At 71.0% G+C, this 45,611-nt stretch carries 39 protein-coding genes and 1 pseudogene (1 of these 40 only partly in view); 19 read left to right on the plus strand and 21 right to left on the minus strand.

The window, feature by feature from the left end; genetic code table 11:
• The 6 genes from ACFY3C_RS36250 to ACFY3C_RS36275 form a co-directional block, all read right to left on the minus strand.
• On the minus strand, nt 1-732 hold the 5' portion of the coding sequence (locus tag ACFY3C_RS36250) for a DMT family transporter (protein ID WP_390773844.1). The gene continues 207 nt to the left of window position 1, outside the view; only the first 732 of its 939 coding nucleotides appear in the window; the start codon lies at nt 730-732; its stop codon lies beyond the left edge, outside the window.
• Nucleotides 733-860: 128 nt separating this feature from the next.
• Nucleotides 861-2,828, minus strand: a complete 1,968-nt coding sequence (locus ACFY3C_RS36255; protein ID WP_390773845.1) for an ABC transporter ATP-binding protein — start codon at nt 2,826-2,828, stop codon at nt 861-863.
• 112 nt (nt 2,829-2,940) lie between these two features.
• On the minus strand, nt 2,941-3,072 hold the full coding sequence (locus tag ACFY3C_RS36260) for a hypothetical protein (RefSeq protein ID WP_386573562.1): 132 nt from the start codon (nt 3,070-3,072) through the stop codon (nt 2,941-2,943).
• Between the two features lie 123 nt (nt 3,073-3,195).
• Nucleotides 3,196-4,320, minus strand: a complete 1,125-nt coding sequence (locus tag ACFY3C_RS36265; RefSeq protein WP_390773846.1) for a lipid II:glycine glycyltransferase FemX — start codon at nt 4,318-4,320, stop codon at nt 3,196-3,198.
• Nucleotides 4,321-4,373: 53 nt separating this feature from the next.
• Nucleotides 4,374-5,150 (minus strand): metallophosphoesterase family protein, encoded by a 777-nt coding sequence (locus ACFY3C_RS36270; protein ID WP_390773847.1) that lies wholly within the window; start codon nt 5,148-5,150, stop codon nt 4,374-4,376.
• Entirely contained in the window at nt 5,147-7,984 is a 2,838-nt protein-coding gene (locus ACFY3C_RS36275; protein WP_390773848.1) for an FAD-binding and (Fe-S)-binding domain-containing protein, read from the minus strand. Before ACFY3C_RS36275 ends, ACFY3C_RS36270 begins: the two co-directional genes overlap by 4 nt.
• A gap of 156 nt (nt 7,985-8,140) precedes the next feature.
• On the opposite strand from ACFY3C_RS36275, the gene serC reads away from it, so the two are divergent.
• Nucleotides 8,141-9,259: a phosphoserine transaminase gene (serC, locus tag ACFY3C_RS36280; RefSeq protein WP_390773849.1), complete on the plus strand. Its 1,119-nt coding sequence runs from the start codon at nt 8,141-8,143 to the stop codon at nt 9,257-9,259.
• Between the two features lie 101 nt (nt 9,260-9,360).
• Here serC and ACFY3C_RS36285 read toward each other — a convergent pair whose 3' ends face one another.
• The 3 genes from ACFY3C_RS36285 to ACFY3C_RS36295 form a co-directional block, all read right to left on the minus strand.
• The gene (locus tag ACFY3C_RS36285; RefSeq protein WP_390773850.1) at nt 9,361-11,346 is read right to left on the minus strand and encodes an ATP-binding protein; all 1,986 of its coding nucleotides are present in this window, start codon (nt 11,344-11,346) and stop codon (nt 9,361-9,363) included.
• 124 nt (nt 11,347-11,470) lie between these two features.
• The gene (locus tag ACFY3C_RS36290) at nt 11,471-11,650 is read right to left on the minus strand and encodes a hypothetical protein (protein ID WP_386573570.1); all 180 of its coding nucleotides are present in this window, start codon (nt 11,648-11,650) and stop codon (nt 11,471-11,473) included.
• Between the two features lie 239 nt (nt 11,651-11,889).
• Complete coding sequence (locus ACFY3C_RS36295; protein ID WP_390773851.1) at nt 11,890-12,879, minus strand: WD40 repeat domain-containing protein; 990 nt, start codon at nt 12,877-12,879, stop codon at nt 11,890-11,892.
• Between the two features lie 89 nt (nt 12,880-12,968).
• Here ACFY3C_RS36295 and ACFY3C_RS36300 point away from each other — a divergent pair, with 89 nt between their 5' ends.
• From ACFY3C_RS36300 to ACFY3C_RS36330, 7 genes and pseudogenes are all read left to right on the plus strand, one after another.
• The gene (locus tag ACFY3C_RS36300; RefSeq protein WP_386573572.1) at nt 12,969-13,652 is read left to right on the plus strand and encodes an SGNH/GDSL hydrolase family protein; all 684 of its coding nucleotides are present in this window, start codon (nt 12,969-12,971) and stop codon (nt 13,650-13,652) included.
• 88 nt (nt 13,653-13,740) lie between these two features.
• A complete protein-coding gene (locus tag ACFY3C_RS36305; protein ID WP_390773852.1) occupies nt 13,741-14,328 on the plus strand; it encodes a Uma2 family endonuclease in 588 nt (195 codons plus the stop codon).
• Nucleotides 14,329-14,800: 472 nt separating this feature from the next.
• Nucleotides 14,801-15,319: pseudogene (locus ACFY3C_RS36310) on the plus strand (glycosyltransferase); the annotation flags it as partial.
• Between the two features lie 389 nt (nt 15,320-15,708).
• On the plus strand, nt 15,709-16,512 hold the full coding sequence (locus ACFY3C_RS36315; protein WP_390773853.1) for an LCP family protein: 804 nt from the start codon (nt 15,709-15,711) through the stop codon (nt 16,510-16,512).
• A 113-nt stretch (nt 16,513-16,625) separates the two neighbouring features.
• A complete protein-coding gene (tgmA, locus tag ACFY3C_RS36320; RefSeq protein ID WP_386573575.1) occupies nt 16,626-16,817 on the plus strand; it encodes a putative ATP-grasp-modified RiPP in 192 nt (63 codons plus the stop codon).
• A 60-nt stretch (nt 16,818-16,877) separates the two neighbouring features.
• Nucleotides 16,878-17,834, plus strand: coding sequence for an ATP-grasp ribosomal peptide maturase (tgmB, locus tag ACFY3C_RS36325; RefSeq protein WP_390773854.1), 957 nt, complete (start codon nt 16,878-16,880; stop codon nt 17,832-17,834).
• A 95-nt stretch (nt 17,835-17,929) separates the two neighbouring features.
• On the plus strand, nt 17,930-18,922 hold the full coding sequence (locus ACFY3C_RS36330) for an aldo/keto reductase (protein WP_390773855.1): 993 nt from the start codon (nt 17,930-17,932) through the stop codon (nt 18,920-18,922).
• Nucleotides 18,923-19,067: 145 nt separating this feature from the next.
• On the opposite strand, the gene thpR is transcribed toward ACFY3C_RS36330, so the two are convergent.
• On the minus strand, nt 19,068-19,640 hold the full coding sequence (gene thpR, locus ACFY3C_RS36335; RefSeq protein WP_390773856.1) for an RNA 2',3'-cyclic phosphodiesterase: 573 nt from the start codon (nt 19,638-19,640) through the stop codon (nt 19,068-19,070).
• Nucleotides 19,641-19,716: 76 nt separating this feature from the next.
• Here thpR and ACFY3C_RS36340 point away from each other — a divergent pair, with 76 nt between their 5' ends.
• Nucleotides 19,717-20,253 carry a GNAT family N-acetyltransferase gene (locus ACFY3C_RS36340; RefSeq protein ID WP_386573582.1) on the plus strand — a complete coding sequence of 179 codons (537 nt, stop codon included), beginning with the start codon at nt 19,717-19,719 and terminating at the stop codon, nt 20,251-20,253.
• Between the two features lie 25 nt (nt 20,254-20,278).
• Here ACFY3C_RS36340 and ACFY3C_RS36345 read toward each other — a convergent pair whose 3' ends face one another.
• Nucleotides 20,279-21,550 (minus strand): MFS transporter, encoded by a 1,272-nt coding sequence (locus tag ACFY3C_RS36345; RefSeq protein ID WP_390773857.1) that lies wholly within the window; start codon nt 21,548-21,550, stop codon nt 20,279-20,281.
• 153 nt (nt 21,551-21,703) lie between these two features.
• Nucleotides 21,704-22,141, minus strand: a complete 438-nt coding sequence (locus ACFY3C_RS36350) for a MarR family winged helix-turn-helix transcriptional regulator (protein ID WP_386573586.1) — start codon at nt 22,139-22,141, stop codon at nt 21,704-21,706.
• 156 nt (nt 22,142-22,297) lie between these two features.
• Here ACFY3C_RS36350 and ACFY3C_RS36355 point away from each other — a divergent pair, with 156 nt between their 5' ends.
• Nucleotides 22,298-22,480: a ribbon-helix-helix protein, CopG family gene (locus tag ACFY3C_RS36355; protein ID WP_386573587.1), complete on the plus strand. Its 183-nt coding sequence runs from the start codon at nt 22,298-22,300 to the stop codon at nt 22,478-22,480.
• Between the two features lie 10 nt (nt 22,481-22,490).
• Here the strand turns inward: ACFY3C_RS36355 and ACFY3C_RS36360 are convergent, their stop codons facing one another.
• Nucleotides 22,491-23,942, minus strand: coding sequence for an NCS2 family permease (locus ACFY3C_RS36360; protein ID WP_386573588.1), 1,452 nt, complete (start codon nt 23,940-23,942; stop codon nt 22,491-22,493).
• A 162-nt stretch (nt 23,943-24,104) separates the two neighbouring features.
• On the opposite strand from ACFY3C_RS36360, the gene ACFY3C_RS36365 reads away from it, so the two are divergent.
• Complete coding sequence (locus ACFY3C_RS36365) at nt 24,105-24,374, plus strand: DUF2530 domain-containing protein (RefSeq protein ID WP_386573589.1); 270 nt, start codon at nt 24,105-24,107, stop codon at nt 24,372-24,374.
• Nucleotides 24,375-24,480: 106 nt separating this feature from the next.
• Nucleotides 24,481-26,877: an HAD-IC family P-type ATPase gene (locus tag ACFY3C_RS36370; protein ID WP_390773858.1), complete on the plus strand. Its 2,397-nt coding sequence runs from the start codon at nt 24,481-24,483 to the stop codon at nt 26,875-26,877.
• 3 nt (nt 26,878-26,880) lie between these two features.
• Here the strand turns inward: ACFY3C_RS36370 and ACFY3C_RS36375 are convergent, their stop codons facing one another.
• Both ACFY3C_RS36375 and ACFY3C_RS36380 read right to left on the minus strand, forming a co-directional pair.
• On the minus strand, nt 26,881-28,440 hold the full coding sequence (locus tag ACFY3C_RS36375) for an FG-GAP-like repeat-containing protein (RefSeq protein WP_390773859.1): 1,560 nt from the start codon (nt 28,438-28,440) through the stop codon (nt 26,881-26,883).
• A gap of 89 nt (nt 28,441-28,529) precedes the next feature.
• The gene (locus ACFY3C_RS36380) at nt 28,530-29,009 is read right to left on the minus strand and encodes a hypothetical protein (protein WP_386573592.1); all 480 of its coding nucleotides are present in this window, start codon (nt 29,007-29,009) and stop codon (nt 28,530-28,532) included.
• 519 nt (nt 29,010-29,528) lie between these two features.
• Here ACFY3C_RS36380 and ACFY3C_RS36385 point away from each other — a divergent pair.
• On the plus strand, nt 29,529-33,116 hold the full coding sequence (locus tag ACFY3C_RS36385) for a chemotaxis protein (protein WP_390773860.1): 3,588 nt from the start codon (nt 29,529-29,531) through the stop codon (nt 33,114-33,116).
• Nucleotides 33,113-33,472, plus strand: a complete 360-nt coding sequence (locus ACFY3C_RS36390) for a DUF6086 family protein (RefSeq protein WP_390773861.1) — start codon at nt 33,113-33,115, stop codon at nt 33,470-33,472. Before ACFY3C_RS36385 ends, ACFY3C_RS36390 begins: the two co-directional genes overlap by 4 nt.
• A gap of 73 nt (nt 33,473-33,545) precedes the next feature.
• Here the strand turns inward: ACFY3C_RS36390 and ACFY3C_RS36395 are convergent, their stop codons facing one another.
• The 4 genes from ACFY3C_RS36395 to ACFY3C_RS36410 form a co-directional block, all read right to left on the minus strand.
• Nucleotides 33,546-34,325, minus strand: coding sequence for a hypothetical protein (locus ACFY3C_RS36395; RefSeq protein WP_390773862.1), 780 nt, complete (start codon nt 34,323-34,325; stop codon nt 33,546-33,548).
• A gap of 194 nt (nt 34,326-34,519) precedes the next feature.
• The gene (locus ACFY3C_RS36400; protein WP_390773863.1) at nt 34,520-35,449 is read right to left on the minus strand and encodes a hypothetical protein; all 930 of its coding nucleotides are present in this window, start codon (nt 35,447-35,449) and stop codon (nt 34,520-34,522) included.
• Nucleotides 35,450-35,639: 190 nt separating this feature from the next.
• The gene (locus ACFY3C_RS36405; RefSeq protein ID WP_390773864.1) at nt 35,640-38,768 is read right to left on the minus strand and encodes a sacsin N-terminal ATP-binding-like domain-containing protein; all 3,129 of its coding nucleotides are present in this window, start codon (nt 38,766-38,768) and stop codon (nt 35,640-35,642) included.
• A gap of 127 nt (nt 38,769-38,895) precedes the next feature.
• Entirely contained in the window at nt 38,896-39,822 is a 927-nt protein-coding gene (locus ACFY3C_RS36410) for a DUF3027 domain-containing protein (RefSeq protein ID WP_386573603.1), read from the minus strand.
• Nucleotides 39,823-40,414: 592 nt separating this feature from the next.
• Here ACFY3C_RS36410 and ACFY3C_RS36415 point away from each other — a divergent pair.
• From ACFY3C_RS36415 to ACFY3C_RS36430, 4 genes are all read left to right on the plus strand, one after another.
• The gene (locus ACFY3C_RS36415) at nt 40,415-41,821 is read left to right on the plus strand and encodes an MFS transporter (protein WP_386573605.1); all 1,407 of its coding nucleotides are present in this window, start codon (nt 40,415-40,417) and stop codon (nt 41,819-41,821) included.
• A 61-nt stretch (nt 41,822-41,882) separates the two neighbouring features.
• Nucleotides 41,883-42,380 carry a DUF2771 domain-containing protein gene (locus ACFY3C_RS36420; protein ID WP_386573606.1) on the plus strand — a complete coding sequence of 166 codons (498 nt, stop codon included), beginning with the start codon at nt 41,883-41,885 and terminating at the stop codon, nt 42,378-42,380.
• Entirely contained in the window at nt 42,353-43,099 is a 747-nt protein-coding gene (locus ACFY3C_RS36425) for a futalosine hydrolase (protein ID WP_390773865.1), read from the plus strand. The genes ACFY3C_RS36420 and ACFY3C_RS36425 overlap by 28 nt, the downstream gene beginning before the upstream one ends.
• Complete coding sequence (locus ACFY3C_RS36430) at nt 43,089-43,937, plus strand: 1,4-dihydroxy-6-naphthoate synthase (RefSeq protein ID WP_386573608.1); 849 nt, start codon at nt 43,089-43,091, stop codon at nt 43,935-43,937. Before ACFY3C_RS36425 ends, ACFY3C_RS36430 begins: the two co-directional genes overlap by 11 nt.
• 3 nt (nt 43,938-43,940) lie before the next feature.
• On the opposite strand, the gene ACFY3C_RS36435 is transcribed toward ACFY3C_RS36430, so the two are convergent.
• Nucleotides 43,941-44,324 (minus strand): cold-shock protein, encoded by a 384-nt coding sequence (locus ACFY3C_RS36435; RefSeq protein ID WP_145876092.1) that lies wholly within the window; start codon nt 44,322-44,324, stop codon nt 43,941-43,943.
• A 165-nt stretch (nt 44,325-44,489) separates the two neighbouring features.
• Here ACFY3C_RS36435 and ACFY3C_RS36440 point away from each other — a divergent pair, with 165 nt between their 5' ends.
• Entirely contained in the window at nt 44,490-44,741 is a 252-nt protein-coding gene (locus ACFY3C_RS36440; RefSeq protein WP_094217163.1) for a hypothetical protein, read from the plus strand.
• On the opposite strand, the gene ACFY3C_RS36445 is transcribed toward ACFY3C_RS36440, so the two are convergent.
• Nucleotides 44,717-45,352 carry an HAD family hydrolase gene (locus ACFY3C_RS36445; protein WP_390773866.1) on the minus strand — a complete coding sequence of 212 codons (636 nt, stop codon included), beginning with the start codon at nt 45,350-45,352 and terminating at the stop codon, nt 44,717-44,719. The two genes, ACFY3C_RS36440 and ACFY3C_RS36445, sit on opposite strands and share 25 nt — an antisense overlap.
• Nucleotides 45,353-45,611: the final 259 nt, after the last annotated feature.

Genomic DNA, 45,611 nt, shown 5'->3' on the forward strand with positions numbered 1-45,611 from the left:
CAGGAGTTCGAGGGTGTAGGGCAGCACCGAGGAGAGCAGGGCCACCGCCGAGCCGAGGGCGACGGTGGTGGGGTCGAGGAGACGGGTGCCCGCCTCGGCGATGCCCAGGGGTAGGAAGAGCAGGGCCGCCACGGCCATCGCAAGGGCCAGTCCGTCCGCCTGCGGGAAGCGGCGGCCCGTACGGGCGCTGAAGACGATGTAGGCCGCCCACATGGCGCCGGCACCCAGGGCGAAGGCCACACCGGTGGGGTCGAGGTCGCTGAAGCCTCCGCCGCCGAGCAGGAAGACGCCCGCGAGGGCCAGACCCGCCCACACCGCGTTGATCGCACGGCGGGACGCCAGGACGGACAGGGCGAGGGGGCCGAGGACCTCGAGGGTGACCGCGGGGCCCAGCGGGATGCGGGCCACCGCCTCGTAGAAGAGGCCGTTCATCGCGCCCATGGTGATGCCGAAGACGACCACCGTGCCCCAGTCGGTGCGCGAGTGGCCGCGCAGCCGGGGCCGGCAGACCACCAGGAGGAGCACGGCCGCCGCGAGCAGCCGCAGGGTGACGACGCCGAGCGCGCCGGCCCTCGGCATCAGGGTCACCGCGAGCGCCCCGCCGAACTGGACCGAGATCCCGCCGGCCAGCACCAGCCCGACGGGTCCGAGCGAGCTGAGGCGGCGCGGGGCACCACCCGAGGGTGCGGGCGCTTGCTGCGTCGAGGGTGCGGTGGCGCTGGGGGTGCTCACGGGCGGTCCTGGGGCTGGCTCGGATCAGATCTTGTTCATCTCGATGTACTACCGAGTCCAGGGTAATAGACTCCGTCAGGAGTGTGAACCCTTTATGTAGCTGTCCTGGATGCTGAGATGCGTCGGGGTCAGATGCCGGACCAGGGGTCCTCATGCGCAGGTTGGGGCCACGATGCGGGTTGGGCAGGGTACGGGTCGTAGCCGTTGCCGTAGCCGTAGCCGTGCGGGTACTGCTGGACCTGCGCGTACTCGTACACCGGCGCCGGCGCGGGCGGCTGTGCCTCCTCGAACAGCGGCAGTCGCAGCTCGGCCGTGTCCATCACCGCGTTGTTCTGCGAGCGGTGCAGCCGTGCGTAGGCCCCGCCCCGTGCGAGCAGTTCCTCGTGGCGGCCCGTCTCGACGATGCGGCCGCGGTCCACGACGAGGATGCGGTCGGCGTCGGGGGCCAGGTTGAGGTCGTGGGTGATCATGATCGTCGTACGGCCGGTCATCAGGCGGCGCAGCGGCTTGACCACCCGGCGGGCGGCCATCGCGTCCAGGCCGGTGGTCGGCTCGTCCAGGACCAGGACCGGGGCATCGCGCAGGATCGCGCGGGCGATGGCCAGGCGCTGGAGCTGGCCGCCGGACAGCCGGGCCGAGTTGGGGTCGACCCTGGTGTCGTAGCCGTCGGGGAGCCGGACGATGAAGTCGTGTGCGTCGGCCGCCCGCGCCGCCTCCTCGATGGCCTGGTCACTGGCGCCGGGCCGGCCGCAGGCGATGTTGGCGCGGACCGTGTCGTGCAGCACGAGGGTCTCCTGCGGGAGGAGGGTGACGTACTCGCGCAGGCGGGCCAGCGGGAAGTCGCGCAGGGGTACGCCGTCCAGCAGGACCTGGCCGGAGTCCGGGTCGTAGAAGCGGAGCAGGAGCTTGGAGACGGTGGACTTTCCGGCGCCGCTCGGGCCGGTGACGATCACCAGTTCGCCGGGGCTGACCGTGAAGGACAGGTCTTCGAGGGCCGTGCGGTCGGCGCCCGGGTAGCGGAAGGAGACGTCGCGGACTTCGATCGTGCCGTCCGGGCGGCCGGTCTCGGTGCCCCGCCGGGGGTCGGTGACCGAGGGCCGCACGTCCAGGATCTCGATCAGCCGCTCGGCGCCCGCCGTGGCCGCGGTGACCGTGAGCCCGAGCTGGGCCAGGCCCCGCACGGGCGGGTAGAGGTAGCCGAGGAACGCTGCGAAGGCGAGGAGCTGGCCGAGGGTCATCCGGCAGGTGGAGATCTCCCAGGCGCCGATGCCGATCACCGCCAGGACGCAGATCGTCTCTATGACCTGGACGAGTTGTTCGTAGGCCTCGTTGAGGCGGGTGGCGCGGACCGAGGCGCGGAACCAGGCGTTCGCCTCCTCGCTCAGCCGCCGCCGCTCGGCGTCCCGGCGGTCGTACGCCTGCGTCAGCACGATGTTGCCGAGGGACTCCTCGACGACGGAGGTGATCGCGCCGTCGGCGACCCTGCCCTCGCGGGAGACGTCCTTGATGGAGCCGGAGAAGCGGCGGGCCGCCAGCCAGAACAGCGGGGCGAGGACGAAGGTGGCGGCGGCCAGGTCCCAGCGCAGCCAGAACGCGGCGGCCGCGTAGAAGAGGGCGGAGAAGGCGGCCGAGGCGGCGCCGACCAGGCCGGACACGACCATCGTCTCGATCGCCTCGACGTCACTGGTCAGCCGGGAGAGCAGGTCGCCCTGGCGGTGGCGCTGGAAGAAGTGCGGGGGCAGCTGCTGCACATGGTCGAAGACGTGCTCGCGCAGCCGCATCACGAAGCGCTCGGTCGCCCACGCGGCAAGGGAGTTGCCGGCGTACGCGACCAGCGCGCCGACCACGGCGACGCCCAGCCACTTGACGGCCGGACTCCAGAACGCGGCCAGCGAGCCCTTCTGGAGGGCGTGGTCGGTGAGGTCGCTGAAGAGCAGGATGGCCTCGGTCTCGGCGAGCGCGGCGAGCACCGTGCACACCCAGACGAGAAGCAGCCATTTCCTGAGCCCCTTTGTCAGCGGCCAGAATCGGCGGAACGCCGTCTTGGCGGGAATGGCAGGCGTCTCGTACTCGAATTCTTCGATCTCGTCAGTCACCGGAATCCCTTTCCGAATCACCTTCCCGAATCATCTTCCCGAATCGCCTTCCCAAATGAAGGCGAAAAGGGGTCGACGGTGCACCATCGACCCCTTTCGGATCAGCGTCGGATCAGTGGTCCCGGCCGGGCAGCGGCTTGGGGAGCGGCTTGTGGGCGTGCTTCTTGGGCTTCGGCTTCGGCGGCGGCGGGAGCTGCTTCGACTTGGGCTTCGGGGGCAGCGGGGCAAGCTTCTTGAAGCTCATTCCGACTCCTAGTGTTTTCGCAGTTCTATGGTCCGGGAATTCCGCGTCCGGAACCCGACACCGAAGAAGCTACACAGGCGCTCTGTGATTCCCCTTGGAACACCTTGGAATTGCTTGAGGGGCTCAGCGCCGGGACATGTAGACGTCGAGCGCCTTGTGCAGCAGCCGGTTGAGCGGGAAGTCCCACTCCCCCACGTACTCCACCGCCTCGCCGCCCGCGCCCACCTTGAAGCGGAGCAGCCCGAGCAGGTGGTTGGACTCCTCCAGGGTGTCGGTGATGCCCCTGAAGTCGTAGACGTGGGCACCGAGTTCGTGTGCGTCGGCCATCATCCGCCACTGCATGGCGTTGTTGGGCTGGACCTCGCGCTTGCGGCTGGTGGAGGCGCCGTAGGAGTACCAGACGTGGCCGCCGACGATCAGCATGGTGGCCGCGGCGAGCACCTCGCCCTCGTGGTGTGCGAGGTACAGCCGCATCCGGTCGGGGTGTTCGGCGGCGAGCGCCGTCCACATGCGCTGGAAGTACGGCAGCGGGCGCGGGATGAACCGGTCGCGCTCGGCGGTCTCCGTGTAGAGGCCGTAGAAGACCGGCAGGTCCTCGTATCCCCCGCGCACGACCTGCACGCCGGCCTTCTCGGCCTTCTTGATGTTGCGCCGCCACTGCTGGTTGAGCCCACGGTGGACCTCCTCCAACGACTTCCCTGCGTACGGCACTTGGCATACATACCGGGGCTGCCCGGCGGCGAACCCCTCCTCGCTGCCCGCCTCGGCCTGCCGCCAGCCCATGCGCCGCAGCCGCTCCGTCAGCTCCACGGCACGCGGCTCGGTCGACGTCGCCTCCGCGTCCCGCAGCCGGTGCGCGCCCGGGTCGGCGATCGCGGCCTTGACCGCCTCGGGACTCCACCGCCGCACGACCACGGGCGGCCCCATCTTCACGGAGAAGGCACCGCGCCCCTTGAGATAGGCCAGCATCGGCTCCAGCCAGCGCTCCAGGTCGGGCACGTGCCAGTCGATGACGGGCCCTTCGGGCAGGTATGCCAGATACCGCTTCACCTTCGGCAACGGCCGCAACAACACCAGCCCGGCACCCACCAGCCGCCCGTCCCCGTCGAACCATCCCAGGCTCTCCGCCCGCCAGTCGGGCTTCACATCGCCCCAGGACGGGAGCTGCATGTGGCTGACCGAGGGCAGAGAGGCCACGAAGGACAGGTGCTCGGCGCGGCTGATGGGTTGAAGGCGGAGGGACGTCATGCGGACTGTGCTCCTTCAGGGTTGCTTGGTTCCGTCAGCTTATGAACCCGCCGCTACGAAACCTCAGAAGCCTCCCTGCCGTCCTTCGGCCCCCAGGCCGCCAGCACCTCCGTGTCCGAAGCCCGCGCGTGAAGGAAGTAGTCGGCCCACTCGGCGATCTCCGGGTACGCGCACTCGGCGGTGAGCCGGGCCGCCGCCCCCGGTATGTCGTACGACGTCACGCGCAGGTCGGCTCCGGGGCCCAGGAGGCACCAGTGGGCGCCGGGACGGCCGTACGGCATGCCGATGCTGCCCGGGTTGACCACCAGGCGGCCGTGGGCCAGGCGGACGTAGGGCATGTGGGTGTGGCCGCAGACGACCGTGCCGATGTCGGGGGCGAGGCCGGAGAAGACCTCGGCCCAGCGCTCAGGGCGGGAGTCCACCAGCACCACCTCCTCGTCGTCACGCGGGGTGGCGTGGCAGAAGAGCACCTTGCCGAGGCCGCGGACGCGCAGGGTGAGGGTTCCGGGCAGTGCGGCCAGGAAGTCCACCTGGTCCTCGCGGAGTGCCCGCGCCGCGAACGGGCCGATCGGGTCCGGGATCTCCGTGCGCTTGCCCCGCCGGTACTCCACCAGTTCCCGGTCCGCGTTCCCGCCGACCCACAGCACCCGGTCACCCAGCGACCGCAGCAGGTCCAGCGCCTCGGACGGCTGGGGGCCCGCCGTGATGTCCCCGGTGAGGACGATCCGGTCGGCGGCGGCCACTTCGGGCTCTGCCAGGACGGCCTCCAGGGCGGGGAGTACGCCGTGGATGTCGGAGAGGACTGCCAGCCGGGTGTGTTCCTCGGTCATTTCTCCACTCCCGATACTCCCGATACTTTCGATTCCTTCTCCAGGCCCTCTGCCAGTACCTCCGCCAGGTGTCGGCCCCGCACCCCCGCCAGCTGCTCCAGCTGGGTGCGGCACGAGAAGCCGTCCGCCAGGATCAGCGTGCCCTCGGCCACGCCCCGTACCGACGGCAGCAGCTGCTCCTGCGCGCATGCCTTCGACACCTCGAAGTGGCCTTTCTCGAAGCCGAAGTTGCCCGCAAGTCCGCAGCATCCGCCGCTCAGCTCGCCGGTCAGGCCCGCGGACTCGCGCAGGCTGCGGTCGGCGGTGTCGCCGAGGATCGCGTGTTGGTGGCAGTGGGTCTGGCCGGCGACCGGGCGGTCGACGGCGGGCGGGGTCCAGTCGGGGGCGTGGCGTTCGAGTGCCTCGGCGAAGGTGAGGATCGATGACGCGAGCCGGGGGGCGCGTGGGTCGTCGTGCAGGAGTTCGGGGAGGTCGCCGCGGAGGGCCGCCGCACAGCTCGGTTCCAGGACGACGACCGGGGCGCCGCGGCGCAGCACCGGTTCCATCAGGTCCAGGGTGCGGCGCAGCACCGCGCGGGCCCGGTCGAGCTGGCCGGTGGAGACGTAGGTCAGGCCACAGCAGACCCCGCCGCCGAGCGGGCGGGACGGTGGCAGGACCACCCTGAGGCCGGCGGCCTCCAGCACCCGGACGGCCGCCTGTCCGACCGAGGGCGAGAGGTGCTCGGTGAAGGTGTCGGGCCACAGGACGACCAGGTCTCCCGCGGTGCGCCGCTGCCGCCGTCGCCACCAGTGGGTGAACGGCTCCTTCGCGATCCTCGGGATCTGCCGTTCCGGTGCGATTCCGCCCAGGCGTTTCCCCAGCCGGGCCAACAGCCGTACGGACGCGAGTCTGTTGAGCAGCGCGGCCGTGCGGGTTCGTGCCACCCAGCGCAGCCATACCGGCAGCCATCCCATCGTGTAGTGGGCGGCGGGACGGCGTCGGCCCTCGTAGTGGTGATGCAGGAACTCGGCCTTGTAGGTGGCCATGTCGACGCCCACCGGGCAGTCCGAGCGGCAGCCCTTGCAGGACAGGCACAGGTCCAGGGCGTCCCGGACCTCCGTGGAGCGCCAGCCCGTCGTGACCAGTTCGCCCGCGAGCATCTCGTGCAGCAGCCGGGCCCGCCCACGGGTGGAGTGCTCCTCCTCGCCGGTCGCCCGGAAGGAGGGGCACATCACGGCGGACCCGGCAGCCGTGGTCGTACGGCACTTGGCGACGCCGACGCAGCGGCGGACGGCCGCGCCGAAGTCGCCGCCGTCGGCCGGGTAGCCGAAGGTCACGTCCACCGGGCGGCGGGGCAGGACGGAGAAGCGGAGGTCGCTGTCGAGCGGGGCCGGACGGACCAGCATGCCGGGGTTGAGCAGGTCGTCGGGATCCCAGATCGCCTTGGCCCGCTCGAAGAGCCGTACCGTCTCCTCGCCGTACATCCGCGGCAGCAGTTCCGCGCGGGCCTGGCCGTCGCCGTGCTCCCCGGACAGTGAGCCGCCGTGGGCGACGACCAGGTCGGCCAGCTCCTCGGAGAAGCGCCGGAAGCGGCCGACGCCCGCCTCGGTGAGCAGGTCGAAGTCGATGCGGACGTGGATGCAGCCGTCGCCGAAGTGGCCGTACGGAGTGCCGCGCAGGCCGTGGGCGGCGAGCAGGGCGCGGAAGTCCCTGAGGTAGGGGCCGAGCCGGGTGGGGGGTACCGCGCAGTCCTCCCAGCCCGGCCAGGCCTCGCTGCCGTCCGGCATCCGGGTCGCCGTACCGCTCGCGTCCTCGCGGATGCGCCACAGGGTCCGCTGGGCCGCCGGGTCCGTCACCACCAGGGAGTCGACGACGTCGGCCGCGCGGACGATCGCCTCCGCACGCGCGCGTGTCTCGGCCGGTGTCTGTCCGCCGGTCTCCACGAAGAGCCAGGCGCCGCCCCCCGGCAGCCCGGCCGGCGAGCGCACCAGGTCGGCCGACATGCCCTCCACCGTCAGCGGACCGAGAGGCAGGAGTCCGGCGGCGGCCTCGGCGGCGCCTGACTCGTCGCCGTACGCCAGCACCGCGAGGGCTCGTGCGCGTGGGGCCTCCACCAGCCCTACGACCGCCTCGGTGAGGATGCCGAGGGTGCCCTCGGAGCCGCAGAAGGAGCGGGCGACGTCGGCGCCCTTTTCGGGGAGCAGGGCGTCCAGGGCGTATCCGGAGATGCGGCGGGGCAGGTCGGGGAAGCCGGTGCGCAGGCGGGCCAGGTCGGCCTCCACCAGGGCTCGCAGTCCGTCCGGCGCTCCGGCCCAGTCCCGGCCCGGCCGCAGCCGCTGCCCGCGCGCGGTGATGACGGACAGCTCCCGGACGCTGTCCGCGGTCGTCCCCCAGGCGACCGAGTGGGAGCCGCAGGAGTTGTTGCCGATCATTCCGCCGAGCGTGCAGCGGCTGTGGGTGGACGGGTCGGGGCCGAAGCGCAGGCCGTGCGGGGCGGCGGCCTCCTGGAGGCGGTCGAGGACCAGGCCCGGCTGGACGACGGCCGTACGGGTGGCCGGGTCCAGCTCCAGCAGGCCGTTCATGTGCCGGGTGAAGTCCAGCACCACGCCCGTGCCGGTCGCCTGCCCCGCGATCGACGTGCCCCCGCCGCGCGCCACCACCGGCACTCCGCGTGCCCGGCACACCTCCAGCACCGCCGCCACGTCCTCGGCGTCCCGCGGGGCCACCACGCCCGCCGGGACCCGCCGGTAGTTGGACGCGTCCATGGTCACGAGCGCCCGGGCGGTGACGTCGAAGCCGACCTCACCCCGGACGACCCCACGCAGCTCCGCCTCAAGGCCCGAGAGATCCGTCATGCGTCCAGGATGCATCCGATCACGCACAGTCACCGTGACTTTTCCACAGCCCCGCAGGTTTCGTCGTACAACCTCACAAGTCCACAGTTCAGCGATCTTGTCTCATCGGACGGACACGGTTCCGTCCCGTTTCACGTGGGCGATACCCTCCGACTCGTGGCCGACATCCAGATTCCCGCTGACATCAAGCCCGCCGACGGACGCTTCGGCGCGGGCCCCTCCAAGGTGCGTACCGAGGCCCTCGAGGCGCTCGCCGCCACCGGAAGCTCTCTGCTCGGCACCTCCCACCGCCAGGCCCCGGTCAAGAACCTGGTGGGCCAGGTCCGCGAAGGCATCAGCTCCCTGTTCTCCCTCCCCGAGGGCTACGAGGTCATCCTCGGCAACGGCGGGTCCACCGCCTTCTGGGACATCGCCACCCACGGACTGATCGAGAACAAGTCCCAGCACCTCAGCTTCGGTGAGTTCTCCTCCAAGTTCGCCAAGGCCGCGGGGCTCGCCCCGTGGCTGGCCGAGCCCACCGTCATCGCCACCGACCCGGGCACCCACCCCGAGGCGCAGGCCGAGGCGGGCGTCGACGTGTACGCCTTCACGCACAACGAGACCTCGACCGGTGTCGCCATGCCGATCAAGCGCGTGGCCGGCGCCGACGAGGGCTCGCTCGTCCTCGTGGACGCCACCTCCGGCGCGGGCGGCCTCCCGGTCGACATCGCCGAGACGGACGTCTACTACTTCGCCCCGCAGAAGTCCTTCGCCTCCGACGGCGGCCTGTGGATCGGCATCTTCTCCCCGGCCGCGATCGAGCGCGCCGAGCGCGTCCACGCCTCCGGCCGCCACGTCCCGGAGTTCTTCTCGCTCCCCACGGCGATCGACAACTCCCGCAAGAACCAGACGTACAACACCCCGGCCCTCGCCACCCTCTTCCTGCTGAACCAGCAGCTGGAGTGGCTCAACGGCCAGGGCGGTCTGGCCTTCTCCACGGGCCGCACGAAGGACTCCTCGACCCGCCTGTACAACTGGGCGGAGGAGTCCAAGTACGCCACCCCGTTCGTCTCGGAGCCGGCCAAGCGCTCGCAGGTCATCGGCACGATCGACTTCTCCGACGAGATCGACGCGGCCGCCGTCGCCAAGGTGCTGCGCGCCAACGGCATCGTGGACACCGAGCCCTACCGCAAGCTCGGCCGCAACCAGCTGCGCATCGCGATGTTCCCGGCGATCGACCCGGCGGACGTCGAGGCGCTGACGAAGTGCATCGACTACGTGATCGAGAAGCTCTGACCTCCTTCCCGCGTACGTCCACGAGGGGCGCCCCGGTGTCTGCCGGGGCGCCCCTCGTCGTACGACGGCCACCGCCGCCTACGCCTTCACCACCCGGCCCGTCATGAGTGCGGACGCTCGATGGACAGGCGGCCGGAGTCGCAGATGGTGAACAGGTGTGCCGTGGCGGGGGGCAGCTGCCCGCCCTCATGGTCGACGTGGCCGGCGTACGGCTGCTCCGGAACGAACTCCCTGGCGTCGACGGGCAGCATGACCAGCGCGGTCGTACCACCGGTGTCGGACGGGCGCAGCTGGACCCGGATGCCGTGGCGATGGGACAGAGCCCCGACCACGAACAGACCCATGCGGCGGGCGACCGACATGTCCAGGACCGGCGGCGCGGCGAGCAGTTCGTTGGCCTCGGCGAGGTCCTCGGCGAGGAGGCCGATGCCGGTGTCGTGGATCTCGATCAGCACACGGCCCTCGGGCAGTGCGTGACCGGTGACCTTGACCCTGGTCTGCGGCGAGGAGAAAGCCGTCGCGTTCTCCAGCAGCTCGGCGAGCAGGTGAACGAGGTCGGTGACCACACGGCCGGCGATCTCGACGCCGGGCACGTCGGCCAGCTCGACGCGCTCGTACTGCTCCACCTCGGACGCGGCCGCACGGAGCACGTCGACCACCGGGACCGGCCGGGTCCAGCTGCGGCCGGGCTCCTCACCGGCGAGCACGAGGAGGTTCTCGCAGTTGCGGCGCATCCGGGTGGCGAGGTGGTCCAGTCTGAACAACGACGACAGCCGGTCCGGGTCCGTCTCGGACTCCTCCAGGTCGGAGATCAGGGACAACTGGCCCATGACCAGGCCCTGGGAGCGACGCGAGAGGTTGATGAACATCGCGTTGACGTTGCTCCGCAGGAGGGCCTGGTCAACGGCCAGTTGTACGTATGCGCGGTGGACGGTGTCGAGTGCCTGGGCCGTCTGCCCGATGTCGTCCAGGCTGTGGATGCCGATGGGCCGCACCACGATGTCCACATCCTCCGGGTGCGCCTGGGACAGCTGCTTGGCCAGCTCGGGCAACCGGACCTCGGCCATCTGCTGCGCGGCCTCCTTCAACTGGCGCAACGCGGCCGATCTCCTGAGCACCGGAGGCCGGACCTTCGTGGCCCTGAGCGTTGCCTCCTGCAGCAACTCGTCGGCCTTGGTCTTGGCCTCCTCCAACTGGGTCGCGGCCTCCCGGGCGGCTGCCAGGCGTACCTGTTCGGCTTCCAGATGAACGCGCTCCAGGTCCGCCAGACGGTGCTCGGCCACCTCGGCGGCCTTGGCCAGACGCAGCCGCTCCTCCCTCGCCCGCCGCTCCAGCTCCGCTCGCTCGGCGGCCTCCTGCGCCACGACCAGTTCGGCTTCCAGCTCCTGGCAACGCGTCCGTGCGGCCTCCCGCTCCCGCTCCGCCTCCTGGAGCGCCCTCTCCAGACGAGCGACCTTGTCCCGCAGACGCGCGCACGCCCCCTCCAGCTCCTCCTTGCGCATCCGGTGCCGTTCCAGGTCCGCCCGTAACGCGCCCCGCTCCTGCTGCTCCGCCGCCGCCAGCTGAAGGAGCTGGGACTCCAGCGCCCACAACTGCTGCTTCTGCCCCTTCGCGGCCTTCCTCAGCTCCCGGATCTCCAACTGCGCCTCCTCCTCGCGCAGAACGGCGTCCTCCAGCCGGTCGCTGGCCATCTGCTCCCGGTACCGGGCCGGGTCCTCGGCCAGCAACGCCTCTCGATGCAGCCGGTACATCAGGCCCTGCAGCGCCTCACTGACCTCCTTGCCGTGAGCCTTGCAGGCCGACTTCATCAACCCGTCGAGAAAGTGCTTGTCCGGGATGCGCTCACCGCTCAGATAGCGCGAGACCGTGGAGACGCCGATGTGGTGATAGACCGCGAACTGCCGCTGCGACTTCCCCGAACCCTTCAGCAGGCGGCGCAACGCCTCGGCCAGCTCCCGCACTTCAGGACGCAGCTCTCCCGACAGCGGTTTGAAGCCCTCCGCATCGCCGAAGGCCGCATCACCGAAGGCCGCGTCATCGAAGGCCGCGTCATCGAAGGCCGCGTCATCGCGGTCATCGTCCCCCACCACCGTCTCCTCTCCCCGGATGCATCCGGGATCTATCCACCGGAAAACGACAGGCCACCTGGCCCACACGTCATGTCAACGACGACAACCGGTCTCGGTCAGTGCGTCCGAGCGGCCAATAGGCCTAATCGATGATGGAGTTGAAGAACGCGACGGCGGCCGCGAAGGCGGTCGCGCCCACCATCACCGACTTCGCTTCGCCGCCGGCGTCGGCACAGGCGGTCAGCACTCCCGCTCCCACGCCGACGAGAACACCCAGCAACAGAATCAGCGCCGAGCGCATGGTCAGCAGTGATCGGTTCACTTGAGTCCTCCTGGATACGGCGGCACTCCGTATCACGACGAACGAGAGCACCGGAGCCGGCGTACGGCCCTCTCAGTCTGCCGGGACGGGAGCGCGTTCCCGGCCGGGAACAGGGTGTTCCCATGCAGGTGGGAACACATATCGAGGGGCGCCCGGTGGCGGCACCGGGCGCCCCTCGGCCATGCGGCCGTCAGGCCGCCGTACAGGTTCGCGCGTCAAGACATCCGGCGCCCGCCGGTTCAGCTCCTGCGCCGCAGCAACCGCAAACCGAACAGGGCGGCCGCGCCCACGGCCACGACGACGGCGCCGACCTTGATGCTCCCGCTGTTGCCGGCACCGGTCCCGGCGGCGCCGTCGGAGGCGGAACTCCCGCTGCCGGAAGGCTTCTTGCTCGCCGCCCCGGCCGGCGCCTCCTGCGCCTCCACCGAACTGTCGGCCCCCTCGCTGCCGTACATCAGCCTGGTGCCGTCGGCGGAGTACGTGACGGACTCCCCCTGCCCCTGCAGGGGCACGTCGAGCCGCCCCGCCCGCTTGATCTTCCCGCCGTTCCAGTCGTAGTAGATGCCGCCGAAGTACCCCCGGACGGCGAGCTGTCGGCCGTTCGGCGAGAACGCGGCATCGGTGGCCCACAGGTCGACGGCGGCGACGGGCTCGAAGATGTTCGCGCCGGTGGTGGAGAGCTGCGCGGGCCCCTCGTAGAGATGCCCGCCGTTCTCCTTCTTGTCGATGATGTAGACCCGCCCGGTCTTGGGATGCACGACCATCGACTCGGCGTTCCTCGCCCCGTCGGAGTACTTCACGACGTACTGCGTGGCCCGGACCGTCTGGTCCTTGAGCACCTTCGGCTCGGGCAGCCGGTAGATCCAGACGTACGGCCACGTGCCGTCGAGGTTGTCACCGATGTCGCCGACGTAGATCTGGTTGTCCGGCCCGATGGAGATGGCCTCGACATCGCGCGGGGAGCCGATGCCGCGCAGGGTCAGCGTGGCGACGGTCTTCCCGGTCGCGCTGTCCACGGCGTAGATGTACGGCCCGTCGTCGCTGTCGTTGTGCGTCCAGTAGATGCCGGGGTGCAGGTGGGAGGCGGCCAGGCCGCTGGACTCGGCGATCCGGGGGTCCTTGATGGTGAACCCCTGATCACCGGTACTGTCACCGTCGGCGGCGGAGGCGGGCAGCGCGCAGGCACCCGCGAGCAGGACCCCGGCGAGCAGGGCGAACGGTCGGCGCATGACACCAAGCCTGCCATCCCCTCCGGGGGTTCAGGAGGCGTGGTAGGCCTCACACCCCACAGGCTGCCGTGATCGTCCATTATGAGCGGATGCTTAGGTTCATGCCCGTGGGCGACTCCATGACGATCGGGAGCGCGGGCGAGCACACGTGGCGTTACCGGCTGTGGCGTCACCTGTGCGAGTCGTACGGCGGACCGTTCACCTTCGTCGGCCCGCGCGAGGAGCTGTACGACAAGACGACCGAGGCACCGACGTCGTACGCGTACGCCGAACCCGGCTTCCCCCGCACCCACCTGGCCGGCTGGGGCGAGGGCTGGCTGCACATGGCTCCGCTGATCGGGGAGGCGGTACGGGAGCACCGGCCCGATGTGCTGCTGGTCTCCCTCGGCCTGATCGACCTGGGCTTCTACACGAACGCCGAGCAGACGGCGGAGAACGTACGGGCCTTCGTCGCGGGCGCCCGCGAAGCCCGCCCGCGCATCCGCATGGTCCTGCTCCCGGTGATCCCGAACATCCGCGCCCACGCGGACGCACCCTTCGCCGAGCAGGTGGACCGGTTCAACGTCCTGCTCGCCAAGGCGGTCGCCGACCTGGACGAGCCCCGGTCGCCGATCCTGCTGGCCTCGCCGCCGGAGTCGTACGACATCCACGCAGACACCTACGACGGGACGCATCCCAACGCGAGCGGGGAGCACCGGATCGCGGGGGCGTTCGCGGGGGCGATGTGGGAGGCCTGGGGAATCGGACAGGCGTACGCGGCCGGAACAGATTGACCTGATTCCGGCGTCTCCCGGTCACCGTGCGTATCGTTGAAATGCGCGGCTGCACCTGTCCGTGGGGCAGCCGGGGAGGAGCGCCACGATGACCGTCCTTGAAGACAGGATCGCGATGGCCGAGAGCGACAACACGCGCGAACTCGACGAGATGTTCGAGCGGCTCGAAAAGATGCCCGTCCCCGAGGGATACAAGGTCGAGATCGTCGAGGGGTTCGTCTACATGTCGCCGCAGCGGGACACCCACTGGGAGATCATCCTGGACATCGTCGAGCAGTTGCGACCCAAGTACCCCCGGAAGCGGTTGAAGTCCGACGTCCGGATCGACTACCCGGGTCACCTCAACGGCTTCGCCACGGACGTGACTGCGATGGTCGAGGGCGCCAAGAAGACGGAAGCCGGCCACTGGCGCTACGAGGACGTCGAGTTCGTCGCCGAGGTCATCTCCAAGGGCACCGCCGCGAACGACTACGGGCCCAAGAAGACCGCCTACGCCACAGCAGAGGTCCCCGTCTACCTCATCGCCGACCCCTACCAGGGCCGATGCTTCGTCTACACCGACCCCAAGGACGGCGACTACGAGAACCGGACACCGGTGGACTTCGGCACCGACATCGACCTGACCGGCACAGTGGTCGACCTCGTCCTCAAGACCGACGACTTCCCCCGCGACTGACACCCCGCCGTCACACTCAGGGCCCACTTCCCCCCACCTACGCAGTTCAGCGCACCGCCCCGCCCCAGCGTCACACTCCCCGGCGCCCAGCGGGGCTGCGTTCGTTCGGGGCACACTCACGACTTCGCGTCTGGCTAGACTCGCCGCCCATGCCAGAGCGCGACCTGGAGACAAACCGCCAGAAAAAGCATGGCCGTCCGCTGTGCGTCGACCCTGTCGACCGGCGCGCCAGGGGTGCGCGGGCCACGGCCGCCGTCGCAGGCTCTGCCGCCGGACCGGCACCCTCCAGTGGTCCGCGCGGCCTTGCCCGCGCCGGGCGAATACCGCGGACGGGAGGCGTCGGATCCGTCCCGGCCGGCCCGCAGCCGACCCTGCCTCATGTGACTAACGTCACTACACGCGTGGCCACCGGGACGGCCGCACGAGCCGGTCGGCGAGGCGGCGGCACCGCCGCTCCCGAGAGCCCCGCGTGTCGGCCGTCGCCTGGACCGAAGTGCCCACCACTCTGCGTCAGTTGTGGCGGCAGCGGTACCGGTGGTGCTACGGCACCCTGCAGGCGATGTGGAAGCACCGGCGGGCGCTCGGCGAAGTCGGTCCGGCCGGACGTTTCGCCCGCCGTGGGCTGACCTACCTCACCCTGTTCCAGGTCGTCCTGCCACTGATCGCGCCGATCGTCGACCTGTTCGCGCTGAACGGAACGTTCTTCCTCGATCCCGTGCAGTCGGTGGGCGTGTGGCTGGGCTTCCTCCTCCTCCAGCTGGCCTGCGCCGCTTACGCGCTGCGGTTGGACGGCGAACGCCTGCGGACGCTCTGGGCGATGCCCTTCCAGCTCTTCGTCTACCGGCAGTTGATGTACCTGGTCGTCATCCAGTCCGTCGTGGCCCTGCTGCTCGGCACCCGGCTCAAGTGGCACCGCATGCAGCGTTCGGGTACGGCCGCCGCCGAACAGCTCAGACAGCCCGTGGCCGCACGCCAGCTGGAGTCGAGGTGATCAGGAGTGGTGGAATCCATGAGTCACCGCAGGAGTGGCCGGCGGCTGCCTGCGGCAGGCCGCGTCATCGCGGGAGCGGTGTGGCAGCGCAGTGACCGTCCGTACGAGGCGGCCCCCGGACCGGCTCCGCGGCCGCAGCCGCACCCGCAGCCGGAAGCGAAGCCGGAGCCACGCCCTGCGAGCGCGGGGCACGCTTCCGGACCCGGGCCGTCCGGGCCCGCCGCAGCCGGCCCCGCCGGATCGCCCGCCTGCTGGCGTTCCTGCTCTGCGCGCTGGTCCTCACCGCGGCCGGCACCTACGCCTGGGCCGACGTCGAACTCGACCGGCACGTCGACCTCGGCAAGGTCGCGGACCGTCCGCCGCGGGGAAAGGGGACCACGTACCTCATCGTGGGCTCCGACAGCCGTGACGGCCTGTCCGAACAGGCCCAGCAGGATCTGCACGCCGGCGGGGGCGGCGGCGGCCGTACCGACTCGATGATCCTGCTGCACACCGGCGCGCACGGCACCACGATGGTCAGCCTGCCGCGCGACTCCTGGGTGACGATCCCCGCGTACCTCGACCCCGACACCGGCAAGCATCACCGGGCGGCGAAGAACAAGCTCAACGCGGCCTACTCCCTGGGCGGTCCCCGACTGCTCGTGCAGACCATCGAGTCGAACACCGGGCTGCACGTCGACCACTACGCGGAGATCGGCTTCGGGGGCTTCGTCGGCGTGGTGGACGCGGTGGGCGGCGTCGAGATGTGCGTGGACCGGAGCATCAAGGACGAGAAGTCCGGCCTGGACCTGAGCAAGGGCTGCCACAACCTGGACGGCGCCCGGGCGCTCGCGTTCGTCCGCCAACGGCATCAGGAGGCGCAGGGCGACCTGGGCCGCAGCTGGAACCAGCAGAAGTTCCTGGCCGCGCTCGCCCACAAGGCCGCCGAACCGGGCACGGCGCTCGATCCGCTGCGCGCCTATCCGCTGCTGAACGCCGCGCTGCACACGCTCGTCGTCGACAAGGGAACGGACCTGCAGACCCTCGTGTCACTGTTCCAGGCCATGCGGAGCGTCTCGGTCGGTACCGGCAGGCAGCTGGGCGTCCCCGTGTCCGACCGGGGCCTGCGCACGTCCGAAGGCAGCGCCATCCGCGGGGACGCGGCGAAGGCGCGGCGGCTGTTCGCCGAGCTGAGGGAGGACCGGCCAGTGTGACCGGAGTGACCGGCCCTGTGACTGGAGTGACGGGTGTGACAGATGTGACGCACCATCCGATCCCTGATGTGTAGGGACCGTAAGTAAATGATGTGCACCCAAGGAGGATTCGAATGCGACCGTTCACGCTCAACTACACCGCGGCCAAAGGGATTCCGGCCCAGCTGCCGCCGTACCGGTTCGACGCGTCGCTCCAGCTGAACCTGCTCCCCGACGGCCGCCCGGCCGTCAGCGACCCGGACCTCCTCCTGGCGGTCGGCACGACCACCTCGACCGCCGGGTCCGCGACACACTTCGACGACTGACGACCCGTCACCGTCACCACACCCACAGCCGAGATTCCGAATGGACGCCCCCGCAAGCCCATGACCGTACTGATCCTCACCTCCGAGGAGGACGTGACCGCCGACATGGTGGTGGCCAGGCTGCACCGGACGGGTACCCCCGTGATGCGGCTGGACCCCGCCGATCTGCCGGGGAAGGCCGTGCTGTCCGCCGACTACGCGCACGGCGACTTCGACGGCCACCTGTCGGTCAACGGGCACGTGCTCAGCATGAGGGGCCTGCGCTCGATATGGATGCGCCGGCCCGGGGAGCCGGGCGCACACGCGGCGCACCCCTCGCCGTGGCTGACCGCCGAGACCCGCCAGGCGCTGTACGGCATGCTGCACTGCGCCGCTGCCCGGTGGATGAACCATCCCCGCAGCGCCGACCAGGCCCGGCTGAAACCCTGGCAGTTGAGGGTCGCCCACCTCAGCGGCTTCGCCGTACCGCCGACCGTCTTCACCACCTCACCGCGCCTGGCACGGCAGTTCGCCGAGCAGCACGAGGACGTCGTGGTGAAGTCCGCCTCGGGGCCGCCGCGCGGTGATCCCGCGCTGGCCCTGCCCACGACCCTGATCGGGCCCGACGCGGACTTCTCCGGCGTCGCGGCCGGTCCGGCTCTGCTGCAACGGTACGTACCCAAGCGTGCCGACATCCGGCTGACCTGCGTCGGCACCCGGCTGTTCGCCGCCCGCAAGACGGCCGAGCCCGGCCAGGTCGACGGACGCTACGGCGACACCGAACACGCCTGGCGGGCGGTACCGGTGCCCGCGCGGATCGGCAGGTCGGTGCACGAGTACCTGCGCGTCGCCGAACTGGCCTACGCCGCCTTCGACTTCGCGGAGGACGAGGACGGCGTCTGGTGGTTCCTGGAGTGCAACCAGGGCGGCCAGTTCGGCTTCGTGGAGCTGGAGACCGGGCAGCCGATCTCGGAGGCGGTCGCCCTGTGGCTGTCCCGGCGCGCGGGGGATCGCCTTCCCGCGCAGCGCCCCGGGTGAGAGCCGCCTGCGGGTGGCCCGTTCGCAGGAAGGGACGGCCACCCCGCCCGGCAGCCCTTGCCTGGAGCGCACTCCAAGCCGTTGGCTAGGACACCATGAAGTACACGCAGCTAGGACGCACGGGACTCAAGGTCAGCCGACTCGTCCTCGGCACCATGAACTTCGGCCCGCAGACCGACGAAGCCGGCAGCCACGCGATCATGGACGCGGCGCTGGACGCGGGCATCAACTTCTTCGACACCGCCAACGTGTACGGCTGGGGCGAGAACAAGGGCCGTACCGAGGAGATCATCGGCAACTGGTTCGCCAAGGGCGGGGACCGGCGCGACAAGGTCGTGCTGGCCACCAAGGTGTACGGCAACATGGCCGCCGACGGCGACGCCTGGCCCAACCACGACAAGCTGTCCGCCCTCAACATCCGGCGGGCCGTGGACGCCAGCCTGAAGCGGCTGCAGACCGACCACATCGACGTCTACCAGTTCCACCACATCGACCGCCGGACCCCCTTCGAGGAGATCTGGCAGGCGATCGACGTACTCGTGCAGCAGGGCAAGATCCTGTACGTCGGCTCCTCCAACTTCCCCGGCTACAAGATCGCCCAGGCCAACGAGATCGCCGCCCGGCGCGGCGGCACCATCGGACTGGTCAGCGAGCAGTGCCTGTACAACCTCGCCGAGCGGCGCGCCGAGATGGAGGTCATCCCGGCGGCGCAGGAGTACGGCCTCGGGGTCATCCCGTGGTCGCCGCTGCACGGCGGTCTGCTCGGCGGTGTGATCAAGAAGGAGGTGCAGGGCGGACGCCGTGCCTCCGGCCGGGCCGCCGACTCGCTCGCCAACACCACCATCCGCGCGCAGATCCAGTCGTACGAGGACCTGCTCGACAAGCACGGTGTGGAGCCCGGCGAGGCCGCCCTGGCCTGGCTGCTCACCCGGCCCGGCGTGACCGGCCCGATCGTCGGCCCGCGCACGCCGCAGCAGCTGGAGTCGGCCCTGCGGGCCGTCGAGCTGGAGCTGAGCGAGGAACTGCTGGCGGGCCTGGACGAGGTCTTCCCGGGTCCGGGACCGTCCCCGGAGGCCTTCGCCTGGTAGCCGTGGCCGTACGCCGCAGCGGCGGTACGGCGAAGCGGCGGCGGTCTACTTCCCGACCGCCGCCGACACGGCAACCACCACGAACATCAGCACAAGCACACCGGCCATGATCCGGTTCCGGGTTTTCGGGTCCACGTACCCGAGCCTAACCGGCCCCGCCGAGCGCCCAGTGGGCGACCGTCTCGTAGCGGGGCTGCTCCCCGGGCACCCCGGACTTCGGCAGGTTGCTGCGCACCAGGGCCAGCTCGGACATGGTCCAGGTACGGCTGGTGAAGGTGTTCAGTGCCTGGACGTACGGCCGTACGTTCACCGAGTACCGGCTGCGCGCCACCGTCAGATGGGCCAGATAGCGACGGTGCTCCCCCATCGGCACCCCGGACTTCACCGCCGCCGCCTCCGTACGGTCGGCCAGCAACCGCAGGGCCGGCAGGTCTCCGTCCGCGCCCACCCACAGCACCTGCCCGCGCCCGAACTGCCCGCCGCCGCGCAGGGACAGCGGGAAGGGGGACGTACGGCGAGCCGCGCGGCCCAGGCGGGCCGACAGGTCCGGTACTACGGCGTCGTCGACCTCGCCGTAGAAGGCGAGCGTGAAGTGCCAGCCGGGTCGGTTGGTCCAGCGCAGGCCCTCCGCGCCAGGCAGCCTCTTCAACTTCGCGACCTCGGTGGCAAGCTCACGGATGACGTCCTCCGGGGGCAGCACGGCGGCGAAGAGTCTCATGACGTCACCCTCCCAGGGAACGGATCACCGGGCCAGGCGGCTGACCCGACGCCCTCGGACGGGCATGATCAGGTGCATGGAGAAGAACGGGAAGATCAGCATCAGAGCAGGCGGGCCTGACGACATCCCCGTGATCCTCGGCATGTTCGACAGTGCCGTGGAGTGGCTGGTGGCCCAGGGCCGCACCCAGCAGTGGGGCACGACACCCTGGTCGAAGAACCCGAGGGCGGTGGCCATGATCACCCGGTACGTCACCGAGGGCGCCCCGTACATCGCCGAGTACGACGGTGTCCCGGCGGCCACGCTCACCCTCACCGACGCGCCCGGCGAGTATCTGCGGCCCGCCGACGAGCCCGAGCGCTATATCCACACCTTCGCCTCGGACCGCCGCTTCAAGGGCCACGGCGTCGGTGCCGCCCTGCTCGCCCACGCGGCCGAGGAGACCCGCCGGGCCGGGGTCTCGCTGCTGCGGGTGGACTGCTACGCGGGCGACGACCGCAAGCTGGTCTCCTTCTACGAGCGCAACGGCTTCGTGCCGACCGAGTCCTTCAGCGTCACCATGCTCGACGCGGACGACTGGCCGGGGCAGGTGCTGGCCCGGAGGGTCCGGTAGGGACCCCCCCGGGGGCGGGGACCGCTCAGGCCGCCGTCGCCAGCTGCTCGCGCTCTCTCGGCACGAACCGCACCCGCGGGTGGCCGTGGTGCCAGCCCACGGCCAGGCGCAGACCGCCGATGCGGGCGAGGACCAGGCCGACGGTGGCGGCCGCGGCGGCGGAGATGACGCCGCCGAGGACGAAGCCGACGCGGGGGCCGCAGGTGTCGGTGATCCAGCCGACGACCGGCGCGCCCAGCGGCGTACCGCCCATGAACACCATCATGAACAGGGCCATCACCCGGCCGCGCATGGCCGGGTGAGTGCCCATCTGGACCGCGGTGTTCGCGGTGACGTTGACCGTCAGGCCGAAGACGCCTATCGGCACCATGAGCAGCGCGAAGAGCCAGTACGACGGGGCCAGCGCGGCCACGATCTCCAGCGTGCCGAAGGCCACCGCGGCGGCGATCAGGACGCGCAGCCGGGCCGTGCCGCGGCGGGCCGCCAGCAGGGCGCCGCCCAGCGAGCCGACGGCCATCAGCGTGTTGAAGAGGCTGTACGCTCCGGCGCCGGCGTGGAAGACGTCGTCGGCGTAGGCCGACAGCCACACCGGGAAGTTGAAGCCGAAGGTGCCGATGAAGCCGACGAGGACGATCGGCCAGATCAGCTCCGGGCGCTTCGCCACGTAGCGCAGGCCCTCGCGCAGCTGGCCCTTGCCTCTCGGCGCCCGCTCGACCACGTGCAGCTCACGGGCGCGCATCAGCAGCAGACCGGCGATGGGCGCGACGAAGGACAGGCCGTTGAAGAGGAACGCCCAGCCGGTGCCCACACCGGTGATCATCAGGCCGGCGACGGCCGGGCCGACCAGCCGGGCGGACTGGAAGTTCGCGGAGTTCAGGCTGACCGCGTTCTGCAGCTGCTCGGGGCCGACCATCTCGGAGACGAAGGACTGCCGGGCCGGGTTGTCGAGCACCGTGGCGAGGCCGACGGCGAAGGCGGCGACGTAGACGTGCCAGACCTGGACGTGCCCGGTGAGGGTGAGCGCGGCGAGCGCGAGACCCGTGACAGCCATGGCGGTCTGGGTGACGAGCAGCGTGGGGCGCTTGGGGAGGCGGTCGACCAGGACGCCGCCGTAGAGGCCGAACAGCAGCATCGGCAGGAACTGCAGGGCCGTCGTGATGCCGACGGCCGCGGAGGAACCGGTGAGGCTGAGCACGAGCCAGTCCTGGGCGATGCGCTGCATCCAGGTGCCCGTGTTGGAGACGACCTGGCCGATGAAGAAGAGGCGGTAGTTCCTGATCCTCAGCGAGCTGAACATCGAGGATCCACGGGGGCCAGGGGTAGTAGGAGTGGTCGGTGCGGGGGCGGAAGGTGCTCCGGATCCCGAACTCAAAAGGGTTCGCCTCCTTTTTTGACTGCTCGTTCGCCTACGGGGCGCGCCCCTCCGGCTCACTCACGGAGCGATACGTCCTTACAGATGTGCGAGCTTCTCCAGCACGGGGGCGGCGGCGCGCAGTTTGGCCCACTCGTCCTCGTCGAGGCCCTCGACCAGGCCGGCCAGGAACGCGTTGCGCTTGCGGCGGCTCTCCTCGAGCATCGCCTCGGCCTGCTCGGTCTGGCTGACGACCTTCTGGCGCCGGTCCTCGGGGTGCGGCTCCAGCCGGACCAGCCCCTTGGCTTCGAGCAGCGCGACGATGCGGGTCATCGACGGCGGCTGGACGTGCTCCTTGCGGGCCAGCTCGCCCGGCGTGGCCGAGCCGCAGCGGGCCAGGGTGCCGAGCACCGACATCTCGGTGGGGCTCAGCGACTCGTCGACCCGCTGGTGCTTGAGCCGACGGGACAGCCGCATCACGGCGGAGCGGAGAGCGTTCACGGCGGCAGCGTCGTCGCCATGGGTTAGGTCCGGCATGTTCTTTAGCGTAACTCATTACCCTCGCTAAAGACCACCGCAACACGCCCGAATACCCGTGACGCCCGCCACTGAACCCCGTCCGATCACTCATATGAGTGATCCGGTTCCGGAAAGTGACGCGAACGGCCGCCCGATGTGGCGACCCTCGTACGCATGGGGACCACTGTGCTCAGCCTGCGCATAGACGGGGAGCTGCTCGAAAGGCTCCGGCATCACGCGGCCAGAAGAGGAATGAGCGTGCAGGACTATGTGATCCGCACGCTCATCCGGGACGACTTCGACGAGCGGTTCCAGGCCGCCGTCGAGGAGACGGAGAAGTTCTACGGGGTCACCTGACCCCGGGTGATCAGGTCAGGCCCAGGGCCGGCATCAGGTAGTAGAAGAGGAAGACGGCCGAGACGACATACATCGGCACCGGGATGTCCTTCGCGCGGCCGGCCGCCAGGCGCAGCACCACGAAGCTGATGAAGCCCATGCCGATGCCGTTGGTGATCGAGTAGGTGAACGGCATCATCAGCATGGTCACGAAGGCCGGGATCGCGATCGTGTAGTCGGCCCAGTCGATCTCCTTGACGGAGTTCGACAGGATCAGGAAGCCCACCGCGATCAGGGCCGGCGTGGCCGCCTGGGCCGGGACCATCGTGGCGACCGGGGTGAGGAACAGAGCCACCGCGAAGAGGCCGCCCGTGACGACGTTCGCGAGACCCGTGCGCGCACCCTCGCCGACACCCGCCGTGGACTCCACGAACGCGGTGGTGGCCGAGGAGGAGCTGGCGCCGCCCGCGGAGACCGCGAGGCCGTCGATGAAGAGGACCTTGTTGATGCCCGGCATGTAGCCCTGGGCGTCGGTCAGCTTGGCTTCGTCGCTGACGCCCATGATCGTGCCCATGGCGTCGAAGAAGGACGACAGCAGGACCGTGAAGACGAAGAGGGTCCCGGTCAGCACGCCGACCTTGGAGAAGCCGCCGAACAGGCTGAACTGGCCGATCAGGCCGAAGTCGGGGGTGGACACCGGGTTGCCCGGCCACTTCGGGACCGTCAGCCCCCAGGTCGTCACATGGGCGACCGAGTTGATGATCAGCGCGAGGACGGTCATGCCGACGATGGAGATCAGGATCGCGCCCGGCACCTTGCGCACGATGAGGGCGAAGGTGAGCAGCGCGCCCAGGATGAAGACCAGCACCGGCCAGCCGTTGAGGTGACCGTTGCTGCCGAGCTGGAGCGGCACGGTGGTCTGGGCGGCGTCCGGGATACGGGTGACGAAACCGGCGTCGACCAGGCCGATCAGCATGATGAACAGGCCGATACCGATGGAGATCGCCTTGCGCAGGCCGAACGGCACCGCGTTCATCACGCGCTCGCGCAGACCCGTGGCGACCAGCAGCATGACCACGAAACCGGCCAGCACGACCATGCCCATGGCATCCGGCCAGGACATCCGCGGCGCCAGCTGGAGCGCGACGACCGAGTTCACGCCGAGACCGGCGGCGAGCGCGATCGGGACGTTGCCGATGACACCCATGAGGAGGGTGGAGAACGCCGCCGTGAGGGCCGTTGCCGTGACCAGCTGGCCGTTGTTCAGGTGGTGCCCGTACATGTCCTTCGCGCTGCCGAGGATGATCGGGTTCAGCACGATGATGTACGCCATCGCGAAGAAGGTGGCGAGACCGCCGCGGATCTCGCGGGCGACGGAGCTGCCGCGCTCGGAGATGCGGAAGTAGCGGTCGAGGGCGCCGAAGGCGGGGGTGCCACCCGGCTGTTCGGGGGCGGGGACCTTGGCGGGTGCCGAGGTGGACATGCGGGACCTCATCACCTACGGGGTTCCCCCGAGCCCCATTGGAGTTTCATACGAGCAGAAATGGACAAAGACAAACGGTTTCAGTATGAACGTATGAGTCTCACATCGCCATCTCCGCGCGTAGACAGTTCAGCCTCGGCATCGCCTCGTAAGCTGTGCCCCATGACCAAGTGGACCCCCAAGCACGAGGCGCCGGAGCCCCTGGAGGGCCCCGTGGTCGCCACCATCACCGGCGGCACGATCGTGTGGTTCGTCCTCTTCCTGGTCCAGCTCCCCTTCTACCGCTGGTTCGCCGACCACGACCACACCTGGTGGCTGTGGACCTGCCTGACCGGCGGCGGGCTGGGCCTGATCGGCATCTGGTACGTCCGCAGGCGCGACGCGGCCATCAAGCGGGACGCGGCGCTGAAGGCGGCGGCCGCGGCGGAGTAGCCGGCGGCCCGGCTCTACGACCTGCGCACGACTCGGGTCCTCCCCAGGTCGGAACTTCCCCCCACTCGGCAGGTGAAGGCGCAAAAGCGCACGTACCGTCGAATGCATGACCCATACCGACGCGGGCGCCGAACTCGACCCCGTGCACCCGGTGTCCCCGCCGGGCGCACCCTCGGCCGGTCTGACCGGCGCCCAGGTCGCGGAGCGCGTCGCGCGCGGGCAGGTCAACGACGTGCCGGTGCGCAGCAGCCGCTCCCTGGGCGAGATCGTCCGGGCGAACGTCTTCACCCGGTTCAACGCGATCATCGGCGTGCTGTGGCTGATCATGCTGTTCGTCGCGCCGATCCAGGACAGCCTCTTCGGCTTCGTCATCCTCGCCAACACCGGGATCGGCATCGTCCAGGAGTGGCGGGCCAAGCAGACCCTGGACTCGCTCGCCGTGATCGGCGAGGCCCGGCCGACCGTGCGCCGCGACGGGACCGCCGTCGAGGTGGCCACGAACGAGATCGTCCTGGACGACCTCATGGAGATAGGTCCGGGCGACAAGATCGTCGTGGACGGGGTGTGCGCGGAGGCCGACGGTCTCGAGATCGACGAGTCGCTGCTCACCGGTGAGGCCGACCCGGTCGTCAAACACCCCGGCGACCGGGTGATGTCCGGCAGTTTCGTGGTCGCGGGCGGCGGCGCCTTCACGGCGACCAAGGTGGGCCGGGAGGCGTACGCGGCCCAGCTCGCCGAGGAGGCCTCCCGCTTCACCCTCGTCCACTCCGAGCTGCGCTCCGGCATCTCCACGATCCTCAAGTACGTGACGTGGATGATGATCCCGGCCGCGATCGGGCTCGTCGTCACCCAGCTGGTCGTCAAGAACAACGGCCTGAAGGACGCGGTCGCCCGCACGGTCGGCGGCATCGTCCCGATGGTCCCGGAGGGGCTGGTGCTGCTCACCTCCGTGGCCTTCGCCATCGGGGTCATCCGGCTGGGCCGGAAACAGTGCCTGGTGCAGGAGCTGCCCGCCATCGAGGGCCTCGCCCGCGTCGACACCGTCTGCCTGGACAAGACCGGCACCCTCACCGAGGGCGGCATGGACGTCACCGAGCTGAGGGCCCTCGACGGCTACGACGAGACGTACGTACGCAAGGTCCTCGGCGCCCTCGGCGAGTCCGACCCGCGCCCCAACGCCTCCCTCCAGGCGATCATCGACGCCTACCCGGACAGCGAGGAGTGGCGCTGCATCGAGTCGCTCCCGTTCTCCTCCGCCCGCAAGTACAGCGGCGCCGCCTTCAGCGAGGGCGACGGCGAGGCCAGTACCTGGCTGCTGGGCGCCCCCGACGTGCTGCTCGCCCCGGGCGACCCGGCCCTGGCCGAGACCGAGCGCCTCAACGAGCAGGGCCTGCGGATCCTGCTGCTCGCCCGCGCCACCCGCGACCTGGACGACCCCGAGCCGGCCCGGGGCGCCCGCCCCACCGCCCTCGTGGTGCTGGAGCAGCGGCTGCGGCCCGACGCCGCCGACACCCTGCGCTACTTCGCGGAACAGAAGGTCCGCGCCAAGGTCATCTCCGGCGACAACGCGGTGTCGGTCGGCGCGGTCGCCGCCAAGCTGGGCCTGTCCGGGTCGGCGGTGGACGCCCGCCGGATGCCGCCCGACCCGCAGGGCATGGCGCGGGCGCTGGACGAGGGCACCGTGTTCGGCCGGGTCACCCCGCAGCAGAAGCGGGACATGGTCGGCGCGCTCCAGTCGCACGGGCACACGGTCGCGATGACCGGCGACGGCGTGAACGACGTGCTCGCGCTCAAGGACGCCGACATCGGCGTCTCGATGGGCTCGGGTTCGGAGGCGACCCGGGCGGTCGCGCAGATCGTCCTGCTGAACAACAGCTTCTCGACGCTGCCGTCGGTGGTCGCCGAGGGCCGTCGCGTCATCGGCAACATCACCCGCGTGGCGACCCTGTTCCTGGTCAAGACGGTCTACTCGGTGCTGCTCGCGGTGCTGGTGGTGCTCTGGCAGGTCGAGTACCCCTTCCTGCCCCGCCATCTGACCCTGCTCTCCACCCTCACCATCGGCATCCCGGCCTTCTTCCTGGCCCTGGCCCCCAACAAGGAACGGGCCCGCCCCCACTTCGTCCGCATGGTCATGCGCTACTCGATCCCGGGCGGGGTGCTGGCCGGAGCGGCGACCTTCGTGACGTATCTGATCGCCCGCCACTACTACACCGGCCCGGGCGCCCTGGACGCGGAGACCAGCGCGGCGACCCTGACCCTGTTCCTGATCTCCATGTGGGTGCTGGCGATCATCGCCCGCCCCTACACCTGGTGGCGTGTCGCCCTGGTGGCGTCGATGGGCGTGGCGTTCCTGTTCGTCCTCGTCGTCCCGGCCCTGCAGAGCTTCTTCGCCCTGAAGCTGGTGGGCGTGGCGATGCCGTGGACGGCTGTCGCGGTGGCGGTGGTGGCGGCGGCCGCCCTGGAGTTCCTGTGGAAGTGGGTCGACCGCCGCTTTCCGGTGTGAGCGTCAGACCGTGGGCCACATGCTCTTGCCGGGGGCCAGCCCGCCCTTGCCGTTGCCGGCGAACCAGCTCAGCTGGCCGTTGACCTCCATGTAGGCGATGTCGTCCTTGCCGTCGCCGTTGAAGTCGCCGGCCAGCAGGGGACGGAAGCTCGTCCAGTCCTTGCCGGACCACATCGAGCGGGCCTTGTCGAAGGTGCCGTCGGCCTTGGCCGGGTAGAGGCTCAGGGACCCGTCCGCGGCGGCAGCGGCGATGTCGTCGCGGCCGTCGCCGGTGAAGTCACCAGTCGCGATGTGCTCCTTCTTCCAGGTCTTGTCCGGCCACATCGACTTCTTCTGGTTGACCAGGTTGCCGTCGGCGTCCCTCTTGTAGGTGTAGAGGGAGCCGTCGGCCCACTGGAAGATCGGGGTGTCGCGGCCCGGGGTGGCGCTGTGCAGGACTGCGGCCGGCAACGGCTCCTTCCAGGCGGCGTCCGTCCAGAGCTTCTTCCTGGTCCAGTGGGACAGCGGCAGAACCTTCTGCCCCATGAACAGGTCACCGCTCTCCCAGACGGTGATCACCTCGGGTCCCGGCGTCGGTTCGAAGTCACCCGCGAGGATCACATGTGTTCCCGGGCGGCCGAGCGCGCTCAGGTAGGTGCCGAACTCCAGGGTGCCGTCGGGGCGGCTGTAGAAGACCTGGAGCGAGCCGTCCGCCATCATCGCCGCGATGTCCGTGCGGCCGTCGCCGTTGAAGTCCGCGGTCGACATGGCGTCCTGGACGGCCTTCTGACGGGTGATCATGCGTACGCGCTGCACCCAGTCCGCGATGTCGTCCACGCGGGTGGCGACGGCCCCGGTACGGGTCTCGTCGGAGTTGAGGCAGCCGCCGCCCCAGGACGCGGTGACCACGGCGGTCAGGTTGCCGCGGGCGTTGAGCACCGGGCCGCCGGCGTCTCCGGCGCACAGGGCGCCGCCTGAGGTGGGCGAGATCGCCAGCGTCGTGGCGGCGACGGAGTCCACGCCGAACGCACCGGTGTGCGCCTTGCCCGGAGCCCACTCGGTCTTGGTGCGGCCGTAGCCGACGGCCCGGAGCTGGTCGCCCTGGGCGGGTGCCGTCGAGTCGAGCTTGGCCGCGGCGATGTCCGGGAACGGACCGTCCAGCGGGTTCTCGACGCTCGGGTCGTCGATGCGCGCCATGACCAGGTCGCGGTCGGGGTGCGGGACCAGTTGCAGCACCGTCAGCTTCTCCGGCGCCGTGGCGGGCCGGTTGCCGTCGGCGGTGACGACGGTCGGGAACTGCGGCTTGCCCGCCGGGATCTTCGTGGCGTGCTGGGGGTCGGCCGCGAAGCAGCTGGCCGAGGTGAGCACCCACTGGGGGTCGACCAGGGTGCCGGAGCAGGCGCGTTCGTTGTCCTTGCCGAAGGCGATGTGCAGCTTCACGGTGAACTGGTCGGCGTCGGTGGCGACCTGGTCGCCGACGACGGACTGCGCCGGCGCCGCGCCCATGAGTCCGGCCGCGAGACCGGCCGCCAGGACCCCGGCGGTCCACGCCGTGCGCTTCCCGCGCGAACGGGGGTGTGTCACGTTTCCTCGCATCACAAGACGTGCTCTGCTGACGCAGAGGCCATTCGGGTCCGTGCGGGGTGTCGCGCACGGACGGGGAGGTAGGCGGATCAGCCGGTCACGCGGAGTTCGACGAGCACCGACCGGGCGCCGCCGACGGTGCCCTCACCGACGGACTCGAAGCCGCCCTGGGGCACGTTGACCGTCGTGGTCCTGCCGTCGGCGGTGAGGTCTGCGCTGACCGGATGGTCGGCGGCCTCCACCGCGAAGACACGCGGGAGTTCGAGCGTGAGGCGGCCGGTCTTGGCCGTGGCCCGGAAGCAGTACGTGCCCTGACGGCCGACGGAGTCGTCCTTGACGGTGAGCACGCGGATCTGCTGGGCGGCCTGGTCGCAGTCGGCGAGCAGGATGTGGCCGTCGCCCTTCTTCAGCTTGATCCCCTTCTCGGCCAGGATGCGGTCGGCTCCGGGATACCCGTAGTCCTCGACCGCGACGGGCGGCGCCGAGGGGGACGGAGCGGGGGGCGGGTCGTCGGCCGAGGCCACGGAAACGCCCGCGAGTGTGGCGACCCCGGCCACGAATACGGACACCGCTATTTTTCGGGCATGGAAAGGCACTGAGGAGTCCCTTCAGGAAGGAATTCTCGAAAGAGAGATGACCTCAATTGCAGGCATGCCGACAGCACTGGAGACGTCGCAAAATAACCCCCGCAATTAAAAAGAAATGGGGCAGAAGAGGGCCCCGACAAGAGACACTGCTGGTCAGGCAGCGGCAAAGACAGGCCATAGGCTAGTCAAAGATCAGCCACACGTCAACGCGCAACCTTCACACCTTCACCAAGCAACTCCCATGAATCATGGGCGAGTTGACGCCATAGAGTGACAAAGGGGGCATCGCGGAGGCCGGTGCTCCGCCGCACCGATTCGGCGAGGAAATCCGATTCGATTTGCAAAGATGATGGGCGCTACGCTGCCTTCTCCATTATTCGGCGACTCGCGTTCGGGGGCGTCGCCGATGACCGAGACAGGTGTTCAGTGAATCGAAGAACTGACCAGCTCGATTACGCTGGAAAAACGGCGCGCCTGATACGCCGTACAGCACTGGGACTATTGCCTCTCGCTCTCGCCGCCGGCCTGCTGGGCGCGGCGCCTGCTGCGGGAGCCGCGCCGGCCGGGAAGAGCGTCCAGGCCGCCGCACAGGCGCAGACCACCGCCGAACAGCGCGGTCTGGTCGTCGACTACTGGGAGAAGGGCGGCCCCGGTGTCAAGGCGGCGGCCGAGGCGGCACTCACCGGCAGCGACGCCGACGTCCGGGCCTTCCTGGCCGCGGTCGACGACATCTCCTTCCAGGACGAACGGGTCAGCGCCGCCCAACTCGCCTCCGTCGGGGGCCCGGAGCTGCTGACCGCCGCCCGCCAGGCACTCGCCGGAACACCGGACGAGCTGCACGAGTTCCTGGACGACGGCTGGGAAGACCCGATGGAGCAGGACAACCGCGTCCGGGTCGCCCAGATCATCGACACGTCCGGCCCCAACGTGCAGAGCGCCGGCCGGGCCGCGCTCGCCGGCAGCGCCGATGACGTCCGGAAGTTCCTCACCGAAGGCCGGCAGACCCAGCAGGAGGAGGACGAGCGGGTCCAGCTCGTCCAGATCGTCAGCGTGGGCGGCACCAACGTGAAGGCCGCCGGGCGCCTCGCGCTGAGCGGCAGCGCCGCGGACATCCACGAGTTCCTGCAGGTCGGCCAGTTCGTCGCCCGGGACAAGGACGAGGAGCACGCCTCGGTCGCCGAACTCGCCGAGCAGGCGAAGGAAGCGGGCCGGCAGGCCGCCAAGGAGACCGCGGCCGCCAAGACCGAGTCCACCAAGGCGGTCAAGGCCGCCGAGCTGGCCAAGGACGCCGCCCTGGAGGCCCAGGCGGAGGCGAAGGCCGCCAAGGACGACACGGACCGGGCCGCGCGCGCCGCCAAGCGAGCCGCCACGGCCGCGTCCGAGGCCGCGTCCGCCGCACAGCGGGCGATCGACGCGGCCAACGCCGCGAACAACTCCGCGCGCGTCGCGGCCAACGCGGCCGCGCAGGCGGCCGCCGCTGCGGCCGGTGCCTCGCAGGCCGCCTCCCGCGCCCGCAACTCCGCCGCCGACGCCGCGGTCGACGCCAAGAAGGCGGACGCGGCGCGCAAGGCGGCCGAGGACGCCGACAAGGCCGCGAAGGGAGCCGAGCTGGCCGCCGACGCCGCCGACCAGGCGGCCAAGGCCGCCGACGCGGCCGGGGACGCCGCCCACTCGGCGGCCAGCGCGGGCGCCAACGCCAAGGCCGCCGCCGACGCGGCCGCCGAGGCCGGCAACTACGCGGGCCAGTCGAGCGCCGAAGCCGCCGAGGCCCGGTCCGCCGCGGCCGCCGCGAGGCGTCACGCCGGCGAGGCCAACCGTGCCGCCGGCGAGGCCGAGTCACTGGCGCGCAAGGCGGGCAAGGCCGCCCGCGAGGCCCGGGACGCCGCGACGTCCGCGGCCACCCACGCCCGCAACGCCGGCAAGGCGGCCCGGGAAGCGGCCGAGCACGCCGGCGAGTCCGCGAAGGCCGCGACGAAGTCCACGGAACACGCCAACGCCGCGACCGAGGCCGCAAACGCGGCCACGGCCGCCGTGACCAAGGCCCAGGAGATCTACGCCCTCGCCCGCCAGGTCGAGGCCGAGGAGCTGCAGGGCCGTACCAACGCCGGCATCGAACGCGCCCGGGACGACAAGGAGCAGGACGACGCCCGTACGGCCGCGCAGGCCGCACTGGAGAAGGCCGCGAAGGACCGGCAGGCCGAGCGGGATCGGCTGGTGGCCGAGGCGGCCAAGCCCGACGCCGACCTCGCCGCCGTCGCCAAACAGGGCCGCACCCTGGCCGTGCGCGTGATGAAGGGCGGCACGGCCTGGGGACGCGGCGCGGCCGAGGCCGCGCTCGGCGGAACCGACGAGGTCGTCGTCGACTACCTGCGCAACGGCTGGAAGACCGCCGAGCAGCAGGACCAGCGGTCCTACGTGGAGCGCCTCGCCGAGGAGAGCGAGGACAAGACCGTACGGGACGCGGCCGAGACCGCCCTCGACGGAGACGCCGCCACCATCGGCGAGTTCGTGACCAATGGCCAGTACCGGGTGGGCGCCGAGAGCATGCGCGTCGCCATCGCCCAGGTGCTCGACGGGGCCGGTCCCGTGCTCACCGACGCGGGCCGCAAGGCCCTCGCCACCGGGGACCCGAAGAAGTTCAGCGAGTTCCTGCTCACCACGCAGCACACCGCGCGGACGCAGGACGAGCGGGTCCGGGCGGCGCAGCTGATCGACAGCGGCACCCCCGAGGTGAAGTCCGCCGCGCGGATCGCCCTGGAGGGCTCACCGCAGGCCCTGCACGCCTTCATCGTCTCCGGCCAGTACAAGGCGCTGCGCAAGGACTACCTGTCCGCCACCCACGTGGCCCAGGTGCAGAAGCTGATCGCGGACGCGTCGAAGGTCGCCGCCACCGCACGGCAGAACGCCGCCACGGCGCAGAAGGTGGCCGCGACCGCCCGCAAGGCGGCCGACACGGCCAACGACTGGGCGAAGAAGGCGAACGCGGCGTACGCCGACGCGCAGGAGTACGCCAAGAAGGCCGACCAGTACGCCAAGGACGCCGAGACGTCCGCGGCGCAGGCCGCCGCCTCCGCCAGGACCGCCCGTGACGCGGCCAAGCGCGCCGACGCCGACGCAGCCGACGCCGCCAGGTCGGCGGCGGACGCCACGCTCTCCTCGGAGACCGCCCAGGCGGCCGCGTCGAGCGCCTCGTACTACGCCGACCAGGCGTGGAAGTCCGCGGTCGCGGCGGGCAAGGACGCCGACGCCGCGATGAAGGCGGCGACGGACGCGTTCAAGGTGTCGGTGAAGAAGTACCGGGAGGAGGCGGAAGCACGGCGCAAGGCCGCCGTGGAGGCCAAGGAGAAGGCCAAGAACGACGGTGGGGCGCGCGCCCGTGAGCTGTACCGCTGCCAGCAGGGCCTGATCCCCTGCGACCCGCAGGGCTTCGCCCGCTGGTGCCAGCACCAGCAGGTCTACTGCAGCATCCTGGCGCACGGCAAGGAGTTCGGCGACGCCGCCGAGATGCTGTGGAACGTGGAGAAGGAGCTGCTGGGCCTCGGCAAGTACGAGGAGTGCATGGAGAAGAAGGACTTCGACTCCTGCGGCAGCCTCGCGGTGGACGCCCTGCTCAGCAGCAAGTTCAAGGTCCTGGACCGGGTCTTCGAGGAACTGAAGCTGCTGAAGCGGGGCTGCAAGCTGGTCTCCAAGGCCTCCTTCGCCCGCCCCGCCTCGTTCCGGACCCAGGCACGGGCCGCTGCCGGGAACAACCCCGTCAAGTGTCTCGAAGGCCTGAAGGACCACGACGTCTACGACCCCGTCACCGGGAACCGGATCACCGACATCGACCTCTTCGAGAACGGTGTGATGTGGGAACTGAAGACCGCGATCTACGCTGACGACAAGTGGCTCGACGACAAGGTCAACAAGAAGCTCGCCGCCTATCTCAGGTGCCGCGAGCTGCTCCCCGGCTACGAGGGCGCGCCCATCGGGTTCCGCTTCACCAAGTCAGGGATGGACCCGCGGTTCCGGACCGCCCTGCAGGAGCGGTTCAAGCAGCTCAGGCAGAAGTACCCGGACCTCGACCTCAGACTGGAGATCGCAGAGTGAGTTACCCCTTCGAGTACGGCGACGAGACGCTCTGGGACGCGGGGTATCACAGCGGCCAGCTGTACTGCGCGCTCGCCCGGGGAGCGGCCGAGTTCTTCGACGTGGCGCCGGGGCTGACCCCCACGCCGCAGGGGAGCTGCGCGGTGGACGGCGAGGTGTTCCAGGTCTTCGTCCAGCGCCTGTACAAGCAGTACGCCTCGACTAACAACGAGGTCCTGCGGGGACTGGTCCACCCCCTGCTCGTCACCTCGCTCGTCCTGCTGGACCGGACGGGCGGACGGATCGCCGTACGGCCTCAGGACGCGGCGGCCCTCGATGAGGCGAAGGCGGCTCTCGCCCGGACCATGGCGTCGTAGGAGCCGCACGACCACCACGTGACCGGGGGCCGCCATGACAGGCGGCCCCCGGTCTCATGTGTGCGGCGAGGGCTTACTGCACGTCGACGTAGTCGCCCGTCGCGCTGACCGCCGAGGTGGTCGTGGTGCCCGCGAAGCTGTAGCGGTAGTAGCCGTCGGAGCCGGCCGTGACCGTGGTCTTCAGGGCGCCCGTCGAGGACGAGGTGATGGTCTTGACCGTGCTGTAGGTGGTGGTGCCCGCCTTGCGGAACTGGAGCTTGACCGACTGGCCGCCGAAGCCGGCGTACGTGCCGGTCTCCCAGTTGGCGCGGGTCAGCTTGCCGGTGACGGTGAGGGTCGCGCCCTTCTTGACCGGCTCGGGGGTGGCGTCGGCGGTGAGCTTGGCGGCGCGGCGGACCGGGATGGTGCCGAGGTCGCTCTGCCACTTCATGGCGTGGGTCGTCCTGTCGACGGCGAGCCCGCCCTCCTTCCAGGTGCCGGCGTCCGAGTTGTACAGCTCGGCGGCGGGGAGGGTGATCGTGGCCGAGCAGTTCAGGGTGGTGGAGTCGACCTTGGTGCAGCTGCCCGGCTCGTCGCTGATGACCTCCGCGTCGGCGCTCTGCGCCGAGGTGCCGCGGTAGAGCAGCGGGCCGGAGTCGATGTTGCTGACGGAGACGGTGGAGGGGTGCGTCAGGGTGTAGGTCGCCTTGACCTGGACCGTGGACGTCGCGCCGATGGTGATGGCCTTGCCGCCGTTGACCTTCATGTTGGAGAAGGTGACGTTCGGCGCCGTGGCCGCGTGCGCGGCAGGGACGGCGAAGGCGGAGAGGGCCAGGGCGCCGGAGACGGCGGCCACGGTGGCACGTATGCGCATGTGCGTTCCCCTGGGGGAGAAGTGATCGTGGAGTCGGTTGACTCGCGCGATCAGATCCGCGAGGGGCGCAACTGGTTGTACGTCAAGAGCGGCTCCCGGCCAGATTTTGGCCCCGCATTGCCAGCCCATGGCGCAAGCGAGAAGAAACGTTCCAGCTCCGGAAACGGCAGGTGTCCGGAGCTGGAACTCGGTGCCTACTGCACGTCGACGAAGTCACCCGTGGCGCTGACCGCCGGAGTGGTCGTGGTGCCCGCGAACGAGTAGCGGTAGTAGCCGTCCACCGACGCGGTGGTCGTCGTCTTCAGGTTGCCGTACGAGTCCGACTTGATGGTCTTCAGCGTGGTGTAGGTGGTGGTGCCCTTTTTGCGGAACTGCAGCTTCACGTACTGGTTCGTGTAGCCGTGGTACTTGTGGTCCTCCCAGTTGGCCCGGGACAGCTTGCCCGTGACCGTGATGGTCTTGCCCTTCGTCACCGGCTCGGGCGAGGCGTTGACCGTCAGCTTGGAGTAGCGCTGGACCAGCGTCGTACCGAGGTCACCCTGGTCGGCGTAACCGACCTTGGTGACGTCGAAGGTGTCGCTGCTCGGGTCCTGGCCGTTGAAGGCGATGGCCAGGGCGCCGCCGTGCCAGGTGCCGGCGTCGGAGTTGATCAGCTCGTCGTCACCCGGGTAGATGTCGATGAGGCCCGTACAGGTCTCGGTGGTCGACGAGGTGGCGGTGCAGGTGGCCGGCGCGTCGCCGAGCAGCATGTTGTCCGGCGTGTTGTAGGAGCCCTTGTAGATGTAGGGCCCGGTGAGGAAGTCATCGGCGGTGACGTCGACGTCGGCGCCGTGGGTCAGCGTGTAGGTGACCGTGGTGGAGACGTGGTTGGTCGTACCGACCTTGACGGCCTTGGCGATCTTGAAGTTGGAGAAGGTGACGTCCATGGCGTACGGGGCGCCGTCGGCCGCGGTGGAGCTGCTGAACGCGGTCTTGCCGGACGTGGCGGCGTGTGCCGCCTGGAGGACCTTCGCGGCCTCCGCCCTGAAGGACGAACCGTTGTCGGCGGCCTGCGCGGCCGGCACGGCGAAGGCGGAGAGAGCCATGGCGCCGGAGACGGCGGCCACGGTGGCACGAATGCGCATGCGTTCCCCTGTATGGAGAGTTGGGCCCGACGGCGGTCGCACCGCACGGGTGCGCCATCGCCGCCGGACCCAAGTGATCTTGGGAGCCTGCTGGCTCACGTGATCAGATCCGCGACGCGGGGGAATGGTTGTACGTGATTTGAAGATTTCGCTTTGAACCAGTTAAGCGGCAAACCAGTCGAACCACGGCTCAGTCGAACCACCGGTCCCGCGCCAGCTCCTCGGTCCGCGACGGGTCCTCCAGCAGGGCCGCCACCTCGAAGCGGCGCGGCCACTGGCCCGCCGCCCAGGCGAGGCCCGCGGCGACGCCCTCCAAGGTGGCCGCGTGCAGGACGCCGTCGCCGGTCACCCGCCAGTCGATCTCCACGCCGTCCACGACCAGCTCCTCGTGCTCGACGTAGGTGCCGGGCGTGCGCGGCCCGAGCAGCACCCGCACCGGGTCCGGTACGTCGTGCTCGGCGCCCTCGGAGGTCACCTCGCCGGTGACGGACTCGCTCAGCCGCCGCACCTGGAACAGCTCGGCCAGCTCGGCGGCCCGGGACGGACGCACCGGCAGCAGCGGGACACCGGAGGCGAAGGGCAGCAGGTCAGGCGAGTCGACCACGACCGCGTCGGCCGCGTCCACCACCGTCACCCGCCCGTCGGTCACGGCCCGCAGCTCGTCCGGCAGGGTCACCTGCTCCGGGTCCAGCTCGGCCAACGCGCCGTACAGGGCGTGCAGTTGGGATGCGGTGACCGGTCGCTCCGGGTCGGCGAGGCGGTCCAGCAGTTCGGCGGCGCCGCCGGGCTCCTCCAGCAGGGCGGCCACGGAGGTCCGCACGCCCAGCGCACGCAGCACCTGCTCGTCGTCGAAGCCGGTCGCGTCGGCCTCGTCGTACAGGCCGCGCAGCAGCGGGTCTCCGCCGGCCGCGAGCAGACCGGCGGGCCGGCGCCCGTCGAGGACGGGGTGCCCGCGCAGCCACCATGCCGCGTAGGGGCGTACGACCTCGTGGGTGCCGTCGGGCAGCAGGATCCGCACCGGCTGCGTGAGGGCGTCACGCAGCGGCGGCCGGGCGAGCAGGGAGAGGGCCTCGGGCCAGTGGTCGTCGTCGACCAGGTCGAGGTCGCGTACGGCGACGAGTTCGGTGGCGACCGGGGGCACCGGGCTGTCGGGGAAGCGGTCGAGGATGTCCTCGCACCACACGTCGACGGCGTCCAGCAGGCCCGCGTCGTCCGGCTCGGCGAAGTCGCTCTCCCGGGGCTCCAGTTCGTCCGGGTCGAGGACCACGTCCGTGGCGCGCACCAGCGCGAAGTCCGCGAGGACACCGCAGGCGGTGAGGGGCTGTTCACCCCACTTCGCGGCCAACTCGGCGTCCACGGCGGCCAGTTCGTCCTCGCGGATCACGCGGGCGAAGGGGCTGCCGGGGAAGACGAGTTCGCCCGCCGGGGCGAGTTCGCCGTCCTCGTCGGGCAGCGCGAGGGCACCCAGCCAGGGCTCGTCACCGGGCTCCAGACCCGCGTCGCGCACCAGGGCGAGGACGGTGTCGGCCAGCTCCTCGGCGTCGGGAGCGTCCTCCTCCCACAGCGCCCCGCCCTCGTCGTCCAGGGAGTTCGCCACGGCGGCCCGCACCTGCGGGGTGGTCAGCACCGCGCGCGGGGAGGCGGGCAGCGCGCCCAGCTTCTCCAGCAGCGGGTGCGCGGCGTCCTCGTGGGCGACCTTGAGCCCCAGCCGGCCGAGGATGTCCGGGTCGAGGCGCGCGGCGTCCGGGGCGGGGAGCAGGACCTGCCGGGGACCGATGGTCGTACGGCCGTCCGCGAGGGGCACCGGAAGTCCCGAGAGCCGGTCGGGGTCGACCCCGGCGAGGCTGTCGTAGAGCCGCCACCACCAGTCGGGGTCCTTCTCCAGACCGGCGAGCCGGTCGATGGCGTCGGCGAGCGGGAGCCGGGCGACCCCGAGGGTGCGCAGCTCGACGCGGCGCTCCAGACCCGCGGGAAGGAGCGTCGGCAGCACCTCCGCGAGGACCCGTACGGTGTCCGCCCCGGCGCCCTCCACCACCTCGGCGTCCCGCGGCCGCAGCGCCTCCGGAAGCTCGTCGTCACTCCTGGAGTCGACGGCCGGCGGCAGGAACGCGGTGCGCGGCAGCCGCTCCAGGACCGCCTGCCGCAGCGCGCCGTCCAGCTCGCCCTTGCCCAGCGGCCCGGGTACGAGGTCGATCACGCCCTCCGTCACCGGCCGCCACTCGGCGAGCAGTTCGGTGTAGGAGTCCGCCGCCCGCTGCACCAGGAAGTCGGTCAGCGGGCCGGGGGCCGCGTGCCGGCGGGTGGTGTCCAGCGGGAAGGAGGCGATGAGCAGGGCGGGGACGCCGAGGGGCTCGTCGCTGGGGGTGGGGGCGTGCACGACCGGGGTGGTGCGCGGCCGGACCGGGCGGCCGTCGGCGTCCGTCGGCACGGCCCAGGTCAGCGACCAGTGCGGGCGCAGGCGCTCCTCCACCGGGCGGTCGGCGAGGAGGTCCGGGGTGAGCGGCCCGTGCGCGGAGACGGTACGCCAGCTGGTGGTGCCCTCCCGCGAGTCCTCCACGACGGTGACGGCGCCCTCGGTGCGGCGGCGCAGGGTGCGCGGGGCACTCCCGTCGACCTCCACCACCACTTCCTCCAGCCCGGGCAGGGCGAGGAGCAGGGCGTCGTCGACGGCGCCGAGGAGGCGTTCGGCGAGGTCGGCGGCGGCGGTGTCCCGCAGGGGCAGGATGACGGCGGTGTCGTACGGCTCCGGGGCGGAGCCCTCGGCGGCGAACGGGAGGCGGAGGAGCGGGACATGTCCGTCGCGGCGGCGGACCTCGTCACCGAGGCCGGGGCTGTGCCGGGCCGTGTCGGCGGCCAGCTCGCGCGCCTCGGCCAGGGCCCAGCGGACACCGCCGTGCCGGCCGACGATCGCGGGCTCGTCGGTGACGGAGAGCACGGCGGCGAAGCCGACACCGAACCGGCCGACGGCGCCGTGGGTGTCCTGCGCGTCGCGCTTGGCGGAGGCCCGCAGGGTGGACAGCGACTCGACACCGGTCGCGTCCAGGGGGGCGCCGGTGTTCGCCGCGACCAGGACGCCGTCGCGAAGGGTGAGGCGCAGCCGGCCCGGTGTCCGCGCGCGGGCGGCGGCGTCGGCGGCGTTCTGGGCCAGCTCCACCACGAGCCGGTCCCGGTAGCCGCCGAGGACCAGGTCCTCCTCGGCGTTGGCGTCCTCACGGAACCGGGCGGGGCTGGTGGCCCAGGCGTCGAGCACACCGCGGCGCAGACGGGCGGTGCCGAAGGGGTCGGCGCCCTCGGCCGCCGGCCGCACGAACTTGCTCACGTTCACTCTCCTCGTCGACGTGAGGACGAAGGTACAGCGAGTGCGGCAGGGAGACCGAAGGCACAGGTCAGGCCCCGGAGACGGACGAAAGCGGGCGCCAGGGCCGCTCGGGCCGGGTCCTGTCGGCCTACGAGTGGCCGAGTTCCGCCGTCTCCGCGTCGCCCGCCTCCGGGACCGAGCCCGAGTCGCGGGCCGGGCGGAGCGGGAAGACGTCGACCTTCATCTCGTCGATCACCGGAGCGGGGGGCTGGGGCGCCTTCGGCATGACCGCCGCCTCCGAGTGGCCGCCGCAGCCGTACGCCAGCGAGACCACACGGCCGTCGGCCGGGGAGAACTCGTTCGCGCAGACGCCGAAGGCCTGGCCCAGGGAGCCGCCGATCGGGCTGAGGAAGCCACAGGTCAGACAGGTCGCCGGGGCCGCCTGGGCCATCGGGGTCTTGGGGCCGAAGCCCTCCTCCCAGCGGTCGGCCGCGGTGTGCAGGCCGTAGCGGGACAGGACGCGGGCGCGGCGCAGGCCCAGTTCCTCGGCCACCGCGGCGATCGAGCCGCGGGTGGGAGTCGTGGGCTGGGTGGCGGGGGTGCCGGGCGTGAGGGCGGCGTCCTCGGCGTCCGCCAGTTCCGCCATCTCGTGGGACACCAGGGAGTTCGGCGGGGGCTGCTCCTCGCCCGTGTAGCCGGGCTCCAGGCGGAGGTCCTCCTGGTCGGTCGGCAGCAGGTCGCCGGGGCCGAGGTCGCCCGGGCGCAGGCGCTCGCTCCACGGGACCCACTCGGGGGCGAGCAGGGCGTCGGGGCCGGGGAGGAGGACCACCTCGTCCAGGGTCACGATCTTCGCGCGGGAGGCACGGGCCACCGTCGCCGCCCAGCGCCAGCCGCGGTAGCCCAGTTCCTTGCACTCGAAGAAGTGCGTGACGACCCGGTCACCCTCCGACACCAGGCCGACGTGCTCACCGACAACTCCGGGCGCGGCTGCCTCCTCGGCGGCGGCGCGGGCGAGGTCCACGGCCTCGGCGCACAGACGGTCGGGGGTGCGGCTTCGCGTTGTCGCTGCGCTCACAGGTATCGCTTCTCTCCTACGCCGTCTGCAATGAGTGCGGCTGCCTCCGGCGGTCAGGCGGACGGAGCGGACCGGGGGACCGCATCGACGTCTGCATCCGACGCGCACTCGGGCGCACCTCTGCCATCCATTCTGCGTTATGGCTGAGATACGCACGCTACCCCGTTGTCGGTGGTCGGGGACAGTCCGCCGCTTCGCGGCGATGTTTCCCACCCACCCACCCGTCTCGCCCGGCTGCGAAGCGGCCCACCACTTTCCGCCTCGATCGGCTGCGAGGTCACCCCTCGCGTTCCGCCTCGGTCGGCTGCGACGCGACCCCGGCGGTGCGCCTCGACCGGCCCGCGAAGTCGCCCCGGCATCCCGCCACGCGGGGTGGGGCGAGGTGGGGTGTGGGGGTGGGTTCGGGGTGGGGCGAGGTGGGGTTCGGGGTCGGGTTCGTGGCGGGACGTGGGGGCGGTTTCGTGGTGGGCCTGGGTGGGACGTGGGGGCGGTTTCGTGGTGGGCCGAGGTGGGATGCGGGGGCGGCTCCGCAGCGGGCACACCCGACTCGCTTGGGTTCAAACCGCACTATCGGGCGGCGTCTCGGGGCACTATGAAGCACGTGGCAGCCGCGGACAGTAGGGGCGTTCGAGGTGGCGGTTCGGGCCGGGTCGGTGGTGCCGTCCGCGCGGTGGGGCGTGCCCTGCACTTCCCGGTGACCGGTACTGCGCGCGGGATCCGGAAGGCCACGCACGCCCATGGTGCGGGCGAGTCGGGGCTGGGCAAGCTGATCGAGCTGCACGCGGTGAACGGCGCCGGTGATGTCATGATCACCATCGCGCTGGCCTCGACGGTGTTCTTCTCCGTGCCGACCGACGAGGCGCGCGGGCGCGTCGCGCTGTATCTCGCCATCACCATGGCCCCCTTCACCGTCCTCGCCCCTGTCATCGGGCCGCTCCTCGACCGGCTGCCGCACGGGCGGCGGGCCGCGATGGCCGCGGCGATGCTGGCCCGGGCGCTGCTCGCGCTGATCATCTCGGGGGCCGTGGCCAGCGGGAGTCTGGAGCTGTATCCCGCCGCGCTGGGGGTGCTCGTGGCCTCCAAGGCGTACGGGGTGGTCCGCAGCGCCGTCGTGCCGCGGCTGCTGCCGCCCGCCTTCTCGCTGGTGAAGGCCAACTCCCGGGTCACTCTCGCCGGCCTCCTGGCCACCGGCGTGGCCGCGCCGATCGGGGCGGGGCTGCATGCCATCGGGGACCCCTGGCCGCTGTACGGCGCGTTCGTGATCTTCGTTGCAGGGACGTTCCTGTCGTTCTCCCTGCCGCCCAAGGTGGACTCCGCCAAGGGCGAGGACGTGGCCCTGCTCGCCGCCGACGAGGAGCATCTGCACGGGCCGCACCGCAAGCAGACGATCAAGCGACGGCCGGGGCTGCGGACGGTCGGGCCCGCCGTCACCCATGCCCTCGGCGCCAACGCCTCCCTGCGCTGCCTGTCCGGCTTCCTGATCTTCTTCCTCGCGTTCCTGCTGCGCGAGCAGCCGCTGGCCGGGGAGAGCGCGGCGGTCTCGCTGGGGATCGTGGGCGTCGCGGCGGGGGCGGGGAACGCGCTGGGTACGGCTGTGGGGGCCTGGCTGCGGTCCAGGGCCCCCGAGATCATCATCGTGACCGTCGTCGCCGTGGTACTGGGGACGGCGATCGTGGCCGCCGTGTTCTTCGGGGCCTTCCTGGTGACCTGTCTGGCCGCCGTCGCCGGGTTCGCGCAGGCGCTGGCCAAGCTGTCCCTGGACGCGCTGATCCAGCGGGACGTGCCCGAGCTGGTGCGGACGTCGGCGTTCGCGCGCTCGGAGACACTGCTCCAGGTGGCCTGGGTCTTCGGCGGCGCCATAGGCATCGTGATGCCCCTCAACGGCACTCTCGGCCTCATGGTCGCCGCCGCCATCGTGGCCGCCGGATGGCTGACCACGCTGCGCGGACTGCTCTCCTCGGCACGCCACGGCAGCAGGCCGCGGGCGCGAGTGGCGTAACGAACCGGGCACGCCGCACCCCACGTGGGCGGCGGGCTCCGGTGGCCGATAGCCTTCGCCCATGACCACGCTGCCCCGCGGCGAAGCCGCTGATGTAACACGCGTTGTGCGACGCCGCCGCGCCGTCGCCGCCGCCGGCGCCGTTTCCGCCGGACTGCTCGTCCTGTCCGCCTGCGAGAAGCCGACTCCCGTCGCGACGGTCACCGTAGGCCGGGACTCGGTCAACTCCGAGGCCCTCTGCTACAACGACGGCAAGGCCCTGGACGCCAAGTCGCTGGCGAAGTGCGCCAAGAACGCCGGGGACATCGAGTCGATCAAGGTGGACCCGGACCAGACCGTCCGCTTCGGCGTCGACCCGAAGATCGCGGACGCCGGCTGGATCCTCCTGGTGAACGGCCGCCAGTTCACCGACGTGAGCAAGAAGACCTACACCGCCATCCCGGGCAGCGCGTTCTTCAACGCCCAGTACGGCACCCAGGGCACGAGCAACACCGTCTCCATCCAGATGGGCCAGCAGCCGGCCAAGGGCCTGTGGTCCTTCAAGCTGAAGAAGGCCTGACCACGCCCTCCGTACGCGTTCTCGTAGCCACCGCGGTCCCGGCCGAACGGGATGCGGTGGCCCGGGCGTTCCCCGAGGCGGGTGCGCAGGTACGGCTGCCGGGGGTCTGCCTCGTGCGGACCGGTGCCGGGTGCGACCTGCTGGCCGGCGGTGTCGGGCCCGCGCTCGCCGCCGCCTCCACCGCCACCGCGCTCACCGCCGCCGCCCTCGACGGCAGCCCCTACGGTCTCGTCGTCTCGGCCGGGATCGGCGGAGGCTTCCCGCCCGAGGCCCCGGTCGGCTCGCTCGTCGTCGCCGACGCGATCACCGTGGCCGATCTGGGCGCCGAGACCGCCGACGGCTTCGTCCCGGTCACCGAGCTGGGCTTCGGGACCGTCACCCACCGGCCGCCGCCCTCGCTCGTGCGAGGCGTGTCCGAGGCCACCGGTGCCCGTCCCGGCACCGTCCTCACCGTCTCCACCGTCACCGGCACCGCCGCCCGCGCCGCCGAACTGCGCGCCCGCCACCCGCGGGCCCTGGCCGAGGGCATGGAGGGGTTCGGCGTGGCCGAGGCGGCCGCGACGCACGGGGTGCCCGTGCTGGAGATCCGGGCGGTGTCCAACCCGGTCGGCCCGCGCGACCGCGCCGCCTGGCGCATCGGCGACGCGCTCGCCGCCCTCACCGAAGGCTTCGGGAAGCTCGCGCCCGCATGGGAGAGTTGGAACACGCATGACCAGTGATGCGATGCAGATCGCGTACTCGCCCTGTCCGAACGACACCTTCGTCTTCGACGCCCTCGCGCACGGCCGCGTCCCCGGCGCCCCCGCGCTGGACGTGACCTTCGCCGACATCGACATCACCAACGGCATGGCCGAGCGCGGCGAGTTCGACGTGCTGAAGGTGTCGTACGCCGTGCTGCCCTACGTCCTTCACGAGTACGCGCTGCTGCCCTGCGGCGGTGCGCTGGGGCGGGGCTGCGGGCCGCTGGTGCTGACCCGGGAGGCGGGCAGCGACCTGACGGGCCGTACGGTCGCGGTGCCGAGCGAGAAGTCGACCGCCTACCTGCTGTTCCGGCTCTGGGCGGCGGACACGCTGCCGGGAGGGGTGGGCGAGATCGTCGTCCTGCCGTTCCACGAGATCATGCCGGCCGTCCGGGACGGGAAGGTGGACGCCGGACTCGTCATCCACGAGGCACGCTTCACCTACCGGAACTACGGGCTGCACAAGCTCGCCGACATGGGCGAGCACTGGGAGCGCAGCACCGGGCTGCCGATCCCGCTCGGCGCGATCATCGCCAAGCGCTCGCTGGGCGCCGAGGCCCTCGGCCGGCTCGCCGACTCCGTCAAGGCGTCCGTCCGGGCCGCCTGGGACGACCCCGAGGCCTCCCGGCCGTACGTCATGGAGCACGCCCAGGAGATGGACCCGGCCGTCGCCGACCAGCACATCGGGCTGTACGTCAACGAGTTCACCGCCGACCTCGGCGAGGACGGCTACGCGGCGATCCGCGGGCTGCTCACCCGCGCGGCGGCCGAGGGGCTGCTGCCGCCCCTCGGTCCGGATGCGCTCGCTTTCCCCTGAGGGTCACACGTCCAACTGGTCGGCGACCGCGCGCAGAAGGCCGGCGATCTTCTTTCCGGCGGCCTTCTCCGGGTAACGGCCCCTCTCCAACTGCGGCGTGATGTTCTCGAGGAGGGTCGTCAGGTCCTGCACGATCGAGGCCAGCTCGTCCGGCTTCTTGCGCTGCGCGGCCGCGACGGACGGCGTCGGGTCGAGCACGGTCACGGAGAGGGCCTGGTCACCGCGCTGACCGGCGACGACGCCGAACTCCACACGCTGTCCCGGCTTGAGCGCATCGACCCCGTCGGGGAGAACCGAGGAATGGACGAAGACGTCACCGCCGTCGTCGCGGGAGAGAAAGCCGAAGCCCTTCTCGCTGTTGAACCACTTGACCTTGCCGGTAGGCACGTCTGTCCTCGTCCTCGTACTTGTCGGGAAAACTACTTCGGAAACGGCTCTTGATAGCACTAGAGCGGGTCGACCATGACCCGCCGACACCAAGGCTAATGGTCTTCGGGCGGGTGACAAGACGTCCCCGGGTTGTTCTCTTGCGCTGGGAACTACCCTGGTCCGGTGCGTGACAAAACCCAAACGAATTCCGCCGGGCCCGGTGACCGACTGATCCGGGCCGGTGCCGTGGTGTTCTTCATCGGGGCCGTGGCCACCCTTGTCACGGTGGCCCCGCTGTTCCTCGGTGCGAAGCCTTTTCCGACGTACATGTTCGGTCTGAGCATGCTCATGGCCGTCGGCTTCCTGGTGGCCGGGGCGGGGGTGCTGCGCTCCGTCGCGGCCGGGCGGCGTCAGGCGCGGGGCGCCTCGCGGTAGGCGGCCAGCCAGGCCGGGAAGGCCGAGAGGTCGTCGAGCACGACGTCCGCCCCCGCGGCGCGCAGTTCGTCGCCGTCGCACGGCCCGGTGACCACGGCGACGGACAGCGCACCCGCCGTACGGGCCCCGAGGACGTCTCCGACGTGGTCACCGACGTACACGGCCGCGCCGTACTCGCGCAGGGCCGCCGCCTTCTGCTCGGCCCACAGGTCGCCCACGACCACGTCGGGTGCGATGCCCAGGTGGTCCAGGTGCAGCTTGGCGTTCGGCTCGTACTTCGCCGTGACCACCATCGTCCGGCCGCCGACCGACCGCACCGCGGCTATCGCCTCCCGGGCGCCCGCCATCGCGGGCGTCGCGGCGATGGCGATCGAGGGGTACATCTCGCGATACAGATCGGCCATGGCGGCGACCTCCTCCGCGGGGAACCAGTTGACCAGTTCCTCCCGGAGCGGCGGCCCCAGCCGGGTCACCGCCAGGTCGGCGTCGATGAACGTCCCGGTCCGCTCCGCCAGCGCCCGGTAGCAGGCGTGGATGCCCGGCCGGGAGTCGATGAGCGTCATGTCGAGGTCGAAGCCGACGGTGAGGGCGGGGGCCGGGGTGACGGTCATGGGGGACATTGTGCCGGGTACGGGTGCGGGCGCGTCGGCGGGCACCCGGCCTCGGGCCGGGCCTGGATTTCCACCCGCACCACCCGTGCGGCTCGTGCGGTCGGGTGCGGGTGGCCCCTGTGGGGCGGATCCGCCGTCGGCGACTGTCTCCGGGTCCCGTCGGGCTAGCTGTATTGACCCGCAGCGTTGTTCACGCGGCTGATCGGTGGCTGGCCGCCGAGTGCGGTGTGGCAGCGGTGGTGGTTGTAGGTGTGGAGGA

The sequence above is a fragment of the Streptomyces sp. NPDC001410 genome (genome assembly GCF_042895235.1).
GTDB lineage: Bacteria > Actinomycetota > Actinomycetes > Streptomycetales > Streptomycetaceae > Streptomyces.

Bases quoted from the DNA above. Each gene is read 5' to 3' on its own strand.
- ACFY3C_RS36395 (WP_390773862.1), bottom strand. From the start codon at position 34,325: ATGCGCATACGTGCCACCGTGGCCGCCGTCTCCGGCGCCCTGGCCCTC.
- ACFY3C_RS36330 (WP_390773855.1), top strand. From the start codon at position 17,930: ATGAAGTACACGCAGCTAGGACGCACGGGACTCAAGGTCAGCCGACTC.
- ACFY3C_RS36360 (WP_386573588.1), bottom strand. From the start codon at position 23,942: ATGTCCACCTCGGCACCCGCCAAGGTCCCCGCCCCCGAACAGCCGGGT.
- ACFY3C_RS36445 (WP_390773866.1), bottom strand. From the start codon at position 45,352: ATGACCGTCACCCCGGCCCCCGCCCTCACCGTCGGCTTCGACCTCGAC.
- ACFY3C_RS36260 (WP_386573562.1), bottom strand. From the start codon at position 3,072: ATGAGCTTCAAGAAGCTTGCCCCGCTGCCCCCGAAGCCCAAGTCGAAG.
- ACFY3C_RS36370 (WP_390773858.1), top strand. From the start codon at position 24,481: ATGACCCATACCGACGCGGGCGCCGAACTCGACCCCGTGCACCCGGTG.
- ACFY3C_RS36415 (WP_386573605.1), top strand. From the start codon at position 40,415: ATGAAGCACGTGGCAGCCGCGGACAGTAGGGGCGTTCGAGGTGGCGGT.
- ACFY3C_RS36430 (WP_386573608.1), top strand. From the start codon at position 43,089: ATGACCAGTGATGCGATGCAGATCGCGTACTCGCCCTGTCCGAACGAC.
- tgmA (WP_386573575.1), top strand. From the start codon at position 16,626: ATGCGACCGTTCACGCTCAACTACACCGCGGCCAAAGGGATTCCGGCC.
- ACFY3C_RS36270 (WP_390773847.1), bottom strand. From the start codon at position 5,150: ATGACCGAGGAACACACCCGGCTGGCAGTCCTCTCCGACATCCACGGC.
- ACFY3C_RS36420 (WP_386573606.1), top strand. From the start codon at position 41,883: ATGACCACGCTGCCCCGCGGCGAAGCCGCTGATGTAACACGCGTTGTG.
- ACFY3C_RS36305 (WP_390773852.1), top strand. From the start codon at position 13,741: ATGACCGTCCTTGAAGACAGGATCGCGATGGCCGAGAGCGACAACACG.
- thpR (WP_390773856.1), bottom strand. From the start codon at position 19,640: ATGAGACTCTTCGCCGCCGTGCTGCCCCCGGAGGACGTCATCCGTGAG.
- ACFY3C_RS36300 (WP_386573572.1), top strand. From the start codon at position 12,969: ATGCTTAGGTTCATGCCCGTGGGCGACTCCATGACGATCGGGAGCGCG.
- ACFY3C_RS36275 (WP_390773848.1), bottom strand. From the start codon at position 7,984: ATGACGGATCTCTCGGGCCTTGAGGCGGAGCTGCGTGGGGTCGTCCGG.
- tgmB (WP_390773854.1), top strand. From the start codon at position 16,878: ATGACCGTACTGATCCTCACCTCCGAGGAGGACGTGACCGCCGACATG.
- ACFY3C_RS36295 (WP_390773851.1), bottom strand. From the start codon at position 12,879: ATGCGCCGACCGTTCGCCCTGCTCGCCGGGGTCCTGCTCGCGGGTGCC.
- ACFY3C_RS36345 (WP_390773857.1), bottom strand. From the start codon at position 21,550: ATGTTCAGCTCGCTGAGGATCAGGAACTACCGCCTCTTCTTCATCGGC.
- ACFY3C_RS36340 (WP_386573582.1), top strand. From the start codon at position 19,717: ATGGAGAAGAACGGGAAGATCAGCATCAGAGCAGGCGGGCCTGACGAC.
- ACFY3C_RS36400 (WP_390773863.1), bottom strand. From the start codon at position 35,449: ATGCGCATTCGTGCCACCGTGGCCGCCGTCTCCGGCGCCATGGCTCTC.
- ACFY3C_RS36350 (WP_386573586.1), bottom strand. From the start codon at position 22,141: ATGCCGGACCTAACCCATGGCGACGACGCTGCCGCCGTGAACGCTCTC.
- ACFY3C_RS36365 (WP_386573589.1), top strand. From the start codon at position 24,105: ATGACCAAGTGGACCCCCAAGCACGAGGCGCCGGAGCCCCTGGAGGGC.
- ACFY3C_RS36265 (WP_390773846.1), bottom strand. From the start codon at position 4,320: ATGACGTCCCTCCGCCTTCAACCCATCAGCCGCGCCGAGCACCTGTCC.
- ACFY3C_RS36355 (WP_386573587.1), top strand. From the start codon at position 22,298: ATGGGGACCACTGTGCTCAGCCTGCGCATAGACGGGGAGCTGCTCGAA.